Source organism: Bradyrhizobium sp. CCBAU 11430, assembly GCF_028128855.1.
Lineage (GTDB): Bacteria > Pseudomonadota > Alphaproteobacteria > Rhizobiales > Xanthobacteraceae > Bradyrhizobium > Bradyrhizobium ottawaense.
The window spans coordinates 1-43,661 of record NZ_LBJV01000037.1 but is presented as its reverse complement, the minus strand read 5'-3'; the positions used below and the strand labels follow the sequence as shown (position 1 = coordinate 43,661).

Below are 43,661 nucleotides of genomic sequence, written 5' to 3'. Positions count from 1 at the left end.
TCGCAGCGACGACGCTGGGGATATAGCGCGTCCAACTCGCCGTAGCCCGACTAAGTAGTCAGTCGCTCACCATCGCCGCCAACGATCCGCAGCGACACCACGCTTCCCACCCGCTCGCCAGCGATCGCCACCGGCAGGTAATGCTCCGTGCGGCCCTGCGCCTCACTCTCGATCAGCACATCGCGCGTGGCACCGATTTCGGCTTGCAGCCGCTTGCGTAGCGCCATCTCGCCAGCTGCCCGCAGCCGCTTCGCGCGCTCCTTGATCGCCGGCCCCGCCACCTGCGGCATCCGTGCGGCCGGCGTGCCGGGGCGAGGTGAATAGGGGAAGACGTGCAGGAATGTCAGGCCGCATTCCTCGACCAGATCGAGCGAGCGCGAAAACATCTCCTCCGTCTCGGTCGGGAAACCCGCGATGATGTCGGCACCGAACAGGACATCGGGGCGCAGGCGGCGCACCTGCTCGCAGAACACGATCGCGTCCTGCCGTGAATGCCGCCGCTTCATCCGCTTCAGGATCATGTCGTCGCCGGATTGCAGCGACAGATGCAGATGCGGCATCAGCCGCGCATCGCCGGCGATGGCGTCAAGCAGATCAGCATCCACCTCGATCGAATCGATCGAGGAGATGCGCAGGCGCCTGAGTTCCGGCACATGCCGCAAGATCTGCTTCGTCAGCATGCCGAGCTTCGGCGCGCCCGGAAGGTCAGTGCCGTAGCTGGTGAGATCGACACCGGTCAGCACGATCTCGGCATGGCCGCGCTCGGCCAGCGTCCGCACCTGCTCGACCACCGCGCCCATCGGTACCGAGCGCGAATTGCCGCGGCCATAGGGGATGATGCAGAAGGTGCAGCGATGGTCGCAGCCGTTCTGCACCTGCACGAACACGCGCGGCAGGCCGCTCGTATAGCCGTCGATGAGATGCGGCGCCATCTCCCTCACGGCCATGATGTCGCTGACGGCGATCTTCTCGCCGGCGCCGAGATCGAAGGCATCGCGGGCCTCGCGCCAGGCTTGGCGGCGCATCTTGTCGTCGTTGCCGACGACGCGATCGACCTCGGTCATGTCGGCGAACATCGCAGCTTGCGTCTGCGCCGCGCAACCGGTGACGACGATGCGCGCCTCGGGCCGTTCGCGCTTCAGTTTGCGGATCGATTGCCGCGCCTGCGCCACCGCCTCGTTGGTGACGGCGCAACTGTTGATGACGATGGTGTCTGAAAGGCCAGCACCCTCGGCCTCGCGGCGGATCACTTCGGCCTCGAAAGCATTGAGGCGGCAGCCGAAGGTGACGACGTCGACGGCCATCAGGCGGCCGGCGCAAACAGCGCCGGATCGAATCTGCCCTCATATTCGAAGGTCGCCGTGCCCGTCATCAGCACGTGATCGTCGCGTTCGCGCCATTCGATGCCGAGCTTGCCGCCGGGCAGCGTGATCTCGACCTTGCGCTCGGCCCGCTTCAGGCGGGCCGCACCGACGGCCGTGGCGCAGGCCGCCGAGCCGCAGGCCCTGGTCAGGCCGGCACCGCGCTCCCAGGTGCGGATCGTGATGTGCTTGTCATCGACGATATGGGCGAGCGTGATGTTGGCGCGCTCCGGGAAGATCGGGTGGTTTTCGAGCAGCGGACCGAAACGCTCGAGATCGTAGGCGTTGACGTCGTCGACCCAGAAAATCGCATGCGGATTGCCCATGCTCAACACGGAGGGCGAATGCAGGATGGGATTGTCGATCGGCCCGATCTGCAATTCGATGTAGCGGGTATCGCGGAACTCTTCCGCCAGCGGAATGTCCTGCCAGCCGAACTTCGGCGCGCCCATATCGACGGTGTAGAGATCGGGCGCCGGGCCCTGCCAGGCATTGAGCAAGCCGGCCGCCGTCTCGAACGTCGCGGCGGTCTGCCCGTTCTTCTCGAAGATGCGCCGCACCACACAGCGCATGCCGTTGCCGCAGGCACCGGCCTCGGAGCCATCGCTGTTGTAGATGCGGATGAAGGCTTCGGTGCCGTCGAGCCGCGGCTTCTGCAGCACCATGAGCTGGTCGTAGGCCACGCCACCGTTCGCGGACGCCACCGCGCGGGCGTCGTCCGGCGTCACCTTTGCTGCGGAATCGCGCATGTCGACAACGACGATCTCGTTGCCGATGCCGTTCATCTTGGCAAATGCGTGGTTGGCCAGCGCGCTCATGAAAATTCCCGAATTTCGCCTGTCTTATATGGCGATCCTTGGCGGCTTGGCCAGTGATTTGCCGCCGGGCGCCAGGAGGACTGCCAGGAGAACTCCCATGACGCATCTGTCATGGGACGAATTTGGCACCCACGTGTTAGAACGGCGAAAGTTCGTCGCGAACCGGGATGCGCGGCCGGGCTCAAGCCGGATTAGGCCTTGGTGGGCAAGGTCTTGCTGATGAAGGGCCTTGGTTAAGGCCTTGGGGAGAATAAAAATGATGAGGTTTCGTCGTCTTGCTCTGGCCGCGCTGATCCCGGCAGCGGCCTTGTCGCTTGGCCTGCCCGAGGTTCTGGCGCAAACTCCGAGCCCGGCACCGGCGGCCTCGGCAAGTCCCTCGCCGGCCCCATCGGCTTCTCCCGCCCCGGCCGCGAGCGCCTCGCCTGCCCCATCGGCGACGGCCTCACCCGCGCCGTCGCCTGCCGCCAGCGCGTCGCCGGCCCCGACAACGTCGCCCTCGCCCGCAGCCAGTGCCTCACCCAGCCCCACGGCCCCGCCGCCGGCGGCGGCCGCAACACCTGCCCCGGTGCAGACCGCCGATCCGTTCGGCCTGGAAACCACGCTCGAGGGGAAGAAGGTCGTGATGGTCAAGGGCACTGCCAATTGGGACTCGGCCTTCGACACGCTGATCGACGCTTTCAAGGCGCTGAATACGCTCCTGGACAAGCAGGGCATCAAGCATGCCGGCAATGCGATGATCGTCTACACCTCGACCGACGATACCGGCTTCACCTTCCTTGCCGAGATCCCGGTCGAGCAGGATCCCAAGAACCTTGCCAAGGACATGAGCATCGGCAAGTCGCCGGAGGGCAAGGTGCTGAAATTCGTCCATCGCGGTTCCTACGACAACATGGACAACACCTACGAGGCGATCACCAATCACCTCGACGACAAGAGACTGGAAGCCAAGGACACCTTCATCGAGGAATACCTCACCGATCCACTCAAGACGGCAGAGGACAAGCTCGTGATCAACGTTTTCGTGCCACTGAAGTGAGACCGATGAAAAAGACTGCCGTACTTGCTACGTCCCTTGCCGCCGTTTTCGCCGCCACGCTGCTGACAACGCCCGCGCTTGCCGATGATTTTCCATCCGCCATTACGGTGAGCGGCGAAGCCAACATTTCTGCGGCGCCCGATCTCGCGCAGATCGACGCCGGCGTCGCCAACGACGCCAAGACAGCGAAGGAAGCATCCGATGCCAACAACGCCGCGATGGGCAAGGTGCTGCTGGCTTTGAAGGGCGCCGGCATCGCCGAGAAGGATTACCAGACCTCGCGGCTGTCGCTGCAGCCGCAATACGGCCAGAACAAATCCACCGGCGCATCCCCGGTGGTCGGCTTCCGCGCCAGCAACCGTGTCACCGTAAAAATTCGCGACGTGACCAAGGTCGCCACCATCATCGACACGCTGGTCGGCGCCGGCGCCAACGACATCGGCAACATCTCCTTCGAGGTGACGCAGGCCTCGAAGCTGCTCGACGACGCGCGCGAGCAGGCGGTCGTGGACGCGCGCCGCAAGGCCGAGATCTACGCCAAGGCCACCGGCGTCACGCTGGGCGCTCCGCTCAGCGTGTCCGAGGGCGGCGCCCCGGTGCCGCTGTTCAAGTCGCGGATGGCAACAGCGCCGATGGCAGCACCGCAAGCCGCAGTTGCGCCCGGCGAGGAAACGCTGTCGGTGACGGTGAATGTGAGCTGGGCGATCAAAGCGGGGCAGTAGGCCGCAAGAGGCACGCTGCCCGCCCAAACAACGGTGGTCGTCCCCGCGAAGGCGGGGACCCATAACCACAGGGAGGAGTGTGAGGCAGCTCTCCCACTCCGAGTCTTCGCCAAACCACTCCCTGTGGGTATGGGTCCCGGATCTACGCTCCGCTTCGCTTCGCTTGTCCGGGACGACAGCGAGACCTAAATCTCCACCACCTGCCCCGGTTTCATCGCCACGAACTTCTCCTGCGGAATCTTCGCAGCATCCAGCGCCTCGAGCAGCGCCTTGGCCGGCGCGTCGATCGCCTCATCCGTGAGCTGGAACGTGCCGTGATGATGCCCGAGCGCGGCCTCGGCGCCGCAATCGCGTAGCGCCTTCACCGCGTCCTCCGGATTCATGTGCTGGTCGCGCATGAACCAGCGCGGCTCGTAGGCGCCGATGGGGAGAATCGCCAGTCGCAGCTTCCCATGCTTCTCGGCGACACGGCGGAAATGCCGGCCATCGCCATAGCCGGAATCGCAGACGACGTAGATTTTTCCGGCCGACGTCTCCAGCACGAAACTCGCCCACAGCGCCTTGTTGCGATCGAACATGCCGCGCGCCGTCCAGTGCCGGGTCGGCACCAGGTGCACGGCGATGCCCCCGCCGAGGTCGACGCGGTCATGCCAGTCGAAGGCTTCAACCTTGATCGTGGAATCCCAGCTGCGCATCGTCACGTCGTTGCCGAGCGGGGTCACCACACGCGGGGCAAAATTCTTGGTGAGCCGCGACAGCGTCGCGATGTCGAGATGATCGTAATGGCCGTGCGAGACCAGCACGACGTCGATCTTCGGCAGCTTCTCGAAGGCGATGCCGGGATCGTTGTGCCGCTTCGGCCCGGCCCAGGCGACCGGCGAGACCCGCGTCGACCAGACGGGGTCGACCAGAATGTTGCGGCCGCCGGTCTGGATCAGCCAGCTGGCATGCCCGACGAAGGAGAGCCGCACCTTGTCGCCGTCGACCCGCGCCGGCGGCGTGTCGGCATGGGGGCTGGGCGCCCAGTCGGGCCAGGTGGCGCGCTGCCGCTTGCCGCCGAGCTGCCAACGCAGCACCTCCCGAAGCGATTTCGGCGGCGCGCCGTCCGGATCGAAGAAGTTCAGACCGTCGAAATGGTCGGAGGCGGGACCGTCGTAGGTTTTCATGCGGGACATCCAAAGGGACGGGACACCGACCAGGGCGCCTGCCCCGGCAAGCAGTCCGAACAGGCGGCGGCGGGTGATCGGCACGGCGGGCTTCAGGACTGGTGGCGGAGGTAAGTCATCACCTTCTATATGGGCGAGGCAAAAGGAAAAGGAACCTGCAGTCGAAAGCGACGTATTTTCAAGATGTTACCTTGGTAGAGACATTCCGGCGCCCTAACTTTCCTTGACTTTTGGGCGTGAGCGGCGTTTAACCCCGCCACTTTCTCGGAAAGGCTTTCTTTTCGACCCGCCGACTGGTCCTCGAGGCCGGAGGTCAACGCCCGACAGCGCTGTGCGCCCTCGGGCGTAAAGGTGTTTGGACTTTCTTCTCCCTCGCCCCGCTCTTGCGGGGAGAGGGTCGGGGTGAGGGGCTCTCTCCGCGCATGGTGCGCGTAGACGGTCCCGTACCCCCTCACCCGGATCGCAAGGGCGATCCGACCTCTCCCCGCGAGCGGGGAGAGGTAAAAGAGGACAACGGCATTGTTCGACAATCTGTCGGAACGGCTTGGCGGAATTCTCGATCGTCTGACGGGGCGCGGTGCGCTGACCGAAAAGGACGTCGATGCCGCGATGCGCGAGGTGCGCCGCGCGCTGCTGGAGGCCGACGTCGCGCTCGAGGTGGTTCGCAGCTTCACCGAGCGCGTGCGCGAGCAGGCGATCGGCGCGACCGTCGTCAAGTCGGTCACCCCCGGCCAGATGGTCGTCAAGATCGTCCATGACGAGCTGATCAACACGCTTGGGGCCGAAAGCCAGACCATCGACGTCAACTCCGTGCCGCCGGTGCCGATCATGATGGTCGGTCTGCAAGGCTCCGGTAAAACCACCACCACTGCAAAGCTCGCCCGCCGTCTGGTCCAGCGCGACAAGCGCAAGGTGCTGATGGCCTCGCTCGACGTCTATCGCCCGGCGGCGATGGAGCAGCTGGCCGTGCTCGGCCGCGACCTCGACATTCCGACCCTGCCGATCGTGGCGGGACAGCAGCCGCCGCAGATCGCCAAGCGCGCGCTGGAAGCCGGTAAGCTCGGCGGCTACGACATCGTGCTGCTCGACACCGCCGGCCGCACCACGCTCGACGAAGATATGATGGCGGAAGCCGCCGCGATCAAAGCTGCGGCCAATCCGCATGAAGTGCTGCTGGTCGCCGACAGCCTCACCGGTCAGGACGCCGTGAACCTCGCGCGCGCGTTCGATCAGCGCGTCGGCCTCACCGGCATCGTGCTGACCCGCGTCGACGGCGACGGCCGCGGCGGTGCTGCGCTGTCGATGCGCGCGGTCACCGGCAAGCCAATCAAGCTGATCGGCACCGGTGAAAAGACCGACGCGCTGGAAGATTTCCACCCCGATCGTATTGCCGGCCGCATCCTTGGCATGGGCGACGTGGTGTCGCTGGTCGAGCGCGCTGCCGCCAACATCGACGCCGAAAAGGCCGCGCGCACCGCCGAACGCATGCGCAAGGGTCAGTTCGACCTCAACGACATGCGCGAGCAGCTGCTGCAGATGGCCAGCATGGGCGGCATCAGCGGGCTGATGGGCATGATGCCCGGCATCGCCAAGATGAAGAACCAGATTGCGGCCGCCGGCATCGACGACAAGATCCTGAAGCGCCAGGTCGCGGTGATCGATTCCATGACGCGCGACGAGCGCCGTCATCCCGATTTGCTCAAGGCCAGCCGCAAGAAGCGTATCGCTGCAGGGTCCGGCCAGAGCGTCGAGCAGGTCAACAAGCTGCTCAAGATGCACCGGAACATGGCTGATGTGATGAAGGCCATGGGCTCGGGCAAGCGCGGCCCGCTCGCCGGCATCGCGCAGGCCATGGGCTTTGGCGGCGGCATGAAGCCGCCTTCGCCGGAAGAGATGAAGGCGCTGCAGGAGAAGATGCAGAGCGGCGGCGGACAGGGTCTGCCCAATTTGCCGAAGGATCTGCCTGCCGGCTTGCGTCAGGGCCTGCCGAATGTGCCAGGGCTCACGGGCCTCAGCGGCAAGCCGATGCTGCCGGGCCTCGGCGGTTTTCCCGGCAAGAAGAAATGAGGAATTCGTCACGAGGGATCGCACGGTCTCGCGCGGCGCGAAAATACCAATCAACCGAACAAACTGTACTTTGAAGGAGAACTGAATGTCCGTCGTTATCCGCCTCGCCCGCGCAGGCACCAAGAAGCGTCCCGTCTATCACGTCGTCGTCGCCGACTCGCGCTTCCCCCGCGATGGCCGCTTCATCGAGCGTCTCGGCTATTTCAACCCGCTACTGCCGAAGGACAACGAGACTCGTCTGAAGCTCGACATGGACAAGGTGAAGGCCTGGCTCGCCAAGGGCGCGCAGCCGTCCGACCGCGTGGCGCGTTTCCTCGACGCTGCCGGCGTCAAGAAGCGCGAAGCGCGCAACAACCCCGAGAAGGCCGTGCCGCGCAAGGAGCGCAAGGCGCAGGCCGAAGCCGCCGCGAAGGGCTAAGGCTAGGTCATGTCGGCGCTGGTCTGCGTCGCGCGGATCGGCGCCGCGCATGGTGTGCGCGGTGCGGTCAAATTGTGGACCTTCACCGAGGATCCCTTTGCCGTCAGGCGCTATGGCCCGCTGCTGTCCAAGGACGGCAAGCGCCAGTTCGAGGTCGCAACGGCGCGCGAGGCAAAAGATCATCTGGTCGCGACGTTCAAGGGCGTCACGACCCGCGATGAGGCCGAGCGCCTCAACGGCATCGAGCTCTACGTCGCGCGCGAAAAACTGCCCGCGACCGACGACGACGAATATTACCACACCGATCTGATCGGGCTCGCCGCCGTCACCACGGAAGGCGATGCGCTCGGCCGCGTGCTCGCGATCCATAATTTCGGCGCCGGCGACATCATCGAGATCGCTCCACCCAAGGGCACGACGATGCTGCTGCCGTTCACGAACGCAGTGGTGCCGGAGGTCGATCTCAAAGGCGGCCGCGTCGTGATCGCGCTGCCGCAGGAGATCGAGGGCGATGACAATGATCCCTCCACGAGTCGTCCCCGCGAACGCGGGGACCCATAACCACAGGCCGTGGTTTTTGGCTAAGCTGATGGCTCCAGCCATCGCAAAACTGGCTGCGGTGGTTATGGGTCCCGGATCTGCGCTGCGCTTGTCCGGGACGACGAGAATTGAGATCCGATGACAACCCCCTCACCCTGGCGCGCGACGGTGCTGACGCTGTTTCCGGAGATGTTTCCGGGGCCGCTCGGCGTGAGCCTGGCCGGCCGGGCGCTGGCCTCCGGGCTGTGGGAGATCGAGGCGCGGGACATCCGGGCGTCCGCCACTGACCGCCACCGCAGCGTTGACGACACCCCGGCCGGCGGCGGGCCGGGCATGGTGCTGCGGGCGGATGTTCTGGCGGCGGCCATCGATGCCGCCGAGATCGCCCTCGAGCGGCCGCGACTGCTGATGAGCCCGAGGGGGCGGCCATTGACCCAGGCCCGCGTCACAGAGCTCGCCCAGGGCCCCGGCCCCCTGATCATCTGCGGGCGCTTCGAGGGGATCGACCAGCGGGTGATCGACGGGCGGGGCCTGGAGGAGGTCTCGATCGGGGATTACGTGCTCTCGGGGGGCGAAATCGCCGCTTTGGCCCTGATCGACGCCTGCGTGCGGCTGCTGCCGGGCGTGATGGGCAAGGAGGCCTCGGGAACCGAGGAAAGCTTCTCCGACGGCCTGCTTGAATACCCCCAATACACCCGGCCGCAGCTGTTCGAGGGCGCTCCGATCCCTGATATCCTGACCTCGGGCGACCACGCCAAGGTTGCCAGCTGGCGACGGGCGCAATCCGAGGCCCTCACGGCGGCCCGGCGGCCGGATTTATGGGCCCAGATCCCCCCCAAGGCCCCGAATCGGGCGGGACGCCAAAAAACGCCAAAAAACAAGACAGACGGGTGACAAACGCTCCGGCTTGCCTTATAGGAGCGGCCACATCCGCAATAGCTGGATAGACGAATTTCGCGCAGCCCCCGATCTGCGGCTGGGCGCGCTGATGGAGATTTACCCATGAACCTGATCAAGCAGCTCGAGCAAGAGCAATTCGACAAGCTGTCCGCTGGCAAGGACATCCCGGAATTCGGTCCCGGCGACACCGTGATCGTCAACGTGAAGGTCGTCGAAGGCGACCGCACCCGCGTGCAGGCCTATGAAGGCGTCTGCATCGGCCGTTCCGGCGGTGGGCTCAACGAGAGCTTCACCGTCCGCAAGATCTCCTACGGCGAGGGCGTGGAGCGCGTGTTCCCGGTGATGTCGCCGATGATCGACTCGATCAAGGTGGTGCGCCGCGGCAAGGTGCGTCGCGCCAAGCTCTATTACCTCCGCAGCCTTCGCGGCAAGTCGGCCCGCATCGTCGAGAAGCAGGACCGCCAGACCGCGGTCGGCGAGTAAGCTCCGCCCCACCAGGCAAGTTTTCGAAAGCGCGGGGCTCGGCTCCGCGCTTTTTTGTTGCGTCAGCCGTGCGCGTCAAACCACTCGCGCTTCCAATTCGGCCTGCTATATATTCTTGGAATGTTTCCAGATCGGACCAGCCTCGCCCCCGTCAAGCGCATCGTCATCGACGATCGCTCGCGGCTTCCTGGCCGGTTCTTCGGACGCTTCGCGACCTCGGCAACGTCAGAGCTTACGCGCGCAGCCTAAAAGCTGCGCTGACGATTTTGTTGCCCGCGCGCCGCGCGCGCCTATCCGCTGACACAACATTCTTTCGGAGCTGACGCTCATGTCCAAGCCGACCACATTGTACGACAAGATCTGGAACGACCATCTGGTGCACGAAGCCGAGGACGGCACCTGCCTGCTTTATATCGATCGCCATCTGGTGCACGAGGTGACCTCGCCGCAGGCGTTCGAAGGCCTGCGCGCGACGGGGCGCAAGGTTCATGCGCCCGAGAAGACGCTCGCCGTCGTCGACCACAACGTGCCGACCACCGATCGCACCAAGCCGAATCCCGACCCTGAAAGCATCGAGCAGATCAAGGCGCTGGCCGAGAACGCCAAGGAATTCGGCATCGAATATTACAACGAGTTCGACAAGCGCCAGGGCGTCGTCCACGTCATCGGCCCCGAGCAGGGCTTCACCCTGCCCGGCACCACCATCGTCTGCGGTGACAGCCACACCTCGACGCATGGCGCGTTCGGCGCGCTCGCGCACGGCATCGGCACGAGCGAGGTCGAGCACGTGCTGGCGACGCAGACGCTGATCCAGAAGAAGGCCAAGAACATGCGCGTCACCGTCGACGGCAAATTGCCTGACGGCGTGACGGGCAAGGACATCATCCTCGCCATCATCGGCGAGATCGGCACCGCGGGCGGCACCGGCTACGTACTGGAATACGCCGGCGACGCCATCAGCGCGCTCAGCATGGAAGGCCGCATGACGGTCTGCAACATGTCGATCGAAGGCGGCGCGCGCGCCGGCCTGGTCGCGCCCGACCAGAAGGCGTTCGACTTCCTGCGTGGCCGCCCGAAGGCGCCGAAGGGCGCGGACTGGGATGCCGCGATGCGCTACTGGGAGAAGTTGCGCTCCGACGAGGGCGCGCATTTCGACAACGAGCTGCGCCTCGATGCCGCCAAGCTGCCGCCGATCGTGACCTGGGGCACCAGCCCTGAGGACGTCATCTCCGTGACCGGCATCGTGCCCGACCCTGACAAGATCGCGGACGAGGCCAAGCGCCTCTCCAAGCACCGCGCGCTGAAGTACATGGGCCTCACCGCGGGCACCAAGATCACCGACATCAAGGTCGACCGCATCTTCATCGGCTCCTGCACCAATGGCCGCATCGAGGACTTGCGCGCGGCGGCGAAGATTGCCGAAGGCAAGACCGTCTCAGCGCATGTCAACGCCATGGTCGTGCCGGGCTCCGGCCTCGTGAAGGAGCAGGCCGAAGCCGAAGGTCTGGATAAGATCTTCATCAAGGCCGGCTTCGAATGGCGCGAGCCCGGTTGCTCGATGTGCCTCGCGATGAACCCGGACAAGCTGGCCCCGGAAGAGCGCTGCGCCTCGACCTCGAACCGCAATTTCGAGGGCCGCCAGGGCTTCAAGGGCCGCACCCATCTGGTGTCGCCGGCGATGGCGGCAGCGGCGGCGATCGCGGGTCATTTCGTCGACGTCAGGGACTGGCGCTAAGCCGGTCCCTGCAATTGTAGCGATCGCGGCAAACCGCCGTTAAACGATCGCCTGACACTCTCGTCCTCGCGAGGTTTTCGCGAGGACGCGCGCCATGGCCAACAAGCCTGAATATGTCGACCTGATCGGCGAGGCCACGCGCCAGCACCGCCGGCGCGCGCCGCGCCTGCACATCGTCGCCAAGCCCGAGATCGAGGAGATCTCGAAGCTCAGCCGCTGGCCGCCCGCGATGTTCAAGCAGTGGAAGGTCGAGACCCTGATGCGATGGAAGTCCGCATCGTGGAAGCTGAAGGATTGGCTTTAGCCGCCGGACGAGCAAAGGGCGCCGCTGAGGCGCCCTTTTCACGTCGATCGTGCCTACCAATAGTACCGATACGGATGGTGCCAGCGATGCCAGCGGCAGATGCGGCGCGGGCCGTAATAGGTCCAGATGACCCGGCAGCGGCGCGGATAATGGTAGTAGGGATAATAGCCGCCGACATAATAGCGCCGGTGGAAGTGGCGATGGCCGTAGTGAGGCCGATAGATCCCGTAGCGATGAAATCCGCCGTAGCGGTGAACACCGCCATAGCGATAGCCGCCGCCATGGAAGGCCGGCCCGGCGCGGAAGCGGCCGATATGGCCGCCATGGAATCCACCGCCGCGGAAACCGCCGATATGTCCTCCGCCACCGCGGAAGCCTCCACCACCGTGAAAATGTCCGCCACCGCCATGTCCACCGCCGCCGTGGCGAACCTGCGTGACGAGGTCGTCGGCCGCGGCCTTCGTCGCGGGTGACGTCGCCGGATTGATCAAGGTCAGCGCTTCAGCACGACGCGCGGTTCCGGCCGACAGCATCAGCGTCGCCGCAGCTGCAATCCCGAACAGGCGCATCGGGCCTGCCCGGAGACCCAAACTCCTCAGCATGGACTTCTCCCTGAATCTGGACAGCGGAGTGGCGATGCTCGTTCCCGGCCCGCGTCATCCCTGTTCAATTGCAGTCGCTCCCGGGGTTAAATTGCGGACAGCGATGTGAACGCGCCATGAATGAACGAGGCGGGCGCCGCGCTGCGGCGCTGTGCCGCTAAGGGAAGGAAGTCTTGAGATGACCGTCTACGCGATTGCACAATTGAAGATGACCGACCGCGCGGCCTACGATCGCTATCAGGCGCGGTTCTTCGATGTGTTCAGGAAGTACAATGGGCGGCTGCTCGCTGCCGATGAGAGACCGCGCGTGCTCGAAGGGGCGTGGCCGCACGACAAGCTGGTCATGATGTCGTTTCCGGACGAGGCCGCCTTCCTCGCCTTCTCGAACTCACCCGACTACGAGGAGATTTCGCGCGACCGCAAGGCGGGCGCGCAGGCGACCGTATTGCTGGTCAAGGGATTTGCGCCCGCCGGCTAGGACGTCACCAGAACGGCCCGTAGCCGAACACGAATGGCGCGGGCACGCGGTAGGGATAAGGACGGTAGTGGACCGGCCGCGCGTAATAGCGGGGATCATGGCGCACGATGGGCCGCGCAATGCCATGGGTTCGTGCGTGTCGTCGCACGTCGAAGACGGCGATCCCGGCCGAGGCCTCCGGCACCCTCGGCGCCGCGGACGCGCGAGGCAGGCCCGCGGCAAGCGCGACGACAACGGCCAATGCAAACCATCTCGCCATGACGCCCCCTTGAGGCTCCCGCGCTGCGCGCGAGCGTCGAACCGGCATCAGCCGCGGCGCCAGTAGCAGCTCATCCGCGGCACGATCACCGTGCCGCTCGGCCGGTATTCCTGCACATAGGTCGCGTTGCATTCGCGGACCGCGTCGGGACCGGGATTGTAGCGCGGATAGACGCCGTCAGGACTGTAATAGGGCGTGACGCGCAAGCGCGGCGGCCGCTTGCGCGGCGGCGGGGCATCAGGCGAGGCTGCCTGGGCGAGGCGAATCTCGGAGCCGGCGGTCTGCGCCTCGGCGCCAACGCAAAACGGCGAAAACAACCCCATGCACAGTAGCGTCAGCGCTGTTTTCGCTCGCATTTTTCCGCCCACCTGAAACGTCCCATTTGAGGCCCACGCTCCCCGTTTTGGCGGCGCCCGTCAACCTCGCCGCGCTTTATAAAGCGGGATGCATCAGCGGGAAACCCGCGCTAAGAGAGCCCCATGTGGACGGAATCGAAAGCGCCCTCGCTGGCCGAGATGGAAGCGACGGCACACGACATCTTCGAGCGCCTGCCGGCGGAATTTCGTAGGCTGTGCGAGGGCGTGATCCTCCGCGTCGACGACTTCCCGACCGAGGAGGTCCTGGACGAAATGGAATGCGAGAGCGAGTTCGACCTGCTCGGCCTGTTCCAGGGCGTCGGCCTGCCGCAGCAGAGCCTTGGCGACGTGGCGCGGCTGCCCAACATGGTCTGGCTCTACCGCCGGCCGATCCTGGATTACTGGGCCGAGCACGACGAGAGCCTCGGCCATATCGTCCGCCACGTCCTGATCCACGAGATCGGCCACCATTTTGGCCTCTCGGACGACGATATGGCGGCGATTGAGGCTCAGGCAGAGTAGACCTGCCCAATTCGGCCTAGGATTCCGGCCCCGATCGCGATAAATACCTGTTCCCCTAGGCCCATCCGGGAAAGCGCAACCATGGACAAGTTCACCACGCTGGAAGGCGTCGCGGCGCCGCTGAAGATCATCAATGTCGACACCGACATGATCATTCCGAAGCAGTACCTCAAGACCATCAAGCGCACCGGCCTTGGCAAGGGGCTCTTCTCCGAGCAGCGCTACAAGGACGACGGCAGCGAGAATCCGGACTTCGTTCTCAACCAGTCCGCCTATCGCAATGCCAAGGTGCTGGTCGCCGGCGACAATTTCGGCTGCGGCTCGAGCCGCGAGCACGCGCCCTGGGCGCTGCTCGACTTCGGCATCCGCTGCGTGATCTCGACCTCGTTCGGCGACATCTTCTACAACAACTGCTTCAAGAACGGCATTCTGCCGATCCGCGTCAGCCAGGAAGACCTCGACAAGCTGTTCGACGATGCCGAGCGCGGCGCCAATGCGACGCTGACGATCGACCTGCCGAACCAGGAGATCCGCGGCCCCGACGGCGGCAAGGTCAAGTTCGAGATCGACCCGTTCCGCAAGCACTGCCTGATCAACGGCCTCGACGACATCGGCCTCACGATGGAGAAGAAGGCCTCGATCGACACCTATGAGGACAAGCTCAAGCGCGAACGCGCCTGGGCCTGAGCTTGCGTCTTCATTCAGCCCCGGTGCCGACTGCGCCGGGGCTTTTTCTTTGCCTCGCTTATCCCGTATAGCTCGCCGCATGCTGCCCGACATCGTCACCTTCTGGCATGGCCCGATGGATGCGCTGCGCCAGACCTGTCTGCGCTCGCAGCTCGCGGCCGGCCACAAGGTCACGGTCTATAGTTTCGACACCATTCCCGGCCTGCCCGCCGGCGTCGCAAACGCGGACGCCGAAGCGATCCTGCCGCACGCGTTCTCGGAACGCTTGCGGCCGCCGCAACCGGACGGAAGCTGGCGCGACTGGACCACGCTGCAGTTCAGCGATTTCTTCCGCATGAAGCTGATGGCGAAGGATCTCGGCCTCTGGCTCGATGCCGATGTGCTGCTCTTGAAGCCCGTCGAGATCGATCCGGCAAAGCCTTACTTCGCCTGGGAGCGGCCGCGCCAGCTCGGCAATTCCGTGATCTACCTGCCGCCCCGGCACGGCATCGTCGCCGCCTTCGAGGAGCTGATGGAGCAGGAGGAGCTGACGCCGAACTGGCTGTCGGTCCGCCATCGCATCACCTTCATGATGCGCCGCCTGCGCGGCAGCTCGAACCGCCTCTCCGATATCCGCGTCGCGATCTTCGGCCCCGCGGCACTCACCGCGCTCGCGCGCCGCACCGGTGAGCTCGCTTGCGCGCTGCCGAAGCAATCGTTCTACGCCGTGCATGCGGAACCAAAACTGTTCTTCGATCCCTCGAGCTATCTCGACCTCGTCACCAGCCCCGAGATTATCGGCCTGCACATCTCGCCCAAGGGCCGCGGCGGCGAAAAGCCGATTCCCGGCAGCCTGTATGCCTGGGCGGCGGAGCGGTTTGCTTAGCTCTCGTGCCCCGGACGCTGCGCAGCACCTCTTGGTGATGCGCTGCTGAGCCGGGGCCCAGTAACGTGGCGAGATGGGTCCCGGCTCTGCGGAGCGGCACTTCGCGCCGCACGGCATCCGGGACACGCGATCAACCTCGCTCGATCGAGTTTGATCCAGCGCAACGCGCCCCTGCATCATTGTGCTTAATTCGCTCCAATTCCGCTGTCCGAAGGGAGCTTTCCATGAGCACCGCAAGCAGGCCATATCCCATCGTCCAGGACCTCATCGACTCCTTTGCGAGCTGGCTGAAGCACCGCCGCGAGCTGAACGAGATGCGGCAGCTCGATCGCGCCGATTTCGACCGGATCGCGAGCGACTTGAGGATCGCGCCTGACGATCTCGAGGAACTGGTCCGCCACGGCAAGCATTCTGCCGACGAGCTGCCAATGATGCTGCAGCAGCTCGGCATCAGCGCCGAAGGCCTCGGCCGCGCGCAGCCGCTGCTGCTCCGCGACATGGAGCGGGTCTGCTCGCTCTGTAACAACAAGGGACAATGCGACCGCGATCTCGCAGAGGGCACCGCCGCGGAGAATTATCACGGCTACTGCGGCAATGCCGCGACGCTGGAATCGCTCGACCGCGCCGATGTCGCGCCGCGGTGAGGCGGCGCAACGCCGGCTCATTCCGCGTCAGAAGTCAACCGACATCGATAGCCACAGCGTCCGCGGCATGCCGCTGATCACATAGCCGGTCGGATTGCCGATCCAGTAGCGATTGTCGAACAGATTGGTAACGGACCCGCGGAAAGTGGTCGGCCGCCCAGCCAGGCTGGTAGCATAGCGTGCCCCGAGGTCGAAGGTCATCCACGCGGGGACGCTCTGGATGTTGTCGGTGCTGACATAGGCCCGGCTGGTGTAGATCGTGCGAGCCGTCGCCGTCAGTCCAGGCAGGAAGGGCGCATCCCACTCGATACCAAGATTGCTCTGCCAGCCCGGAGCACCGACCGCATGATTTCCGTCATGGAGTTGCCCTTCGGTCTTCGTGAGCCGTGCATCGAGATAAGTCACGCCGCCCAGAACCCGGATCCCCGGCGCCACTTCGCCGAAGGTGTTGAGCTCGACGCCGCGGTTTCTCTGTTCGCCGTCGAGGCTGTAGATCTTGGTGACGGGATCGACGACGCCGCTCGGCAGGCTGATCTGGAACGCCGCCAGGCTCGCGCCGAAGCGACCGAGATCGAGCTTGGTGCCGACCTCGTATTGCCTGGTCTTGAAGGGAGCGAACACCGCGTTGGTGTTGGCTGCGCCGGCCGGCGGCGTGGGACCGGGCGAAAGACCTTCGATGTAGCTGGCGTAAAAGGACACTTCCTTGATCGGTCGCACCAGCAGGGCCACGGAGGGCGACGTCGCGCTCTGGTCATAGTGGGCGGTCTCCAGACCGCTCGCGGGATCAAAGCCGTTCGCAATGACCTGCTGCTGTCTGGCGCCGACGGTCACCTGAAGCATCCCGTTCATCATCGAGAGCGTATCGGCAACGCCGACGCTTCGCAGGCCGAGAAAGTCGGATTTGCCTTCGGCGAAGGACGACACCGGTGTGCCGGGGCCCGCCAGCAGCGTGGGTGTGTAGATGTTGGTGAGATAGTTCCCGTAATTGGTCTGACCGAGCCAGTCGGTTCGGTTCAGGACACTGCCGCTGACCACGACTTCATGCCCGACCGGGCCTGTATCGAAGCGCGCCCGAACACCGGCTTCGCCAGACACGGCCTCGGACTTCCCGGTCTGGAAGCGCGACGTTGAAAGTGCGTCGCCCGAGGTCGTGAGGATCGTCGCTCCCGGCGCCTCCCGCTTGTCATAACCGAATTGGTTGGCGCCGATGGCGCCGAACATGGTGACGTTGTTGGACAGGTCGTATTCAGCGCGCGTCAGCCCCGTGAGGCTCCTCGCGCGGGCATAGTCGAAGGGCTGGGCGAGATTGATGCGAGGATCCGGCGCATTGGGCACCGCGATGCCCTTGACCGGCGTATAGCCGCGCGCCGCAGCTTTCATCCAGTCGTCCTGATAGATGACATCGGCCGACCACCGAAAGCGCTCGCCGCGGTAGTCGACACCGAGCGAACCGACACCGTCACGCACCGATTGGCGGTCGATCGTGGTGTCTCCACCATTGAACCCGCCATTGAACCGGACGCCCCATTCCTTCTGATCCCCGTAGCGGCGCGCCACGTCGACCTCCGTGCCAAAGCGGGCATTCGACATGTAGCCGACGGTCAGGCGCGTCAGATCTTCGTAAGCACGTTTGGTCACGACATTGACGCTACCGCCGATGCTTCCCTGCGGGGCCATGCCGTTGAGGAACGCGCCCGGGCCCTTGAGCAATTCGATACGCTCGATCGGCGCCGGGTTGACACGATAGGCCGGCACCAGACCGTACAGCCCGTTCAACGCGATCTCGCTGTTCTCGACCCGGAAGCCGCGAATGGTCAGTGCGTCATAGCGGTTGCTGCTGCCGATTGCCGCGCGGACCGACGGATCGGAATTGGTCAGAACCTCGGCGACGCTGGTCGCCTGCTGGTCACGGATGGTCTTCTCCGTATAGCTGGCGAGACTGTATGGCGTATCCATGTAGTCTTTGTTGCCGAGCAGGCCGAGCTGGCCACCTCGCGCGACTTGTCCGCCGACATACGGTACCGGCAACGCGGCCCGCTGCGCGCCGACCGTCCCAGGTGCGCTTGCTGCCGGCGCGCTCGCGGGCCGATCGGCCTGGCGCCTCGCGCGCACTGCATTCGATGAAGGTTGCCTCCGGGCAGGCGCAGCGCGGCGCTCCGGCGCAGACACGGCAACCGGAGGAAGCGACTGTCCGGCTCCGGTCGACGGTTGAACGTTGGATTGCTGTGCGAATGACGATGTCGTGGTCAGCAGCATCGATACGGACACGAGCCAAAATACGCGCGTGCCGTTCCAATCGTGAATCATAGTACCCCGGAGTCTTTTCTTATTGATGCCCCGTCTCATCACGCCGACGAGACAAAGAGTGCAATAAACAGCCAGGCGAGCATCGCCAAATAGAAGGTATCTGGAATAGAAGGCATCTAGTGTATTGAGCGAGATCTCGGCGCGAGACGCAGACGAGAGCGTTGTCGACTGATGCTTTGATTTCACGCGGCGTCCAACGTTGGCAGGCGCGAAACATCAAATTCACGCGTGCATTCGCACGAGGTGCTTCCGCGCAACATCACCTCAAAGCGCGCACCGAGAGGTCGCGGCGCGACGGATGCGGGTGATTGCCACAGTCCGTCGGACGAAGGAGTCGAGACGCGAGATGACGTTGTTGGACGCAAGAAGGACTCGTTGCACGACGGGGTGTCAGCGCGCACAGCCGCAATTGCTGCCCGACAGGAAGCGGGTCTGCCCGCTGTGCAATCACAAGGGACGCGCCGCGGTGAGCGGCGCAGAAGATTTCGCTCGCCGCACACTCATCAATCCCTACCTTGGGATCGGCGCAAGGATGTCCGCTGTACCCGGGGGTATAGCAGATCTCCCCAGAGGTCCGCGCCGGGACAAGGTTAAACTCGCGCGCTGCTGCAACCATCACTGGTCGATCAGCACGTGGTGCACCTCGCCGAGCGGCAAAAGATCGCGAATAGTATGATGTATGCAAGATCCCGTTTGCGCGAGGAGGATGCCGACAAGGTCTCCGCAATTATCCGTGCTTGATCTCGACGAATGGCTCTGTTTGGATAGTTTCCCTTCGGGCAATTCGTATTTCGGATAATCATGGCAAATGAAGTAGATCGATCCCGTCGTTCATTGGGTGCCCGTTCACAAGAAAGCATCGTGACCGTCCACCGCGCGGGCATCGGGAATCGGCTACTGGCGGCGTTGCCGCCGGCGGATCTCGGCTTGCTCACGCCCTACTTCCAGAAAGTCTCGTTCGAACCCGATGCCATCCTGGTGCGGTCGGGCGATGAGCTCGACCCGGTTTATTTTCCCCATAGCGGCGCAATCGCCTTCATGCTCGATATGCCGGACGGGCAAACGGTCGCAACCACCTTGATGGGACGGGAAGGCGCTTTGGCCTCGTTCTCCGTGCTCGGCCCGTCGCTTTCATCCGTGACCGCGGTTACTCGCATAGCCGGCACAGCATCGCTGATTTCCGCCGCCAAATTTCGCGCCGCCTTTGCGCAAAGCACAGCCATCAGGAACGTCGTGCAAGTCCACGCCCGCGCGGTGTTATTGCAGCTCCAGCACGTAGCCGCTTGCAACGCGCTGCACCGGGTGGATGGCCGCATGGCGCGGTGGCTCCTGCAGCTTCACGACCGCGTGCCCGATGACCGGCTTCCGGTGACGCAGGAGGCGCTTGCGCAGCTGCTTGGGGTGCGACGGACGACAGTAACTCTGACGATGAGCAAGCTACGCGAGGCCGGCGCGGTCCCGTCCGACGGGCGCGGGTTTGTAGAGATCGATCGGGCGCGGCTCGAGAAGGTCGCATGCGATTGTTATGCGCTCATGCAGCGCAACATCGATCGGATGTATTGCGAGGAATTGGCCGCACCGTCCTCTGCTCTTGGCGAACAGAAGATGGCCGTTTGTCGCGGAACAGCGGATATCGCTTTTTCGAGTTGACGCTTCAGCCCTTGCTCATCGCCGCAATGGCATCCGCGATTGCGATCGTGCGCCGGGCCATGTCGGCGTGCAGCCGCTCCACCATCGCGCCGTCCAAGCGGATCGCGCCGCGCGAGACGTTCTCCGGCAGCTCGAACGCCGCGATGATTTTTCGTGCGCGCGCGACTTCCTCTTCGGGCGGCGTGAAGATCGCGTTGCAGGCGTCGATCTGCGAGGGGTGGATCAGCGTCTTGCCGTCGAAGCCGAGATCGCGGCCCTGCGCGCATTCGGTGGCAAAGCCGTCGGAATTGGCGATGTCGCTGTAGGGGCCGTCGAGGATTTCGAGGCCGTGGGCGCGCGTCGCCAGGATGCAGTGCGTGATCATCGGGATCATCGCGGCGCGGCCGGGCAGCATCTTGATGCGCGTTTCGCGTGAGATGTCGTTCGGGCCGAACACGAAGCCGGAGAGGCGCCGCGATTGATCGCGCCCGGCCTCGGCCAGCTCCTCCGCGTGCAGCACGGCGCGCGCGGTCTCGATCATGGCCCAGACCTTCACCGTCGGCGCCGCGCCAAGCTCGGTAAGACGGAGGCCGATCGTATCGAGATCTTCGATACTTGAAACTTTTGGAACCAGGATGCCGTCGGGCGAGGCCTTGGCGGCCATGGCGAGATCGTCGGCCCACCAGGGCGTGTCGAGACCGTTGGTCCGGATCAGGATCTCGCGCTTGCCGAACCCCTTGGCCGCGATGGCCGCCGCGATTCCATCGCGCGCCACCGCCTTGGCGTCGGGAGCGACGGAATCTTCCAGATCGAGGATCAGGCCGTCGGCGGCGAGATTGCGCGCCTTTTCCAACGCGCGGGGGTTGGAGCCGGGCATGAACAGATGGCTGCGGCGCGGGCGGGTCATGCAAGCGTTCCTTCCGGTTTCCTGAGGCGGTTGTAGAGCACGATCCGGAAAACTGTGCGGCGATTTTCCGGCAAGGATCATGCTCAAGCAAACAGCCACAGGCGATAACATCTGGTCTGCCTATTCGAAAGGCTTGTTCGCCTCGGCGGTATATGTTTAGGCATAGGCCATGACCGCATTCCCAGAGCATTTGCTGGAAGGCTACAGGGCCTTCGCCACCCAGCGGCTGCCGACCGAGCAGACCCGCTACCGCGACCTGTCGGTGAAGGGGCAGTCGCCGGAAGTAATGGTGATCGGCTGCTGCGACAGTCGCGTCTCGCCCGAGGTGATCTTCGACGTCGGCCCGGGCGAATTGTTCGTGGTCCGCAACATCGCCAATCTGGTGCCGGTGTATCAGCCCGACGGCAACGCGCATGGCGTCTCGGCCGCGCTGGAATATGCGGTGACGGTGCTGAAGGTGAAGCACATCGTGGTGCTCGGCCACGCGCAATGCGGCGGCATCCGCGCCTTCGTCGACAAGATCGAGCCGCTGACGCCCGGCGACTTCATCGGCAAATGGATGCAGATGTTCATCAAGCCGGGTGAAGTGGTCGAGCAACGTGACCATGAGAGCATGGCGCAATTCGTCGAGCGCATCGAGAAGGCCGCGGTGTTCCGCAGCCTGGAAAACCTGATGACGTTCCCGTTCGTGCAGAAGGCGGTCGACAGCGGCCAGATGCAGACCCACGGCGCCTATTTCGGCGTCGCGGAGGGATCGCTGTTCGTGCTGGACAAGGCGAGCAAGGAATTCAAGAACGCGCGTAGCGTGGCGTAGGGCGAGATTTCGTCAGCTGCCGCGTCAAACGAGATCGTCGTCCCGGACAAGCGCAAGCGCAGATCCGGGACCCATACGCCGCAGCAATAATTTTGCGAAGACCCGGAGTTACCAGCTTCGCGCCAAACCACTTCCTGTGGTTATGGGTCCCGGATCTGCGCGCGCTTGTTGCGCGCTTGTCCGGGACGACAGGAGAGAGTTCGTCAGGCCGCCTTCTTCTTCGCGCTGATCAGCTTGCGGTTGATCAGCACTTCCGCGATCTGGATCGCGTTGAGGGCTGCGCCCTTGCGGAGGTTGTCGGACACGCACCACAGCACGAGGCCGTTCTCCACCGTCGCGTCCTCGCGGATGCGGCTGATGTAAGTCGCGTCCTCGCCGGCCGCTTCGTAAGGCGTGGCGTAGCCGCCGGGCTCCTGCTTGTCGATGACGAGGCAGCCGGGCGCCGTGCGCAGGATGTTGCGCGCTTCGTCCGCGCTGATCGGATTCTCGAACTCGATGTTGACGGCCTCGGAGTGGCCGACGAACACGGGCACGCGCACACAAGTAGCGGAGAGCTTGATCTTGGGATCAAGAATCTTCTTGGTCTCCGCCATCATCTTCCACTCTTCCTTGGTGTAGCCGTCCTCCATGAAGACGTCGATGTGGGGGATGACGTTGAAGGCGATCCGCTTGGGGAATTTCTTCGCGACCAGCTCGTCATTGGTGTAGACGGCCTTGGTCTGCGAGAACAGCTCGTCCATCCCGTCCTTGCCGGCGCCCGACACCGATTGATAGGTCGAGACCACGACGCGCTTGATGGTCGCCTTGTCGTGCAGCGGCTTGAGCGCGACCACGAGCTGCGCGGTCGAGCAGTTCGGGTTGGCGATGATGTTCTTCTTCTTGAAGCCTTCGGTCGCAGCCGCATTCACCTCCGGCACGATCAGCGGCACGTCCGGATCCATGCGCCAGGCCGAGGAATTGTCGATCACGACGGCGCCGGCGGCGCCGATCTTCGGCGACCATTCCTTCGACACCTCGCCGCCCGCCGACATCAGGCAGATGTCGACATCGGAGAAATCAAAGTGCTCGAGCGCCTTGCACTTCAGGGTGCGGTCGCCATAGGAGACCTCGACGCCGATGCTGCGGCGCGACGCCAGCGCCACGACCTCGTCCGCGGGGAATTTGCGCTCATCGAGGATGTTGAGCATTTCCCGTCCGACATTGCCGGTCGCGCCGACGACTGCGACTTTGTAACCCATCGTTCACTCTCCGATGAAAAAGCCCGTTCCTGAAGCTGACGCTTAAACAGGAAGAGCAGCGCTTCTATGCGAGAACCGGCCTCAAGACAACGTTGGACCATGCCTTAGGGACGTGGATGCAGTCGCCTGAGGCCAGCACGGCCGCAATCTCCACCCGGACCCATCTCTATCTGACGCTGGCAGCCTTCGCCGACGAGGTGGTCGGCACGCTGGCGCGCCTGATCGCCTATGTGGGGGCGCTCGCTCTGTTTGCCATCCTCGCCCTCGCGGCGCTGGGTCAGTTGCCCGAGCTGCGCGGCGATGATCCCGCAGACAAGCCGGGCTGGAGCACGGCCGACCGATCGCACCCGGCTTTCGCCCTTAGCCGGATCGATTCATCAGAAAAAACAGCCTCTTACACCATCCTTCGGCATCCCGAAGGCGGCCGCAAAGACGTGATGCGCTGGGCGAGCGCGGCGGACCAGCCGCTGGCCGAGCTCGAAATCTATCGGGAAGGCGGCGAGTTCGATGTGGCCCGTCCTGTAGCGACGGACCTCGCCGTCCAGATGGGTCTCGGGGTGGCCACCCCGCTCGAGCAAGCCGGCCTGATCGAGACGAAATTCGGCCCCGTCGCGCTGTTCCGGCCGATCGGCACGGACAAGGGGACGCTGGCCTGCCTCGGCTACCTCAAGCGCAACGAGGAGCCAGGCTTGCAGATCTCCGGCTTCTCCTGCCAGGGCGACACAATGCCCGCCCGGCGTGCGGCGATCGCCTGCACGCTGAACCGGCTGACGCTGCTGACCTCCGGCAACGAGCCGAAGCTGGCGGAATTGTTCGCCCGTGCCGAGCTGAAGCGCCGTGCTTGCGACCTCGCGGGCTCGCCGGACTGGCTGCTGGGCGCCGCCAACGCGCAATTGCGCGGGGCGCTTTGACCGGCATCAAGCTCAAGTGGCTGGTATTGATGCAACTTTTGCCAGCGCGCACGATTATTCCGAGCTGGTGTGACCCAATAGACCTAGTTGCACTCACCCCGGCCGGGCTAGTATGGGGTGAAATCGACTGGCGGTGCGCCGCCTGAAGGGGACGTGATGAGCTGGAAATTCTCTGCCAAACTGGCGACCTTGTTTGCGGCGGGCGCTGTGATTGCCCTGTCCCTTGCGACGCCGGCCTCGGCTGACAACAAGACCAAGCGCTATGACGAGCGCGGCCGCCACTATTACGGCCCGAGCGGCCCCAACGCCGTCTACCAGCAGGGCCGCACCCGCATCTATGTCAGCAAGCGCTCCTGGCTCGACGGCGGCACCGAGGTCAATCCGGGCGACCGCAAGTTCTCCGACTACGCCTTCCCGCCGGCGGTTGGCTATCCGTCCTTCGCCCGCGAGAATCTCAACCGCCCGATCGACCGCCAGCCGCTCTCGCCGCCGCAGGACGTCGGCGGCTATCCGCAGAATTTCCCGCTGTACTGAGCGGACAGCGATCCGAATCAAAAGGCCGGGCTTACGCCCGGCCTTTTTGTTTTTGCGAGATGCCGTAGGGTGGATTAGCCGAAGGCGTAATCCACCACTGCTTGTCTCCGCGGAGACAGAAGAGGTGGGTTACGCCAAGCGGTCTGCGCTTCGCGCAGTCCACATGGCTGACCCACCCTACGAGAGCTGTGCCCGCCTTAGGCGTGCAGCTTCTGCAATTCCTTCAGGATCGCTTCGCCCATCTGCGTCGTCGAGGCGGCCGTGGTGCCCTCCGACTTGATGTCGGCGGTGCGCAGGCCACTGGCGAGCACCGCGGCGATCGCGGCGTCGACCTTGTCGGCGAGCGCGCCCATGTCGAAGGAGTAGCGCAGCGCCATGCCGAACGACGAGATCATCGCAATCGGATTGGCGAGGCCCTGGCCTGCGATATCGGGCGCCGAGCCGTGCACGGGCTCGTACAGCGCCTTGCGCTTCTTGCTCTTCACATCGACCTCACCGAGCGAAGCCGAAGGCAGCATGCCGAGCGAGCCCGTCAGCATCGCCGCGATGTCGGACAGCATGTCGCCGAACAGATTGTCGGTGACGATGACGTCGAACTGCTTCGGCCATTTCACCAGCATCATGCCGCCGGAATCGGCGAGCTGGTGCTCGAGCGTGACATCAGAGTATTCGCGCTTGTGGACCTGGGTCATGACCTCGTTCCAGAGCACGCCCGACTTCATGACGTTGCGCTTCTCCATCGACGTCACCTTGTTCTTGCGCTTCCTGGCAAGCTCGAAGGCGACGCGGCCGATGCGCTCGATCTCATAGGTGTCGTAGACCTGGGTATCGACGGCGCGCTTCTGGCCGTTGCCGAGGTCGGTGATGGTCTTGGGCTCGCCGAAATAGACGCCGCCGGTGAGCTCGCGCACGATCATGATGTCGAGGCCTTCGACGGCCTCGCGCTTCAGGCTGGAGGCTTCCGCCAGCGCCGGGTAGCACACGGCGGGACGCAGGTTGGCGAACAAGGCCAGATCCTTGCGCAGGCGCAGCAGGCCGGCTTCCGGGCGCACCTCGTAGGGCACCGCGTCCCACTTCGGACCGCCGACCGCGCCGAAGATGATGGCATCGGCGGCAAGCGCCTTGGCCATGTCGCCCTCGGAGATCGACACCTTGTGCGCGTCATAGGCGGAGCCGCCGACAAGGCCGGTATCCGTCTCGAACTTGGCGATCCCGGCCGAATTGAGCCAGTCGATCAGCCGCTTCACCTCGCCCATCACCTCGGGGCCGATACCGTCGCCGGGAAGCAGCAGCAGTTTGTGGGTCGCCATGGTCGTTTCCTTCTCGATCCTCTCTCGTCATTCCGGGACGCGCCTCTTGGCGCGGGCCCGCTTCGCGTGCGCCCCGGAATGACGGCCGGCCGGAGTGCTAGAGCGGCGTTGCGCGCTTGGCAAGACACCATTGCCGGGGTGCGGCTGTGCAAGGCGGACGGAGCCTGCCACACTGGGTAGGCCGGAGAACCCCTTGCACGCCCCTGACCGCGTCCTGCCCTACGCGCATCCCGCGCGGCTGATCCTGACCCTGTCGCTGGCGGCCACCGTCGGGCTCGGCATCGGCCGCTTTGCCTATGCGCTGGTGCTGCCCGACATGCGGGAGACCCTCGGCTGGTCCTATTCGGCCGCCGGATTCATGAACACCATCAACGCCGTCGGCTATCTCGTGGGCGCGCTGGTGGCGTCGCGCCTCATCCAGCGCGTCGGCTGGGCGGCCGCGATCCGCGGCGGAACCCTGGCCTGCGTCGCCGCGCTCGCCATTTGCGCGCTGACGGGGAATTTCGTCGCGCTGAGCCTGGCGCGCCTCGTGCTGGGTCTCGGCGCCGCGGCCGGCTTCGTCGCCGGCGGCGCGCTCGCTGCGACCATCGCCCAGTCGCGCCCGGAGCGGGCCAATTTCCTGCTCAGCCTGTTCTATGCCGGACCCGGCATCGGCATTCTGTCCTCGGGGCTGATCGCTCCGTTCACGCTGCAATATTTCGGGCCGGGCTCGTGGTGGATGGTGTGGTGGGCGCTGACACTGCTCTCGGCCGCGATGACCGCGCCGCTGTTCCTGATCCGCATCGAAAGCGGGGCACGTTTCTCGGAAGGCAGCCACGCCGCCTTCGCGATTCGTCCTGTGCTGATCTACCTCGCGGGCTACTTCCTGTTCGGCGCCGGCTACATCGCCTACATGACCTTCATGATCGCCTATGTGCGCGACGGCGGCGGCGGGGCCGCAGCGCAGGCGGCGTTCTGGGGCCTGATCGGCCTGTCCGCCTTCGTCACACCCTGGGCCTGGCGCGGCGTGCTGGCGCTCGACCGCGGCGGATTGGCCACCGCCATCATCCTCGGCACCAACGCGCTGGGTGCGGCCCTGCCGATGCTCGGGCATTCGCCGGCGTGGCTCGCGGTCTCCGCGGTGGTGTTCGGCGTCGCTTTCTTCGCCGTGGTCGGCTCGACCACCGCCTTCGTGCGCTTCAACTATCCGCCGGCGATGTGGCCGACCGCGATCGCGGCGATGACGATCTCGTTCGGCGTCGGGCAAACGCTGGGGCCGATCGTGGTCGGCGCCATCACGGACGCGCTGGGGAGTTTGAGCTACGCGCTGAATGTATCGGCGGCGCTGCTGGCGTTGGGGGCGGCCGCGGCGCTGTGTCAGCGGAAAGTGGGGCCAGCCAGGTAGACGGTGCCGTAGGGTGAGCAAAGGCGCAAGAGCGCTGTGCCCACGGTTTTATTCATGATGGATGGAATGGTGGGCACGCTTGCGCTTTGCCCACACTACGGCAGCGCGCCTAGCTCCCACTAAACGAATTATACCCCTGGTCTTCCCAATAGCCGCCCTTGTAGTCGTTGGTGACTTCCATCGAGACCACGTATTTCGGGTTCTTGAAGCCGAGTTTTGTCGGCACGCGGATCTTCATGGGGAAGCCGTAGGCGCGCGGCAGGATTTCATTCGCGTATTTGAACGTCATCTGGGTCTGCGGATGCAGCGCGCTGCGCATGTCCAAGGGCGAATTGTAGCCGTCCTTGTCGGCGCACTGGAACCAGACGTATTTCGCGCTTGTGTCGGCGCCGATCAGCTTGAGGAAATCGCGCAAGGGCGTGCCGGTCCAGCTGCCGATCGCGCTCCAGCCCTCGACGCAGATGTGGCGGGTGATTTGCGTGACCTGCGGCAACTTGTAGAGCTCGTCCAGCGTCCAGGACTTCTTGTTGTCGACGAGGCCGCGGACCTCGAGCTTCCAGTCGGCGCCAGCGACGTCGGGCGCGTCGTCGAGATCGTAATAGGCGTTGAACGGGAACGGTTTCGTGATCGCGCTCTCGGAGAAGGTCGGCGCCAGTGCGTCGGGATTGAAGATGAAGGCCTGCACGGCATCGTTGAATTTCGAGACCTGCTTCAGCATCTCCTCGGCCGAGGACGAGTCGATCACATCGCAGCCGGTGAGCAGCGTCAGCGCGCCGAGGCTGGCGCCGCCCGCGATGAAGCGGCGGCGCGTGACGTCGGGCATGGTCTTGATGGAGTCCTTGATCAAGAGCCGCTTGTCGACGCCGGGGATCAGGAATGAACGCTTGGCCATGCTCTCCTCCTCAGCGGCCGATGATCATGGCGCGCAGGCTCTTCGGCACGAGCAGCGCGAGCAGGACGTGAACGACGAGGAACGCGCAGATCGCGGCCATGCAGAAGAAATGGATGTAGCGCGCGGTCGGGTAGTCGCCGAACAGCGCGACGAGATAATAGAGCTGCACGGGCTTCCACATCCCTAAGCCCGTGAGCACGATCAGCACGCCGACCACGATGATGCCGGCATAGAGCAGACGCTGCACGTAATTGTAGACGTTGAGGTCATCGTGGCCGAGCTTGAAGGTCAGCGCTGCCCTGACGTCATGGAGCACGCCTGACGGGGTGATCGGAAACAGTTTCTTGCGGAAACGGCCGGTGGCAAAGCCCGTGACGAGATAGGCGAGGCCGTTGATCATCAACAGCCACATCGCAGCAAAGTGCCAGAGCAGGCCGCCGCCGAGCCATCCGCCGAGCGTGTACTCGCGCGGAAAACTGAAGCCGAACAGCGGCGAGGCGTTGTAGATCTGCCAGCCCGACAGGATCATCAGGATCATGGCGAGGGCATTGACCCAGTGCATGATGCGGACCCAGGCCGGCTGGATCACTTTGGCCGGGGCGGCGCTGACCTGCTCGTCGGTGACTGTGAGGCTCGACATGGTGGTTCCGTCCTGAACGTCGTGTGACACCGATTATACGCCGATGCGCCCGCTTTCGTTACGCCCTGTCCGCCATCGAATCGATAGCGTCGGGCTATGGCGGTCACAATAAAGCGAGCCGGGTGCCCCCGGCTCGCCGTTTCGTCGCATCCTGCTTGCGGGATGAAACAGGAGCCCGCGGTGTTACGTCGCCGGCATCAGCACGGTGTCGACCACATGGATGACGCCGTTGGACTGGTTGACGTTGGAGATCGTGACCATCGAGGTGCCGCCCTTGGCATCGACGATCCAGGTCTTGCCGTCCATCTTCTTGACCGTCAGCTCCTCGCCTTCGGCGGTCTTCAGCTTCTTGCCCTCGGTGAGGTCGGAGGCCTCGAGCTTGCCGGGCACGACATGGTAGGTGAGGATCTTGGTCAGCGTCGCCTTGTTCTCGGGCTTGACCAGATTGTCGACGGTGCCGGCCGGCAGCTTGCCGAAGGCGGCGTTGGTCGGGGCAAACACCGTGAACGGACCCTTGCCTTCAAGCGTCGGCACCAGGCCGGCCGCCTTCACCGCCGCGACCAGCGTGGTGTGGTCCTTCGAGTTGACCGCGTTCTGGACGATGTTCTTGGACGGGAACATCGCGGCACCGCCGACCATGACGGTCTTCTCCTCGGCGCGGACAGGCGCGACGACGGTCGCGGTGATGGCCAGGGCGCTGAAGGCGGCGGCGGCGAGATAGGCAATGCGCTTCGACATGGAAAGTCTCCCGATTGAATTGTAACCGGCGATGGCCGGTCTTGCGTTGGGGCAACAACGGCGGCTGCGACCTGTTGGCGTGAAGCAGCAGCGCCGTCGTTGGACCGAACTACGGGAGGGTTGGCGAAGTGGTTTCGGGGAAAAATTCTTTGTGATGCGTGAAACTATGTGGGGGGACGTTCGTGTGATGCACGAACGATCCGCCCACTCCGCTGTCGTCCCGGACAAGCGAAGCGCCGATCCGGGACCCATAGCCACAGGGAGTGGTTTGGCGAAGACTCGGAGTTACCGTCTCGCGCGACGTCTTCTCCCTGTGGTTATGGGTCCCGGGTTCGCGACGTTGTCGCGCCCCGGGACGACAGCGGAGATTGACGCGCGCGCTGCGCCTCAATCCCTGTTGTTCGGCGTCTGGATGAATCCGCGATTATGCGTCGGGCTGATCAGCACCTCGTTGATGCAGACCCTGGCCGGCATGCTCGCGATGAAGGCGATGGTGCGGCCGAGATCTTCGGATTGCAGCATCCTGGCCTGCTCGTCCTCGCTCGGCACCACCGGGCGCAGCTTGAGGATCGGCGTCGCCACCTCGCCCGGCATCAGGCAGCAGGCGCGCAGGCCGTTGACGCATTCGTCCATGTTGAAGGAATGGGTCAGTGCCAGCACCGCATGCTTGGTCGTGGTGTAGGCCGGGCCCGGCATCTTCGAGACGTGGCGGCCGGCCCAGGACGAGACGTTGATGATCGCGCCATCCTGCTGCTTGCGCATCGTCGGCAGCACCGCGCGCATGCAATAGAGCACGCCGTTGAGATTGACCTGGACCAACTTGTCCCAGCCCTCCAGTTCCATGTCCTTCCAGCTGCGCTTGGGAACATTGATGCCGGCGTTATTGACCAGGAGGTCGATGCGGCCGTGCCTGGCGACGATCTGATCGGCGGCTTTCTGGGCTTCCGCAGCGTTGGCCACGTCCAGCGCGATGGCCTCGGCCGCCCCGCCCGCCTTGGCGATTTTGGCAACCACGGTATCCAGGGCGTCCTTGCGCCGGCCCGAGACCACCACGGTCCAACCGTCGGCCGCCAGCGCCTCGGCGCCGGCCTCGCCGATCCCACTGCCGCCGCCCGTGACCCAGGCCACGCGTTTCCCAGCTTTTGTCATGCAAACTGTCTCCGTTGCTTCATTGGGGCGGTTTTTGCTAATCCAGCCCTCGGTTTGACCGGCCTTCGCCGGCGAGGAATGTTGCATGAACCCAGCTGCCAACGCCAACCTGTTCTCCCGCCTGTTCGACGGCCTGGACGATCCGAAGCGCCTCGCGATCGAGACGCATGACGGCGGCCATATCAGCTATGGCGAGCTGATCGCGCGGGCGGGGCAGATGGCGAATGTGCTGGTCGCGCGCGGCGTGAAGCCGGGCGACCGCGTCGCGGTGCAGGTCGAGAAATCCGTCGCCAATATCGTGCTGTATCTCGGCACGGTACGGGCCGGCGCGGTCTATCTTCCGCTCAACACCGCCTATACGCTGAACGAGCTCGACTACTTCATCGGCGATGCCGAGCCGTCGCTGGTGGTCTGCGATCCCTCCAAGGCCGAAGGCCTCGCCCCGATCGCCGCCAAGGTGGAGGCCGGGGTCGAGACGCTCGGAGCTGACGGCAAGGGCTCGCTGACCGAGGCCGCCGACAAGGCGAGCAGCGAATTCACGACTGTCGCGCGGGCGAACGACGATCTCGCCGCCATCCTCTACACCTCGGGCACCACGGGCCGCTCCAAGGGCGCGATGCTGACGCATGATAATCTGGCGTCGAACTCGCTCTCGCTCGTCGGCTACTGGCGCTTCACCGACAAGGACGTGCTGATCCACGCGCTGCCGATCTATCATACGCACGGCCTGTTCGTGGCGACCAACGTGACACTGTTCGCCCGGGCGTCGATGATCTTCCTGCCGAAGCTCGATCCGGATTTGATGATCAAGCTGATGGCGCGCGCCACAGTATTGATGGGCGTGCCGACTTTCTACACGCGCCTCCTGCAGAATTCTGCGCTGTCGCGCGACACCACGAAGCACATGCGGCTGTTCATCTCGGGCTCGGCGCCGCTGCTGGCGGAGACCCATCGCGAATGGTCGGCGCGCACGGGGCACGCCGTGCTCGAGCGCTACGGCATGACCGAGACCAACATGAACACGTCGAACCCCTATGACGGCGAGCGCGTGCCCGGCGCGGTCGGCTTCCCTCTCCCCGGCGTCTCCGTGCGCGTCACCGAACCCGAGACGGGCAAGGAGCTGCCGCGCGAGGAGATCGGCATGATCGAGGTCAAGGGACCGAACGTCTTCAAGGGCTATTGGCGCATGCCGGAGAAGACCAAGTCCGAATTCCGCGACGACGGCTTCTTCATCACCGGCGACCTCGGCAAGATCGACGGCAAGGGCTACGTCCACATCCTCGGCCGCGGCAAGGATCTCGTGATCTCCGGCGGCTTCAACGTCTATCCGAAAGAGATCGAGAGCGAGATCGACGCCATGCCCGGCGTGATCGAATCCGCCGTGATCGGCGTGCCGCATGCCGATTTCGGCGAGGGCGTCACGGCGGTGCTGGTCTGCAACAAGGGCGCCGACGTCACTGAAGCCGCCGTGCTGAACGCGCTGGACGGACGGATCGCAAAGTTCAAGATGCCCAAGCGCGTCTTCGTGGTCGACGAGCTGCCGCGCAACACCATGGGCAAGGTGCAGAAGAACGTCTTGCGGGATACGTACAAGGATATCTACGCGAAGAAATAGGGCTGGCGTTCGCCGTCCTTGCGGATGAAGCCGTAGGGTGGGTTAGCCGAAGGCGTAACCCACCTCTTTGCGTTCCGCGGCGGCAGAAGCGGTGGGTTACGCTTCGCTAACCCACCCTACGACGCTGCGCTCGAATGACGGTGGACGCGGCGACTACAGCCCGCCCACCAGGCTCAGCACAAACCGGCTGCCGACGATCAACAGATAACACCCGAACGCCACTTCCAGCGTCCGCTTCGACATCGCATGTGCAGCTCTCACGCCGAGCGGCGCGGGGACGAGGCTCATCGGCATCACGAGCACGGCTCCGATCAGCGAGACGTAACCGAGCGCGAACGGGATCTGCAGCGCTGCGACGGCCGGATAGTTCGCCGCCGCCGGCCAGCCCGCATAAATGTAGCCGAGCGCGCCGGGGATCGAGATCAGCACCGCGAGTGCGGATGACGTCGCGACCGCCTGATGGATGGGACGGCCGTAGAACGTCATCAGCAGGTTCGAGAACAGGCCGCCGCCGATGCCCATCAGGGTCGAGAGAATGCCGACGCAGAAGCCGTAGGCGCGCATCAGCGGGCCCTTCGGCAGATCGTCGCCCAACTTCCAGCCTTCGCGCGCGAAGATGAGGCGCGCCGCCGCGGAATAGGCGACGCAGACGAACACGATCTTGAACAGCCGCTCCGGCGCATAGCGCGCGATGACGCTGCCGGCGACGACGCCGATCACGATCGGCAGCCACCAGACCCTGACGATAGCCATGTCGACAGCGCCGCGCTTGTAATGCGCCTGGAACGAACGGATCGAGGTCGGGATGATCACCGCGAGCGAGGTGCCGATGCAGAGCGGCATGCGCACCTCCAGCGGCACGCCGGCGATACGGAAGCATTCGTAGAACACTGGCACGAGAATCGCGCCGCCGCCGATACCGAACACGCCGGCCAAAAATCCCGAAAGCGCCCCGGTTGCGATCAGCAACAGTGCGAGCTCGACGATGTCCTTGATATCAAGACCTGCAATCACCCCTGACCTGCCCCGGCGACTGGTCGCAACCTCTTCAGACGTCGGTCGGAGACGGCTACGGTCCCAGCTTTAGACGATCCGGGTTGCCCGGTCGACGCACCGGACGTCCCGGCTGGGGTGGAATGCGGGCTGCGCATATCCGCGGTTTTCAGCGAAGCCGGGCCAGCGTGCGGCGAGCCGAGTCGCCCTGGGCCCTGGGGAGGCGGCTACGGCCGACACCGACCGATTGGTGCGAGCGGAGAGCAGCGGACGTTGGGTTAGAGGCGTTCCAATAGCGATTTCAATGCGCCTCGCGCAGGCTACGAAGTAATGAATTTGAGTTCTCAGTTTGGTTGGCGGACCGATGCTCTGGTATACCAAGCCCCTGATTGGCCTTGCTTCATCAAGGCTCTAGAGCTGAACCGTCGTTCGATTTATGGCAATTTGGAGATTGCACAGGCCAAATCGACTCCGTAAATAGAGCCGACCTTTCCGATCCCCGCGCGCCCCCTGCTGGGCCGCCATAAAACATCAAAGCCCATGACCGCACGGATCGAACGACCCCTCTCGCCGCACATGCAAGTGTACCGCTGGACGCTGACGATGGCTCTGTCCATCATCCATCGCGCCACCGGGATTGCCCTCTATTTCGGAACCCTGCTGCTGGTCTGGTGGCTGGTTGCCGCGGCTTCCGGCCCGGCCGCTTACGCGCACGTCCAGGCCTTCGCCGGCAGCATCATCGGGCGGCTGATCGTGTTCGGATACACTTGGGCGCTGATGCACCATATGCTCAGCGGCATCCGGCATTTCGTGTGGGACCTCGGCTACGGCTTCAAGGCCAATGAGCGGGAAGCGCTGACCTGGGGTGCCCTGATCGGCGGCATCGCGCTGACGGTGCTGATCTGGATCATCGCCTATGCGAACGGAGGTGCACGATGAGCGCATCCGATACGCCGAAGCGCAGCCTGCGGACCCCGCTCGGCCGCGTCCGCAATCTCGGTGCCGCGCATTCCGGCACATCCGATTTCTGGCGACAGCGCATCACCGGCGTCGCCATGACGCTGCTGATGATCCCGGCGCTGGTGATCATCGTGATGCTGCTCGGCCGCAACCAGGTCTACGCTGCGCAGACCCTGAGCTCCATTCCCGTCGCGGTGATCCTGCTCCTCTTCATCTTCGCCAGCGCCTGGCACATGAAGATCGGCATGCAGGTGGTGATCGAGGACTACGTCCATAACGAGAAGCTGAAGCTCGTCTCGATCATGCTCAACAATTTCTTCTCGGTCGCCGTGGCGCTCGCCTCGACCTACGCGATCCTGAAACTGTCCTCCGGAGTGTAACCCATGGCTACGGGAACATCGGCCACCACAACGAATGGCACGGGCAACGGCGCTCCCGCCACCAACGGCAAAGCCTATCCGATCGAAGACCACACCTATGACGTCGTCGTGGTCGGCGCCGGCGGCGCGGGCCTGCGCGCCGTGGTCGGCTGCAGCGAAGCCGGCCTGCGCACGGCCTGCATCACCAAGGTATTTCCGACCCGTTCGCACACGGTGGCGGCGCAGGGCGGCATCTCCGCCTCGCTCGGCAACATGCACAAGGACGACTGGCGCTGGCACATGTACGACACCGTGAAGGGGTCGGACTGGCTCGGCGACCAGGACGCGATCGAATACATGGTGCGCAACGCGCCCGAGGCGGTCTACGAACTCGAGCATTGGGGCGTGCCGTTCTCGCGCACCGAGGACGGCAAGATCTACCAGCGTCCGTTCGGCGGCATGACCATGGACTACGGCAAGGGCCAGGCGCAGCGCACCTGCGCCGCCGCCGACCGCACCGGCCACGCCATGCTGCACACGATGTACGGCCAGTCGCTGCGCCACGCGGCCGAGTTCTTCATTGAGTTCTTCGCCATCGACCTGATCATGGACGATCAGGGCACCTGCCGCGGCGTCATCGCGCTCAAGCTCGACGACGGCACGCTGCACCGCTTCCGCGCCCAGACCGTGATCCTCGCGACCGGCGGCTACGGCCGCGCCTATGCCTCCTGCACCTCGGCCCACACCTGCACCGGTGACGGCGGCGGCATGGTGCTGCGCGCCGGCTTGCCGATGCAGGACATGGAGTTCGTGCAGTTCCACCCGACCGGCATCTACGGCTCGGGCTGTCTCGTCACCGAGGGCGCGCGCGGCGAAGGCGGCTATCTCGTCAACTCCGAGGGCGAGCGCTTCATGGAGCGCTACGCGCCGTCGGCCAAGGACCTCGCTTCGCGCGACGTCGTCTCGCGCGCGATGACCATCGAGATCCGCGAGGGCCGCGGCGTCGGCAAGAAGAAGGACCACATCTTCCTGCATCTGGACCACCTCGATCCCGCGGTGCTGGCCGAGCGGCTGCCGGGCATCTCGGAATCCGCAAAGATCTTCGCCAATGTCGACGTGACGCGCGAGCCGATCCCGATCGTGCCGACGGTGCACTACAACATGGGCGGCATCCCCACCAACTATCACGGCGAAGTCCTGACCAAGAAGGACGGCGACGACAACGCCATCATCCCCGGCCTGATGGCGATCGGTGAGGCCGCCTGCGTCTCCGTGCACGGCGCCAACCGCCTCGGCTCCAACTCGCTGATCGACCTCGTCGTGTTCGGCCGCGCCGCAGCGCTCCGCCTCGCCGAGAAGCTGACGCCCAATGCCAAGCAGCCGGAGCTGCCGGCGAACTCGTCCGAGCTCGCGCTCGGCCGCCTCGACCATTACCGCTACGCCTCCGGCGGCACGCCGACCGCAAAGCTGCGCGAAGGCATGCAGCACGTGATGCAGAGCAATTGCGCGGTGTTCCGCACCGGCGAAGTCCTGAGCGAGGGCCAGAACTTGATCGAGAAGGTCCACAGCGGCATCACCGACATCGCCGTGTCCGACCGCTCGCTGGTGTGGAATTCGGACCTCGTCGAGACGCTCGAATTCGACAATCTGATCTCGCAAGCGGTGGTGACGATGAACTCGGCCGCCAATCGCACCGAGAGCCGCGGCGCGCATGCGCGCGAGGACTTCTCCGAGCGCGACGACAAGAACTGGATGAAGCACACGCTGGCCTGGCTGGACGATGCCGGCAAAGTCAAGATCGAGTACCGCCCGGTTCACGACTACACCATGACCAACGACGTGCAGTACATCCCGCCGAAAGCGCGTGTGTACTGAGCGAACAGTAGCCGTCATTCCGGGATGGTCCGAAGGACCAGACCCGGAATCTCGAGATTCCGGGTTCGATGCTGCGCATCGCCCCGGAATGACGAAAGGTTAGAGCAATGGTTGAATTCGCACTTCCGAAGAACTCCAAGATTTCCGGCGGCAAGACCTGGCCGAAGCCCGCGGGCGCGACCGAGACCCGCGAGTTTCGCGTCTACCGCTGGAATCCGGACGACGGCAAGAATCCGAGCGTCGACACCTACTACGTCGACACCAATGATTGTGGCCCGATGGTGCTGGACGGCCTGATCTGGATCAAGAATCACATCGACCCGTCGCTGACCTTCCGCCGCTCCTGCCGCGAAGGCGTCTGCGGCTCCTGCGCCATGAACATCGACGGCCAGAATACGCTCGCTTGCACCCGCTCGATGCACGACGTGAAGGACGGCGCGGTGAAGATCAATCCATTGCCGCACCAGCCGGTCGTGAAGGACCTCGTCCCCGACCTCACCAATTTCTACGCCCAGTACGCATCGGTCGAGCCGTGGCTGAAGACGACCTCGCCGACGCCGCAGAAGGAATGGCGCCAGACCCACGAGGATCGCGAGAAGCTCGACGGCCTCTACGAGTGCATCCTGTGCGCCTGCTGCTCGACCTCGTGCCCGAGCTATTGGTGGAACAGCGAACGTTATCTCGGTCCCGCCGCGCTGCTCCAGGCCAATCGCTGGGTGTCCGATTCGCGCGACGAGGCGACCGGCGAGCGGCTCGACAATCTCGAGGATCCGTTCCGCCTCTACCGCTGCCACACCATCATGAATTGCGCCAAGGCCTGCCCGAAGGGACTGAACCCGGCCGAAGCCATCGCCGAGCTGAAGCTCAAGATGGTCGAGCGCCAGATCTAAAGGCGCGGTTCATGCTTCGTGTCCCGGCCAGTCCGGCCGGGACATTCCGAGATCGCGGTCAATTCGAGTAGAATTTTCTCCGACCCGCTGTGCGCGTAAGTTCCACGCGCACAACCAGCGGTTCCGGCACAAGTTGCTTCCTTCCCCGCGCGAGATTCAGTTAAGCTCCCGTCAGGGACGGAGCGACTGTGCAGAGGGCGCAACGCAATTCGCTGAGGCTGTTGCAGTGGATGATGGCGGCATCCCTGGCGCTGCCGGTTGCGCTGTTCGTCATCACCTCCGCGATCTCCTACACCTCGACCAGGGACATTGCCGACCGGGAGATCGAGCGCACGCTCGACGTCGTGCATGAGCACGCGCTCAAGGTGTTCGAGACCATCGATCGCAGCCTGGCCGAGCTCAACGAGGTCGTGCGCGGCCTTCCCGACGACGTCATCCGCGCGCGCGAGCCGGCGCTGCACCGCCGCCTGAGGCGGCTGACCGATTCACTGCCGCAGCTCAAATCGGCCTGGATCTTCGACGCGGACGGCAAAGCGCTGGTCAACAGCCTCGCCTCGCCGCCGCCGGAGCTCCGCTTTGCAGACCGCGACTATTTCTACGCTCACGTCGACCAGACCATCGGCAGCTTCATCGGCACGGCCCTGACGCCCCGTCCGCCCTATCAGGGCGCGCGCTTCTTCGGGGTGAGCCGCCGCCGCGACTCCGACGACGGCACTTTCATCGGGGTGATCCAGGCCTCTGTCCTCCCCGAATATTTCGAGAGTTTCTATGCGCGGATCGGCTCCGATGCCGGCAGCTTCTTCGCGATGGGACGCGCCGACGGTGTGCTGCTCGCGCAGTTCCCGCGGCTCGAGCGCGACCTTCGGCTGGATCCGACCGGACCGGTCGGCCGGGAAATCGCGGCGCGGCCCGCGCACGGCCTCATCACCGTCGCCTGGCCGTCGGACGGGATCGAGCGCCGCATCGGCTACCGGCGCGTCGCCGAATATCCGATCTATGTCAGCGCCGGGCTCGAGACCTCGGCGATCCGCGCGCGCTGGCTCGCCACCATGGGCCAGCATCTGGTGTTCGGCATTCCCGCCACCGCACTTCTGTTTCTGCTGTTGGCGCTGGCATTGCGGCGCACGCAGCACCTTCAGGCCGAAGCCGCCAAGCGGCGTGAGGCCGAGGAGGCACTCAAGCACAGCCAGCGCCTGGAGGCGCTCGGACAGCTCACCGGCGGCGTCGCGCATGATTTCAACAATCTGCTGACGGTGATCCGCGCCTCGGTCGACCTGTTGAACCGGCCGCAACTGACGGAGGAGCGGCGGCAGCGCTACATCACGGCCATTGCGGACGCAGTGGCGCGCGCGGCCAAGCTGACCTCGCAGCTGCTCGCCTTTGCGCGGCGTCAGACCCTGAAGCCGGAAGTGTTCGACGTCGGCGAGCGGATGCAGGCGCTGCACGACATGCTGGCGCCGCTGCTGGGGCCGGCCATCGAGATCACCATGCGCCTGCCCACCGAGCCCTGCCTCGTCCACGCCGATGCCGGCCAGTTCGAGACGGCGCTGATCAACATGGCGACCAACGCGCGCGATGCCATGCAGGGCAAGGGCAGGATCGTTTTCACGGTCGAGGCCGCGGCGGCCGTTCCGGACACGCTGGCCCATGCCCCGGGCAGCCAGACCTTGGTAAACCAGAACTTGGGAAGCCAGAGCTTGGGAAGCCAGAGCTTGGCAAACCAGAACTTGGCAAACCGTGGCTTCATCAACGTGACCGTCAGCGACACCGGAGTCGGCATTCCTGCCGCCCGGCTGGAACGCATCTTCGAGCCGTTCTTCACCACCAAGCAGGTCGGCCACGGCACCGGCCTCGGCCTGTCCCAGGTGTTCGGCTTTGCCCGGCAATCCGGGGGCGAGGTGACGGTTAGGAGCGAGGTCGGTCACGGCAGCACCTTCTCGCTCTACCTGCCGCGCGTGCCGGCGGACCTGCTGCCGCAGCGGCAGGCGCCGAACACGGCGCCGGCGGTGGCCGGCAGCGGCATGTCGGTGCTGCTGGTCGAGGACAATATCGAGCTTGCCAATTTCGCCGCCGACGGCCTCACCGAGCTCGGCTACAGCATCACGCTGGTCGACAACGCCACCGATGCACTCGCCGAGCTCGACATGGACGCGGATCGTTTCGATGTCGTGTTCTCGGACGTCGTCATGCCGGGAATGACCGGGCTCGATCTGGCGCAGGCCATCTGCCAACGGGGCATCGGCGTGCCGGTCGTGCTGACCACGGGCTACAGCCAGGCGCTGGCGCAGGATGGCGCTGCCGGCTTCGATCTGGTGCAAAAGCCGTACTCGATCGAGGAATTGTCGCGAATTCTACATCGGGCGGCCCGGATCCGGCGCGTCCGCGACGGCGCCGCCGAGTAAAGGCGCCTCGGGAACCTCGGGGAACCGGTTGATTTGGCTTGCGTTATCCGATCATGCAAAAGCCGGCTGGAAAACGCGAGCAGGACAGGAAGCCCCCCATCGTCGACATCGCCGGCGAGAACGGCGACAAGGTCGCACCGCCTCCGCCGGAATTGCTCGAGCCTGACCCGGAGCTGTCACCTGAAGAGGTCGAGCAGGCCCGCAAGGATTATCTGCTGACACGGTTCTGGATCAGCGCGCGCGGCTTCTGGGGACAGGGCGGCGATCGCCTCGCTTGGCCGTTCTCAATCGGCCTCGGCCTGCTGATCGTCCTGGCCGTCGCTTTCCAGTACGGCATCAACGTCTGGAATCGCGCGATCTTCGACGCCATCGAGAAGCGCGACGCGGCGAGCGTTTTCCATCTCACCGCAATGTTCTTTCCGCTTGCGATCGGCAGCATCGTGCTCGGCGTCATCCAGGTGTTCGCGCGCATGGGCATCCAGCGGCGTTGGCGGGCCTGGCTCACGGCGAGCGTGCTGACGCGGTGGCTCGCGAACGGGCGCTACTACCAGCTCAACCTCGTCAAGGGTGACCACGAGAATCCGGAATACCGGATTGCCGAGGATCTGCGCATCGCGACCGATTCGCCGGTCGATTTCCTCGCCGGCGTCACCTCGGCGCTGCTGTCGGCCGCGACCTTCATCATCGTGCTCTGGACCATCGGCGGCGCGCTCACCGTCACGTTCGGCGGCTCGACGCTCACCATTCCCGGCTTCCTCGTGATCGCCGCGATGCTCTATGCCGCGATCGCCTCGGGCTCCATCCTGGTGATCGGCCGGCGCTTCGTGCAGGTCTCCGAGGACAAGAACCAGGCCGAAGCCGATTTCCGCTACACGCTGACGCGCGTGCGCGAGAACGGCGAGAGCATCGCACTGCTGGGCGGCGAGGAGGAAGAGCGCGACGGCATCGACCGCAACTTCGCCGGCGTGCTCCGGCAATGGGCGCGGCTCGCCGGTCAGCACATGCGCACCACGTTGGTGTCGCAGGGCTCGAGCCTGGTTGCGCCGGTCGTGCCGCTTTTGCTCTGCGCGCCAAAATTCCTCGACGGCAGCATGACGCTGGGACAGGTGATGCAGGCGGCCTCCGCCTTCACCATCGTGCAGAGCGCGTTCGGCTGGCTGGTCGACAATTATCCGCGGCTTGCCGACTGGAACGCCTGCGCGCGCCGCATCGCCTCGCTGATGATGTCGCTCGACGGACTCGAACGCGCCGAGCAGGGCGACGGTTTTGGCCGCATCAAGCGCGGCGAGACCAGCAACGACGCCATCCTGGAGATGAAGGATCTGTCGGTCTCGCTCGACGACGGCACGGCCGTGGTCGGCGAGACCGAGGTGGTGATCGAGTCGGGCGAACGGCTGCTGGTCGCCGGCGAATCCGGGACCGGCAAGAGTACGCTGGTGCGCGCCATCGCAGGCCTGTGGCCCTGGGGCGGCGGCAGCGTCAATTTTCACAGGGATCGCCGACTGTTCATGCTGCCGCAGCGGCCCTATGTGCCCTCCGGATCACTGCGCCGCGCGGTCGCCTATCCCGGTGCGGCCGAGGACTGGACCCTGGAGGAGATCGGTGACGTCCTGCATAAGGTCGGCCTCGACCATCTCAAGGAAAAGATCGAGGAGGAAAGCCCCTGGGACCAGACGCTATCCGGCGGCGAGAAGCAGCGCCTCGCCTTTGCGCGGCTGTTGCTGCACAAGCCCGACATCATCGTGCTCGACGAGGCGACCTCGGCGCTCGACGAGAAGAGCCAGGACAGGATGATGAAGATGGTCACCGACGCGCTGCCGAAGGCGACCATCGTCAGCGTCGCGCATCGCGCCGAGCTGGAAGCCTTCCACAGCCGCAAGATCGTGCTGGAGCGCCGCAAGGGCGGCGCCAAGCTCGTCAGCGACATCGACCTCATCCCACGCAAGGGCAAGCGCAGGCTGCTCGGGCGATTTCTGCGGCAGCGCAAGGCACCGAAGAAAGCTGCGTGATCTCGTAGCCCGGATGGAGCGCAGCGCAATCCGGGAAGGCCCATCAGCGCGGTGAGAATCCCGGATTTCGCAGCGCTCCATCCGGGCTACGGACCTCTCGTGAAGATTGGAGTCCCACGCAAAACCGGCTATGCATGCGCCGCTTGCAACGAGGACCGCCTGCTTGACGACTGACAACGCCCCTTCGTCCGCGCCGTTCGGCGCGTTTGCGCCCAATGCGGCGCAGGCTGCGATCATTCGCCTCGCACAGCAGTCGGGGCTGAAGCGCGGCGCGTTCCGGCCCTGGATGTCGCGGCTGGTCAACCTGCTGCGCGGTGGCCCGGTCGACGTGCAATATCAGGGCGCATCGTTCCGCTTCTATCACCAGGGCAGCGCGACAGAGCGCGGCGCGCTGTTCAATCCCGATTATAATCTCGACGAGCTCGACTTCCTGCGCCAGCATACCCCGGCGGGCGGCACCTTCCTCGACGTCGGCGCCAATGTCGGCACGTTTGCGCTGGTGATGGCGCGGCAGGTCGGCACCACAGGCAAGGTGGTCGCGATCGAGCCGCATCCCATGACGTTCGCGCGGCTCTCGTTCAACCACGGCGCGTCGAAGACGGCGCAAGTGCGCCTGGTGCAGGCTGCCGCCGGCGACAGCGACGGCGAGCTGATGATCGAGAGCGGCGGCGGTAATCTTGGCGCCACTCACGTCGTCACCGGCACGGCGAGCGCCGAGGCGATCAAGGTGCCGTCGCTGCGGCTGACACGCATTCTCGACGAGGCCGGCGTCACGCAAATTGATTCGCTGAAGATCGACGTCGAGGGTTTTGAGGACCGCGTGCTGATCGGCTTCTTCCGCGATGCGCCGCCCTCGCTATGGCCGCGCGCGGTCGTCATCGAGCATCTGTCACAAAACGAATGGCAGCAGGATTGTATTGCCGACATGGTCGCGCGCGGATTTGCGATCATGCGCAAGACGCGAAGCAATACGTTCCTCTCACGCTGACAAGGACGAAGGAGGTTACGATGATCGACCATCTGGGTTTCTCCGTTTCCGACTATGAGCGCGCCAAGGCGTTCTACGCCAAGGCGCTGGCTCCGCTCGGCTACGGCCTGATCATGGAGGTCACGGCGGAGCAGACCGGCCACGCTGCCGCCGCCGGCTTCGGCGCCAACGGCAAGCCGGATTTCTGGATCGGCGGCGAAGGCGCCATGAACAAGCCAGTGCATGTCGCGATCGCGGCCAGGGACCGCGCCACCGTCGACGCGTTCTACAAGGCGGCCATCGCGGCCGGCGGACGCGACAACGGCCCGCCCGGCATCCGCCCGCATTACCATGCGAATTACTACGGCGCCTTCGTGCTCGACCCTGATGGCCACAACATCGAGGCCGTCTGCCACGCGCCGGAATAAGGCAGATCCAGCGCGGCGCGATGAGGGAACATCGGCGCGGCATCATCGTTGTCCTTCCCCGGACAACTGATCCCGATGATGCCGATGCCGATCGAACCGCCCGAGATTCCGCCGGCAACACCGGGGACTCCAGCCGAACCGCCACCCGGAATTCCGCCGGGCAATCCGCAGCCTGAAATCACGCCGCCGGTGCGCGAGCCCGGCTCGCCACCGCGGCCCGACGAATTGCCGGGCCGCATGCCTGAAGAGATTCCATCGCGCGGGCCGAACGGGCCGCTGACGCCGAATCCTGCGACGGATGCAATTCCGCCGCGGGATCGCGCATGAAGTGGCCGATCACATGTGGGGCAATTGCAACCAGCGTCTGAATGCGCAATGAACGTTGCCGGAGTGACGCGATTTCCGTGCAGAAATAAATCGGGCCGCGACCGCATCGCCCGCCACAATCCGGCCTAACGCGTAGCTGTTCATCCCAACACTTCGTCAAAGAACCTTCCGGGGAAGTTCACCACCATGACCAATCTTCGTTTCGTGCTGCTCGCGACGACGGCTCTGACCGCGATGCAATTCGCAAGCTCCGCATCGCAAGCACAAAGTGCGCCGCCGCTCGTGGTCGCGCAGGCGCAGCCTCAAGATGCGGGCCCTGACGGAAAACCGAAGCAACCGCCGAAGGGACCCGCGGCTGCGCCGCCTGCTGGGCCCGCGCGCCCGGCCGCTCCGCCGCCCGCCGCTGCACCGCCCCACCCG

44 protein-coding genes and 1 pseudogene are annotated in these 43,661 nt (G+C 64.9%); 30 read left to right on the top strand and 15 right to left on the bottom strand.

Translation table 11 applies throughout. The annotated features are described in order from the left end of the window. Window positions 1-50 precede the first annotated feature (50 nt). A complete protein-coding gene (gene mtaB / locus XI04_RS10000) occupies window positions 51-1,304 on the bottom strand; it encodes a tRNA (N(6)-L-threonylcarbamoyladenosine(37)-C(2))-methylthiotransferase MtaB (RefSeq protein ID WP_038949849.1) in 1,254 nt (417 codons plus the stop codon). Next, window positions 1,304-2,179, bottom strand: a complete 876-nt coding sequence (gene dapF, locus XI04_RS09995) for a diaminopimelate epimerase (RefSeq protein ID WP_038949848.1) — start codon at window positions 2,177-2,179, stop codon at window positions 1,304-1,306. Before dapF ends, mtaB begins: the two co-directional genes overlap by 1 nt. A gap of 256 nt (window positions 2,180-2,435) precedes the next feature. On the opposite strand from dapF, the gene XI04_RS09990 reads away from it, so the two are divergent. Both XI04_RS09990 and XI04_RS09985 read left to right on the top strand, forming a co-directional pair. Then, window positions 2,436-3,215, top strand: a complete 780-nt coding sequence (locus XI04_RS09990) for a GyrI-like domain-containing protein (RefSeq protein ID WP_038949847.1) — start codon at window positions 2,436-2,438, stop codon at window positions 3,213-3,215. A 5-nt stretch (window positions 3,216-3,220) separates the two neighbouring features. Then, a complete protein-coding gene (locus XI04_RS09985; protein ID WP_038949846.1) occupies window positions 3,221-3,937 on the top strand; it encodes an SIMPL domain-containing protein in 717 nt (238 codons plus the stop codon). Between the two features lie 185 nt (window positions 3,938-4,122). Here XI04_RS09985 and XI04_RS09980 read toward each other — a convergent pair whose 3' ends face one another. Then, window positions 4,123-5,187 carry an MBL fold metallo-hydrolase gene (locus XI04_RS09980; RefSeq protein WP_271609726.1) on the bottom strand — a complete coding sequence of 355 codons (1,065 nt, stop codon included), beginning with the start codon at window positions 5,185-5,187 and terminating at the stop codon, window positions 4,123-4,125. A 435-nt stretch (window positions 5,188-5,622) separates the two neighbouring features. On the opposite strand from XI04_RS09980, the gene ffh reads away from it, so the two are divergent. The 7 genes from ffh to XI04_RS09945 all read left to right on the top strand — a co-directional run bounded on the left by ffh (window position 5,623) and on the right by XI04_RS09945 (window position 11,550). After that, complete coding sequence (ffh, locus tag XI04_RS09975; protein ID WP_095425488.1) at window positions 5,623-7,170, top strand: signal recognition particle protein; 1,548 nt, start codon at window positions 5,623-5,625, stop codon at window positions 7,168-7,170. Window positions 7,171-7,255: 85 nt separating this feature from the next. Further along, on the top strand, window positions 7,256-7,588 hold the full coding sequence (gene rpsP, locus XI04_RS09970; RefSeq protein ID WP_008133080.1) for a 30S ribosomal protein S16: 333 nt from the start codon (window positions 7,256-7,258) through the stop codon (window positions 7,586-7,588). 9 nt (window positions 7,589-7,597) lie between these two features. After that, window positions 7,598-8,149 carry a ribosome maturation factor RimM gene (gene rimM, locus XI04_RS09965; protein WP_038949842.1) on the top strand — a complete coding sequence of 184 codons (552 nt, stop codon included), beginning with the start codon at window positions 7,598-7,600 and terminating at the stop codon, window positions 8,147-8,149. A gap of 117 nt (window positions 8,150-8,266) precedes the next feature. After that, window positions 8,267-9,022 carry a tRNA (guanosine(37)-N1)-methyltransferase TrmD gene (gene trmD / locus XI04_RS09960; protein ID WP_271609727.1) on the top strand — a complete coding sequence of 252 codons (756 nt, stop codon included), beginning with the start codon at window positions 8,267-8,269 and terminating at the stop codon, window positions 9,020-9,022. 108 nt (window positions 9,023-9,130) lie between these two features. Continuing rightward, complete coding sequence (rplS, locus tag XI04_RS09955; protein WP_028139249.1) at window positions 9,131-9,511, top strand: 50S ribosomal protein L19; 381 nt, start codon at window positions 9,131-9,133, stop codon at window positions 9,509-9,511. Window positions 9,512-9,839: 328 nt separating this feature from the next. Beyond that, on the top strand, window positions 9,840-11,246 hold the full coding sequence (leuC, locus tag XI04_RS09950; RefSeq protein WP_028139250.1) for a 3-isopropylmalate dehydratase large subunit: 1,407 nt from the start codon (window positions 9,840-9,842) through the stop codon (window positions 11,244-11,246). Between the two features lie 94 nt (window positions 11,247-11,340). Further along, entirely contained in the window at window positions 11,341-11,550 is a 210-nt protein-coding gene (locus XI04_RS09945) for a hypothetical protein (protein ID WP_097669021.1), read from the top strand. A 53-nt stretch (window positions 11,551-11,603) separates the two neighbouring features. On the opposite strand, the gene XI04_RS09940 is transcribed toward XI04_RS09945, so the two are convergent. Continuing rightward, entirely contained in the window at window positions 11,604-12,152 is a 549-nt protein-coding gene (locus tag XI04_RS09940; RefSeq protein ID WP_271609728.1) for a hypothetical protein, read from the bottom strand. A 178-nt stretch (window positions 12,153-12,330) separates the two neighbouring features. Here XI04_RS09940 and XI04_RS09935 point away from each other — a divergent pair, with 178 nt between their 5' ends. Then, window positions 12,331-12,630: a DUF1330 domain-containing protein gene (locus XI04_RS09935; RefSeq protein WP_095425494.1), complete on the top strand. Its 300-nt coding sequence runs from the start codon at window positions 12,331-12,333 to the stop codon at window positions 12,628-12,630. Between the two features lie 4 nt (window positions 12,631-12,634). Here XI04_RS09935 and XI04_RS09930 read toward each other — a convergent pair whose 3' ends face one another. Both XI04_RS09930 and XI04_RS09925 read right to left on the bottom strand, forming a co-directional pair. Further along, window positions 12,635-12,889, bottom strand: a complete 255-nt coding sequence (locus tag XI04_RS09930) for a hypothetical protein (RefSeq protein WP_028139254.1) — start codon at window positions 12,887-12,889, stop codon at window positions 12,635-12,637. A 47-nt stretch (window positions 12,890-12,936) separates the two neighbouring features. After that, entirely contained in the window at window positions 12,937-13,212 is a 276-nt protein-coding gene (locus XI04_RS09925) for a hypothetical protein (protein WP_212477418.1), read from the bottom strand. A gap of 156 nt (window positions 13,213-13,368) precedes the next feature. Here XI04_RS09925 and XI04_RS09920 point away from each other — a divergent pair, with 156 nt between their 5' ends. From XI04_RS09920 to XI04_RS09905, 4 genes are all read left to right on the top strand, one after another. Further along, window positions 13,369-13,767, top strand: a complete 399-nt coding sequence (locus XI04_RS09920; protein WP_271609729.1) for a metallopeptidase family protein — start codon at window positions 13,369-13,371, stop codon at window positions 13,765-13,767. Window positions 13,768-13,848: 81 nt separating this feature from the next. Next, window positions 13,849-14,454: a 3-isopropylmalate dehydratase small subunit gene (leuD, locus tag XI04_RS09915; RefSeq protein ID WP_271609730.1), complete on the top strand. Its 606-nt coding sequence runs from the start codon at window positions 13,849-13,851 to the stop codon at window positions 14,452-14,454. 79 nt (window positions 14,455-14,533) lie between these two features. Continuing rightward, window positions 14,534-15,319, top strand: a complete 786-nt coding sequence (locus tag XI04_RS09910; RefSeq protein WP_212477401.1) for a hypothetical protein — start codon at window positions 14,534-14,536, stop codon at window positions 15,317-15,319. A 224-nt stretch (window positions 15,320-15,543) separates the two neighbouring features. After that, window positions 15,544-15,963, top strand: a complete 420-nt coding sequence (locus XI04_RS09905) for a hypothetical protein (protein ID WP_028139258.1) — start codon at window positions 15,544-15,546, stop codon at window positions 15,961-15,963. A 27-nt stretch (window positions 15,964-15,990) separates the two neighbouring features. Here the strand turns inward: XI04_RS09905 and XI04_RS09900 are convergent, their stop codons facing one another. Continuing rightward, window positions 15,991-17,991, bottom strand: a complete 2,001-nt coding sequence (locus XI04_RS09900; RefSeq protein ID WP_197905466.1) for a TonB-dependent receptor — start codon at window positions 17,989-17,991, stop codon at window positions 15,991-15,993. 1,080 nt (window positions 17,992-19,071) lie between these two features. On the opposite strand from XI04_RS09900, the gene XI04_RS09895 reads away from it, so the two are divergent. After that, window positions 19,072-19,920: a Crp/Fnr family transcriptional regulator gene (locus XI04_RS09895; protein WP_244429177.1), complete on the top strand. Its 849-nt coding sequence runs from the start codon at window positions 19,072-19,074 to the stop codon at window positions 19,918-19,920. Window positions 19,921-19,924: 4 nt separating this feature from the next. Here the strand turns inward: XI04_RS09895 and XI04_RS09890 are convergent, their stop codons facing one another. Beyond that, window positions 19,925-20,806: an HpcH/HpaI aldolase/citrate lyase family protein gene (locus XI04_RS09890; RefSeq protein WP_028139259.1), complete on the bottom strand. Its 882-nt coding sequence runs from the start codon at window positions 20,804-20,806 to the stop codon at window positions 19,925-19,927. Window positions 20,807-20,975: 169 nt separating this feature from the next. On the opposite strand from XI04_RS09890, the gene XI04_RS09885 reads away from it, so the two are divergent. Further along, a complete protein-coding gene (locus XI04_RS09885; protein ID WP_028139260.1) occupies window positions 20,976-21,620 on the top strand; it encodes a carbonic anhydrase in 645 nt (214 codons plus the stop codon). Window positions 21,621-21,823: 203 nt separating this feature from the next. Here XI04_RS09885 and XI04_RS09880 read toward each other — a convergent pair whose 3' ends face one another. Continuing rightward, window positions 21,824-22,858: an aspartate-semialdehyde dehydrogenase gene (locus XI04_RS09880; protein WP_028139261.1), complete on the bottom strand. Its 1,035-nt coding sequence runs from the start codon at window positions 22,856-22,858 to the stop codon at window positions 21,824-21,826. 116 nt (window positions 22,859-22,974) lie between these two features. Here XI04_RS09880 and XI04_RS09875 point away from each other — a divergent pair, with 116 nt between their 5' ends. After that, window positions 22,975-23,769 carry a hypothetical protein gene (locus XI04_RS09875; RefSeq protein ID WP_028139262.1) on the top strand — a complete coding sequence of 265 codons (795 nt, stop codon included), beginning with the start codon at window positions 22,975-22,977 and terminating at the stop codon, window positions 23,767-23,769. A 156-nt stretch (window positions 23,770-23,925) separates the two neighbouring features. Beyond that, window positions 23,926-24,303 carry a hypothetical protein gene (locus XI04_RS09870; protein ID WP_028139263.1) on the top strand — a complete coding sequence of 126 codons (378 nt, stop codon included), beginning with the start codon at window positions 23,926-23,928 and terminating at the stop codon, window positions 24,301-24,303. 197 nt (window positions 24,304-24,500) lie between these two features. Here XI04_RS09870 and leuB read toward each other — a convergent pair whose 3' ends face one another. Continuing rightward, window positions 24,501-25,613: a 3-isopropylmalate dehydrogenase gene (gene leuB, locus XI04_RS09865; protein WP_028139264.1), complete on the bottom strand. Its 1,113-nt coding sequence runs from the start codon at window positions 25,611-25,613 to the stop codon at window positions 24,501-24,503. A gap of 193 nt (window positions 25,614-25,806) precedes the next feature. On the opposite strand from leuB, the gene XI04_RS09860 reads away from it, so the two are divergent. Next, window positions 25,807-26,997, top strand: a complete 1,191-nt coding sequence (locus XI04_RS09860; RefSeq protein WP_028139265.1) for a YbfB/YjiJ family MFS transporter — start codon at window positions 25,807-25,809, stop codon at window positions 26,995-26,997. A gap of 109 nt (window positions 26,998-27,106) precedes the next feature. Here the strand turns inward: XI04_RS09860 and XI04_RS09855 are convergent, their stop codons facing one another. The 4 genes from XI04_RS09855 to XI04_RS09840 all read right to left on the bottom strand — a co-directional run bounded on the left by XI04_RS09855 (window position 27,107) and on the right by XI04_RS09840 (window position 30,416). Continuing rightward, complete coding sequence (locus tag XI04_RS09855; protein WP_028139266.1) at window positions 27,107-27,889, bottom strand: molybdopterin-binding protein; 783 nt, start codon at window positions 27,887-27,889, stop codon at window positions 27,107-27,109. Window positions 27,890-27,899: 10 nt separating this feature from the next. Then, on the bottom strand, window positions 27,900-28,529 hold the full coding sequence (locus XI04_RS09850; protein WP_271609732.1) for a cytochrome b/b6 domain-containing protein: 630 nt from the start codon (window positions 28,527-28,529) through the stop codon (window positions 27,900-27,902). 183 nt (window positions 28,530-28,712) lie between these two features. Next, on the bottom strand, window positions 28,713-29,267 hold the full coding sequence (locus XI04_RS09845) for a fasciclin domain-containing protein (RefSeq protein ID WP_028139268.1): 555 nt from the start codon (window positions 29,265-29,267) through the stop codon (window positions 28,713-28,715). Between the two features lie 387 nt (window positions 29,268-29,654). Continuing rightward, a complete protein-coding gene (locus tag XI04_RS09840) occupies window positions 29,655-30,416 on the bottom strand; it encodes an SDR family oxidoreductase (protein WP_028139269.1) in 762 nt (253 codons plus the stop codon). A gap of 85 nt (window positions 30,417-30,501) precedes the next feature. Here XI04_RS09840 and XI04_RS09835 point away from each other — a divergent pair, with 85 nt between their 5' ends. Continuing rightward, the gene (locus XI04_RS09835; RefSeq protein ID WP_028139270.1) at window positions 30,502-32,031 is read left to right on the top strand and encodes a malonate--CoA ligase; all 1,530 of its coding nucleotides are present in this window, start codon (window positions 30,502-30,504) and stop codon (window positions 32,029-32,031) included. 153 nt (window positions 32,032-32,184) lie between these two features. Here XI04_RS09835 and XI04_RS09830 read toward each other — a convergent pair whose 3' ends face one another. Beyond that, on the bottom strand, window positions 32,185-33,045 hold the full coding sequence (locus XI04_RS09830; RefSeq protein WP_271609733.1) for a sulfite exporter TauE/SafE family protein: 861 nt from the start codon (window positions 33,043-33,045) through the stop codon (window positions 32,185-32,187). Between the two features lie 519 nt (window positions 33,046-33,564). Here XI04_RS09830 and sdhC point away from each other — a divergent pair. The 10 genes and pseudogenes from sdhC to XI04_RS09780 form a co-directional block, all read left to right on the top strand. Then, window positions 33,565-33,963: a succinate dehydrogenase, cytochrome b556 subunit gene (gene sdhC, locus XI04_RS09825; protein WP_271609734.1), complete on the top strand. Its 399-nt coding sequence runs from the start codon at window positions 33,565-33,567 to the stop codon at window positions 33,961-33,963. Beyond that, window positions 33,960-34,364 (top strand): succinate dehydrogenase, hydrophobic membrane anchor protein, encoded by a 405-nt coding sequence (gene sdhD / locus XI04_RS09820; RefSeq protein WP_018318929.1) that lies wholly within the window; start codon window positions 33,960-33,962, stop codon window positions 34,362-34,364. The genes sdhC and sdhD overlap by 4 nt, the downstream gene beginning before the upstream one ends. 3 nt (window positions 34,365-34,367) lie before the next feature. Continuing rightward, window positions 34,368-36,218: a succinate dehydrogenase flavoprotein subunit gene (gene sdhA, locus XI04_RS09815; RefSeq protein WP_028139273.1), complete on the top strand. Its 1,851-nt coding sequence runs from the start codon at window positions 34,368-34,370 to the stop codon at window positions 36,216-36,218. A gap of 107 nt (window positions 36,219-36,325) precedes the next feature. Next, window positions 36,326-37,108: a succinate dehydrogenase iron-sulfur subunit gene (locus tag XI04_RS09810; protein WP_028139274.1), complete on the top strand. Its 783-nt coding sequence runs from the start codon at window positions 36,326-36,328 to the stop codon at window positions 37,106-37,108. A gap of 188 nt (window positions 37,109-37,296) precedes the next feature. Continuing rightward, window positions 37,297-39,510, top strand: a complete 2,214-nt coding sequence (locus tag XI04_RS09805; protein ID WP_271609735.1) for a hybrid sensor histidine kinase/response regulator — start codon at window positions 37,297-37,299, stop codon at window positions 39,508-39,510. A gap of 53 nt (window positions 39,511-39,563) precedes the next feature. Beyond that, complete coding sequence (locus XI04_RS09800) at window positions 39,564-41,519, top strand: ABC transporter ATP-binding protein/permease (RefSeq protein WP_028139276.1); 1,956 nt, start codon at window positions 39,564-39,566, stop codon at window positions 41,517-41,519. Window positions 41,520-41,682: 163 nt separating this feature from the next. Continuing rightward, window positions 41,683-42,507: an FkbM family methyltransferase gene (locus XI04_RS09795; RefSeq protein ID WP_028139277.1), complete on the top strand. Its 825-nt coding sequence runs from the start codon at window positions 41,683-41,685 to the stop codon at window positions 42,505-42,507. A gap of 20 nt (window positions 42,508-42,527) precedes the next feature. Beyond that, the gene (locus tag XI04_RS09790; protein WP_018318935.1) at window positions 42,528-42,914 is read left to right on the top strand and encodes a VOC family protein; all 387 of its coding nucleotides are present in this window, start codon (window positions 42,528-42,530) and stop codon (window positions 42,912-42,914) included. Window positions 42,915-42,998: 84 nt separating this feature from the next. After that, window positions 42,999-43,241 (top strand): hypothetical protein, encoded by a 243-nt coding sequence (locus tag XI04_RS09785; protein ID WP_026202099.1) that lies wholly within the window; start codon window positions 42,999-43,001, stop codon window positions 43,239-43,241. A 186-nt stretch (window positions 43,242-43,427) separates the two neighbouring features. Then, a pseudogene (locus XI04_RS09780) lies at window positions 43,428-43,661 on the top strand (OmpA family protein); the annotation flags it as partial.

Excerpts from the sequence above, each read along its gene's own strand:
- trmD (WP_271609727.1), top strand. The coding sequence starts at position 8,267 with ATGACAACCCCCTCACCCTGGCGCGCGACGGTGCTGACGCTGTTTCCG.
- XI04_RS09920 (WP_271609729.1), top strand. The coding sequence starts at position 13,369 with ATGTGGACGGAATCGAAAGCGCCCTCGCTGGCCGAGATGGAAGCGACG.
- XI04_RS09885 (WP_028139260.1), top strand. The coding sequence starts at position 20,976 with ATGACCGCATTCCCAGAGCATTTGCTGGAAGGCTACAGGGCCTTCGCC.
- XI04_RS09790 (WP_018318935.1), top strand. The coding sequence starts at position 42,528 with ATGATCGACCATCTGGGTTTCTCCGTTTCCGACTATGAGCGCGCCAAG.
- XI04_RS09895 (WP_244429177.1), top strand. The coding sequence starts at position 19,072 with ATGGCAAATGAAGTAGATCGATCCCGTCGTTCATTGGGTGCCCGTTCA.
- mtaB (WP_038949849.1), bottom strand. The coding sequence starts at position 1,304 with ATGGCCGTCGACGTCGTCACCTTCGGCTGCCGCCTCAATGCTTTCGAG.
- XI04_RS09835 (WP_028139270.1), top strand. The coding sequence starts at position 30,502 with ATGAACCCAGCTGCCAACGCCAACCTGTTCTCCCGCCTGTTCGACGGC.
- XI04_RS09935 (WP_095425494.1), top strand. The coding sequence starts at position 12,331 with ATGACCGTCTACGCGATTGCACAATTGAAGATGACCGACCGCGCGGCC.
- XI04_RS09930 (WP_028139254.1), bottom strand. The coding sequence starts at position 12,889 with ATGGCGAGATGGTTTGCATTGGCCGTTGTCGTCGCGCTTGCCGCGGGC.
- XI04_RS09845 (WP_028139268.1), bottom strand. The coding sequence starts at position 29,267 with ATGTCGAAGCGCATTGCCTATCTCGCCGCCGCCGCCTTCAGCGCCCTG.
- XI04_RS09785 (WP_026202099.1), top strand. The coding sequence starts at position 42,999 with ATGCCGATCGAACCGCCCGAGATTCCGCCGGCAACACCGGGGACTCCA.
- XI04_RS09990 (WP_038949847.1), top strand. The coding sequence starts at position 2,436 with ATGATGAGGTTTCGTCGTCTTGCTCTGGCCGCGCTGATCCCGGCAGCG.
- sdhA (WP_028139273.1), top strand. The coding sequence starts at position 34,368 with ATGGCTACGGGAACATCGGCCACCACAACGAATGGCACGGGCAACGGC.
- rplS (WP_028139249.1), top strand. The coding sequence starts at position 9,131 with ATGAACCTGATCAAGCAGCTCGAGCAAGAGCAATTCGACAAGCTGTCC.
- XI04_RS09890 (WP_028139259.1), bottom strand. The coding sequence starts at position 20,806 with ATGACCCGCCCGCGCCGCAGCCATCTGTTCATGCCCGGCTCCAACCCC.
- rpsP (WP_008133080.1), top strand. The coding sequence starts at position 7,256 with ATGTCCGTCGTTATCCGCCTCGCCCGCGCAGGCACCAAGAAGCGTCCC.
- sdhD (WP_018318929.1), top strand. The coding sequence starts at position 33,960 with ATGAGCGCATCCGATACGCCGAAGCGCAGCCTGCGGACCCCGCTCGGC.
- dapF (WP_038949848.1), bottom strand. The coding sequence starts at position 2,179 with ATGAGCGCGCTGGCCAACCACGCATTTGCCAAGATGAACGGCATCGGC.
- XI04_RS09875 (WP_028139262.1), top strand. The coding sequence starts at position 22,975 with ATGCAGTCGCCTGAGGCCAGCACGGCCGCAATCTCCACCCGGACCCAT.
- rimM (WP_038949842.1), top strand. The coding sequence starts at position 7,598 with ATGTCGGCGCTGGTCTGCGTCGCGCGGATCGGCGCCGCGCATGGTGTG.
- sdhC (WP_271609734.1), top strand. The coding sequence starts at position 33,565 with ATGACCGCACGGATCGAACGACCCCTCTCGCCGCACATGCAAGTGTAC.
- XI04_RS09945 (WP_097669021.1), top strand. The coding sequence starts at position 11,341 with ATGGCCAACAAGCCTGAATATGTCGACCTGATCGGCGAGGCCACGCGC.
- XI04_RS09925 (WP_212477418.1), bottom strand. The coding sequence starts at position 13,212 with ATGGGGTTGTTTTCGCCGTTTTGCGTTGGCGCCGAGGCGCAGACCGCC.
- leuD (WP_271609730.1), top strand. The coding sequence starts at position 13,849 with ATGGACAAGTTCACCACGCTGGAAGGCGTCGCGGCGCCGCTGAAGATC.
- XI04_RS09850 (WP_271609732.1), bottom strand. The coding sequence starts at position 28,529 with ATGTCGAGCCTCACAGTCACCGACGAGCAGGTCAGCGCCGCCCCGGCC.
- leuC (WP_028139250.1), top strand. The coding sequence starts at position 9,840 with ATGTCCAAGCCGACCACATTGTACGACAAGATCTGGAACGACCATCTG.
- leuB (WP_028139264.1), bottom strand. The coding sequence starts at position 25,613 with ATGGCGACCCACAAACTGCTGCTGCTTCCCGGCGACGGTATCGGCCCC.
- XI04_RS09880 (WP_028139261.1), bottom strand. The coding sequence starts at position 22,858 with ATGGGTTACAAAGTCGCAGTCGTCGGCGCGACCGGCAATGTCGGACGG.
- XI04_RS09910 (WP_212477401.1), top strand. The coding sequence starts at position 14,534 with ATGCTGCCCGACATCGTCACCTTCTGGCATGGCCCGATGGATGCGCTG.
- XI04_RS09810 (WP_028139274.1), top strand. The coding sequence starts at position 36,326 with ATGGTTGAATTCGCACTTCCGAAGAACTCCAAGATTTCCGGCGGCAAG.
- XI04_RS09800 (WP_028139276.1), top strand. The coding sequence starts at position 39,564 with ATGCAAAAGCCGGCTGGAAAACGCGAGCAGGACAGGAAGCCCCCCATC.
- XI04_RS09985 (WP_038949846.1), top strand. The coding sequence starts at position 3,221 with ATGAAAAAGACTGCCGTACTTGCTACGTCCCTTGCCGCCGTTTTCGCC.
- XI04_RS09870 (WP_028139263.1), top strand. The coding sequence starts at position 23,926 with ATGAGCTGGAAATTCTCTGCCAAACTGGCGACCTTGTTTGCGGCGGGC.
- XI04_RS09840 (WP_028139269.1), bottom strand. The coding sequence starts at position 30,416 with ATGACAAAAGCTGGGAAACGCGTGGCCTGGGTCACGGGCGGCGGCAGT.
- XI04_RS09940 (WP_271609728.1), bottom strand. The coding sequence starts at position 12,152 with ATGCTGAGGAGTTTGGGTCTCCGGGCAGGCCCGATGCGCCTGTTCGGG.
- XI04_RS09905 (WP_028139258.1), top strand. The coding sequence starts at position 15,544 with ATGAGCACCGCAAGCAGGCCATATCCCATCGTCCAGGACCTCATCGAC.
- XI04_RS09855 (WP_028139266.1), bottom strand. The coding sequence starts at position 27,889 with ATGGCCAAGCGTTCATTCCTGATCCCCGGCGTCGACAAGCGGCTCTTG.